This window comes from Paenarthrobacter sp. YJN-D (assembly GCF_015040335.1).
Taxonomy (GTDB): Bacteria; Actinomycetota; Actinomycetes; order Actinomycetales; family Micrococcaceae; genus Arthrobacter; species Arthrobacter nicotinovorans.
The window spans coordinates 1,201,636-1,256,613 of sequence record NZ_CP053549.1 but is presented as its reverse complement, the minus strand read 5'-3'; the positions used below and the strand labels follow the sequence as shown (position 1 = coordinate 1,256,613).

Sequence of the window (54,978 nt, the reverse complement as noted above, 5' to 3'; positions counted from 1 at the left end):
AGGTGAGAAACGCTGGTTCAAGCGTGCCACGACCTCCTTCCACACCGCCGTTCCCGCAGAGAGCTTCACGGGCCGGTTCCGTCTTCGGCGGACCAGTGCCCGGTGTTGGGCAACCCCGGCGTCGTAATAGCGCCGGGCCCAATGCTCGATACTGTGTCGGCGGATCTCCCGGGACACCGTTGATGGATGCACGCCCAACTCCTTGGCGATCTGTCGCATGGAACGCGGCTCCGGCAAGCCCAGACAGGCCTTGATATAAGCCCGGTCCTCCAAAGTCAGCCGCCGGTACCTTCGCTCCTTATCCCGCGAAAGCACCTCCGAAGCCATCGGAAGACGCACGCCACCACCAGGGCCGGAGATAAGTTCCATGCCCGCTAGTTTCGCCCAATGCGACACCGCTTGCCGGGACACCCCAGCCGCGGCAGCACTTCGTCCCGTGTCCTCACCCGCCAGCAAGTGCTCATACGCACACGCACGAACCGACCACGGCAACTTCTTGACCATGACACCCCTCCAACTACAGGGGTGTTGCACTAGCCACCTGAAGACGCCCGCAAAACACTGTCATTAACTGCCACTTCGCGGGTCGGGGGAATCAGGACCCAAGCGGGATCACCAGCGGAGTGTGGCTCACGGGGTCGTCGATCACGAGGCACGGCAGGCCGAAAACGTGCTCCACCAGCTCGGCTGTCACTACATCGGCGGGCCGGCCCTCGGCAACCACGGCGCCGTCCTTCATGGCGATGAGGTGCGTGGCGTAGCGGCAGGCGTGATTGAGGTCGTGAAGGACAGCTACCAGGGTGTTGCCTTCCCCGTTCAACCGCCGGAACAGTTCCAGGAGCTCGATCTGGTGCGCGATGTCCAGGAACGTGGTGGGTTCGTCCAGCAGGAGCAACGGGGTTTGCTGCGCCAACACCATGGCCACCCACACGCGTTGCCGCTGCCCGCCGGAGAGTTCGTCCACCAAGCGCCCGGACAGTCCTTCAACATTCGTCGCTTCCAACGCCTGAACCACCGCGGCCTCGTCAGCCTCAGACCACTGGCGCAGCAGCTTCTGGTGCGGGTACCGGCCACGGGCTACGAGGTCCGCCACGGTGATTCCGTCGGGTGCAATGGAGGTCTGCGGCAACAAACCGAGGCGGCGCGCGACTTCCTTGGCCCCATAGGAGGAGATGCTCTTGCCATCCAAAAGCACCGACCCGGACGTCGGCTCCAGCAGCCTGGACAACGCCCGCAGCAACGTCGACTTACCGCAGGCATTCGGGCCCACGATCACCGTGAACCCGCCGTCCGGAATCCGCACGTCAAGCGCCTCGGACACCGGGCGTCCCGCGTAGCCGAGACTCACGCTCTCGGCGCTGAGGCGCGAAGCGAAGGGGCGGGCATCCGGCGCAAAACCAGAAACGGGATCAACCAACACATCAGTCACAACAGACTCCTTCGGTTCTTCGCTCATTGCCGCTTCACCTCACGGGCAAGGAGCCACACGAGGTAGCAGCCGCCGATGCTGACAGTCACTACGCCTACCGGCAATTGCGTGGGCGCAAAGAGGTTCTGCGCCGCGACGTCGCTGGCCACCAACAGGAAAGCGCCCATGGCAGCCGAAGGGAACAGGCCCACAGAGGCCGAGCGGGTGAGACGGCGCGCGAGTTGCGGCGCTGCCAGCGATACGAAGGCGATTGGCCCCGCGGCGGCGGTGACCATCGCCGTCAAAGCCACGCCAACCACTGCCAGAACCAGCCGCGAGCCTTCCAGCCGAACACCCAAGGCGCGGGCGGCGTCGTCGCCCATTTCCAACAGGCCCAGCCGCCTGCCGTAGAAAGACAGCACCAGCAGCAGCGCCCCGAACACGATCATCACCGGCAACACCTGGTCCCAGGTGATCTTGTTCAAGGAACCTGCACCCCAGACGGCTGCCGACATTGCCTGCTCCAGCGAGGCTTTGAGAATGAGCCAGGTATTTACCGAGGCCAACATGGCGCTCACAGCGATGCCCGCGATGATGAGTCGGAAGCCCTGGATGCCCTTCTTGTAAGCGAACACGTACACCAGCGCGGCAGTCACCAGACCACCCACCAGAGCACCGGCCGACACCGCAAAGTACCCGCCACCCATCAGCAGGATGACCACCAGCGCACCCGTATAGGCGCCCGTGTTGAAGCCGATCACATCGGGGCTTCCCAGCGCGTTGCGGGTCAGCGACTGGAAGATTGCCCCGCTGACCCCCATGGCCGCCCCCAATAACAGGGCCAGGAGGACACGGGGCAATCTCCACTCCACCACCACCATGTGCACGGCGCCGCTGGATTGGCCCAGCAGCGCCGAAACAACGTCCGGCACCGCAACGCTGAACTCACCCAGGCCAAGGGCGACGACGGCGAGCGCCAGGGCGGCGGTAAACAGGACGGCGGTGACAACCAAGGTCCGGACGTCGAGACGAAGTGAGACGCGTCCGCCAAAGCGGCGGATGGCGATGGTCCGCCGGCCGAAGTCGACGGACGTCGCCTTCTCAAGGGGAAGCGCCTGGTCAAGGGATGTCACAGGGTGCTCACTTTCCGGCGCCGGATGAGCCAGATGAGGACGGGAGCGCCCACAAAAGCAGTAATGATTCCCACCTGCATTTCGCCGGGCCGGAGGACCAGCCTGCCAAGAATGTCGGACACCAGCAGCAGCACAGGCGAGAGCACCAAAGTGTAGGCCAGGATCCAGCGTTGGTCCGGACCAACGATCCAGCGGGCGACGTGTGGCACCATGAGCCCCACGAAGCCGATAGGTCCGGCGGCAGCGGTGGCGGCTCCGCAGAGCAGCGTGACCGCGATGATGGTCCAGATCCGGGTGCGCACGATGTTGGCACCGAGGGATCTGGCGGTGTCATCGCCCATGGCCACAGCGTTGAGGGGACGGGCCATGCACAGCGCTATCAGCGTTCCCAGCAGGATGAACGGCGCCACGGAAGCCAATACTTCCCACGTGCGATTGCTCAACGTTCCTGCACTCCAACTGCGCATACTGTCGAACACGGCCGGACGCAGGAGCGTGATGCCGGACGAAATGCCGCCGAGGACCGCGCCCAGGGCAACCCCGGCAAGGGTAAGGCGGAGCGGAGTGGTCCCACCCCTTCCCCGCGAACCGATGAAGTACACGGCCACCGTGGCAACGACCGCGCCAAGGAAGGAGAACCAGATGTACTGCTGGATGCTGGTGACGCCGAGGAGCGCTACCCCGAGGACCACGAAGAAGCCGGCGCCCGCGTTGACGCCCAGGATGCCGGGGTCCGCCAACGGGTTGCGCGTCAGGGCCTGGATCAGCGCGCCGGACAGGCCCAGGGCTACGCCCACCAGCACGCCGGTGACCGTCCGGGGCAGGCGAAGGTCGTGGATAATCACGTGTTCCGGCGAGCCGTCGTACGCGGTGATGGCGGGCCATAGACTCCCCGGGTCCACGTCCTTGGATCCCACCACAAGGCTCAGCCACAGGACCAGCGCCAGTGCACCGACTGCGGAAAGCAGCCCCAGGAGCCGATGCTTGTTCACAGCCGCCAAAGCCGCCGGCCGCAACGTGCCCGCTGAAACCGGAGCGGTTTCAGCGGGGGCTGATCGCAACTCCATGGTCCCGGCCGCCACTTAGAGCCCCAGCAATTCGAACCTGGCGTCCTGCAGGTCCGCGATTTCCTCGTGATCACGATTCCCGTTGGACCAGAGCTCGTCGAACCAGCGGCGGGTTTCGGCGTCGAGGTTTTCCCAGCGCTGTTCCCAAGCCTCGCTCTTGTCCGTCCAGTAGCCAATCAGCTTGTAGGACTCGGGCGTGAGCTTCTTCTCGTGTCGAAGATACTTGCGGATCCCCCGCAGCACCTTGGTCTCGCCTGCCACCCAGATGTAGCCGACACCGCCGGGCAGTTCCATCGACCGCAGGACCTCCTCCAGGCGGGATTGGCTGTGGCCGTTCCCGCCGTGGATCCAAGCGAGTTCGGTCCCGGCACCGAGGGTGATCTCCTGCTGGTGCGTGGCATGCTCAACCTCGATCAGCACCCGCGTTCGAACGCCGGGCGGCGTCTGCTCCACAAGCCGGGCCACGGCCGGAAGTCCGGTGGCGTCTGCCAGCAGGATCTGCCACTGCAGCCCTGCCGGCGGTTCGTACAGACCGGTCGGAGAGTTGAGTCCGACGACGTCCCCCACCTGGGCGCGCTGCGCCCAGGAAGCTGCCAGTCCGCCGTCGTGAACTACAAAATCAATGTCGACGGTGCCGGCGGCAGTATCCACTGACCGGACCGTGTAGGTCCGCATGGCGGACGGCTCGACGCCGGGCTCCCAGTCCCAGGAGTCGCCGGTGGAGATGGGAAGCCGCGCTTCCCGGGCACCCGGGTCGGGCAGGAAGACGCGGAGGTATTCGTCGCCGATTCCTGTGGTGTCAAAGCCGGCAAGGGCGGGTCCGCCGAAGGTAATCCGGATCATTCCGGGCGTGAGAAAGCGGGTTCCGACTACCTCGGCGCGGTAGATCCGCATCATGGCAGGAGGGCCTTTTCGATCTTCTCAAGCAGCGCATACTGGCCGCTGGGTGAGCCGTAAATCATTTCGAGGTCGTACGTATGGATCTCTTTGTTGGCCACAAACGGCAGCGAGGTCCAGAGCTTGTTTCCGGCAAGCGGAGCGAAAGCGTCCGGGTTGGCACCGTCCTTTTCGGGAACCTCGGTGGTGATGGCGACATCGATTCCCTTGAGCTGCTCCAGCTGCTCGGCGCTCAACTTGCTGCCCTCGCCATCAGCCAGGGGTGAGATCTTCAGGCCCAGGTCCTTGATCACCAGGCAGGGCGTTCCGTAGCAGCTGACGGAGACTTGGTCCTCGTAGTAGTCCACGGGGCCGACCACCAGGTTGTCCTTGCCGGCCGCAGCGAGACGCTTCTTCACGTCGTCAACCTTGGCCTGGTACTTGTCCGTCCAAGCCTGGTACTGAGCCGTCTTGCCGAAGGCTTCGGCTACGGTCTTGAACTTGGTGCGCCAGTCGCTGCCGTCGAAACCGTTGAAGGTATAGGTCGGCGCGATGTCGGAGAGCTTCCCGTCCAGTTCCTTGTCGTAACCCAGGCCGTTCAGGATAACGTCGGGCTGGGCCTTGAGGATGGCCTCGAAATTGAACTCCGGGTAGTTGGTGAACGGCGTGATGCCCTCCAAAGCTTTCTGGTCGAAGAAGTACGGGAAGCCCTTGTAGCCGCTGTCCCGGATGGGCTGCTGGCTGGCCAGCGGAATGCCGAGGGTGATCAGCATGTCCAAGTCTGTGGTGTACATGCCCAGCGCCTTCTTGGGCTCGGCGGGCATGACGACTTCTTTGACCTCGCTTTGGACCGTCCGGGTCTCCGATGACGCGCTGGCGTTGGCATCGGTGGTGGCGCAACCGCTCAGGAGCAAAGCTGCGGATGCCAGTGCCGCAACGGCGGCAGACATGGTTTTAGGGCGTGAAATCACTGCGGTCCTCTTGATTCTCAGGGGAGGCGGAGAGCTCCCGGTAGCGGCGCTGCTTTGTCATCCGGCCGCCGAAGTTAGGTATACCTACCCTAACAATGCACTCCTCGAAGAGACCGCCGGATTCTATTCGGAACCGGCCAAAGGCTGATGATTTCCGGCCTTCAGCGACGCCACGTACCAGCCAGGAGTGTGCCCCATCACCTTTCGGAACACCTGCACGAACGCGCTTGGATTGTTGTAACCCACACGCCTGCTGACCGACGACACCGGGTAGCCGGCCGCCAGCAAACCCAACGCCACGCGCACCCGGGCGTGGATCCGCCACTGGGCAAAGGTCATCCCGGTTTCCTTATGGAACAGCCGGGACAAGTTACGCACGCTGACGGCAACCACAACGCTCCACTCCTCCAATGAACGATCCAGGGCCGGATCATCAAGAAGCGCCCTGGCCATCAGTTCCAGCCGCGGATCGGCGGGCATGGGCAGCAGCATCGGCCGGGAATCAACGACCTCGAGCAGCCCCACCACAACATGCTCGGATCTCCGCCGGATGGAATCGTCCATGTCAAAGGTGCTCATGTGGCGCAGCAACTCCTGCGCGGCCGCGGGCACCGTGACAGCCACGGTTCGATGTGCCAGCGCGGGAGCCACCTGCGCATCAATGTGCGAGCAGTAAAAGCCCGTACCTTGGGTCGATTTCACCGCGTGCGCCACGCCCGCCGGGATCCATAGGCCCAGCGTCGAGGGGACCGCGAAGAACCCGTCGTCGGCTTCCACCGTGAGCACGCCGCGGGCACCCCAGAGCAGTTCATGGGTTTCGTGGACGTGTTCAGTCCAGGTAGCCGGCGTCGCGCACTCGAAGTATCCCGTATGGACACCACGGACATGCGGCGTGGAAAGGCTGCTGCCTGCTTCCACCGGCGGCGTATGTCCGGATTGCGATATAGCTTGGCGGGTCATCTGGCCTTCTCGAAGTTAGGTGAGCCTTACTATGGTAAGCATGCCTTCCAGTTCCGCTCTTCAGACCTGCCCGCCCGGGCGCAACAAGCAAGCACCGTGGAAGGTATCCCGGATCTTCACGTTCGCCCTGTTTGCGAACGGCCGATGGAAGTTGCTGCTGGGAGGCTGTGCCGGGCTCGCGCTGCACCAGGTCAGCGAGGCTTTGGTGCCGGCCACCATTGGCGCGGCGGTGGACAACGCCATCCAACCGAACGACGTCGCCGCCCTCCTTGGGTGGCTGGGCGCCCTGGCCGTGGTCTTCGTGGTCCTGGCGCTCTCGTGGCGGCTCGGGACGCTGGTCACTGAGCGCTCCTTCAACTACGGCTCCCACGACCTCCGCCAACTCGTCGTGGAACGAAACCTTCACCCCCGCGGCATGGCCAGCCGGCGAGCGCCCGGCGAAATCGTCGCCATCGCGTCCTCCGACGCCGACAGGGTTGCAGGACTGTCCTGGCTGATCAGTGGTGGCCTGGCTGCCGTGGCCGGGCTGGTCACCTCCGCCGTCACGTTGCTGCTGATCTCCGTGCCCTTGGGGCTTGCCGTCCTCCTGGCGACCCCGGTGATGCTGCTCGTCATGCATCACCTCACCAAACCGCTGGAAAACCGCAGCGACGCTGAACAGTCCACGGCCGCGCGGGCAGGAGCCCTGGCGACGGACTTCATTACCGGTTCCCGCCCCTTGAAGGGCCTCGGCGCCGAGGATGCAGCCATCACCCGCTACCGCTCCGCGAGCCGGGTCTCGTTGGCTTCGGCGCTGAAAGCCATCCGCGCCAAGTCCGCCTACACAGGCGCCGGCACCGCCCTCTCTGCGGCGTTCCTGGCCGGCATCGCCTTCTTCGCGGCCTGGTTTGCCCTCCAGGGGACAATCTCCGTGGGTCAATTGGTGGCGGTTGTTGGCGTGGCCCAATTCGTCCAGGGACCCATGACCTGGCTCGGGTTCCTGAGTGTGGAACTGGCTCAAAAGCGCGCCTCCGCGGCGCGGATCGCGGCCGTATTGGAGGAACCGGCCGCAGTGCCGGCCCCCGAACAGTCCCGCTCACGTGAGCCGAAAGAGCGCACGACGCCGGACGACCGGTCCGCGGCGACCAGCGCCCCGCTGCTCGAAATCCACAGCGGCGCAGCTGACAGCACCTTGCCCGCCTTCACAGCGTCAGCCGGAGAAATCGTGGGGATCGTCCTCCCCGACAGCACGCAGGCGAGGCAGTTGGTGGACACCCTTGGCGTCCGCGTACCCACCCCGCCTGGCCTCATCTCCATTGATGGCCAGGATGCCGCAGGGCTCGACCCCGGCCACATCCGCTCGCAGGTGTTTGCCGACAACCACGATGGTGTCCTGTTCCGGGGCAGTGTCCGCGAAAACGTCGCGGCACCCGCCGCCTTACTGGAGGAACGCGCCATGGCCGCTGCCGCCGTCGGGGACTTTGTGTCCGGGCTGCCCGACGGCACCGAAACCGTCCTGACCGGTCATGGCCAGAGCCTCTCCGGCGGCCAGCGGCAACGGCTGGTACTGGGCCGCTCACTGCACCAGCCGCAACCGGTACTGGTCCTGCACGACCCCACCACCGCCGTCGACACCGCCACGGAAGCCGTGATCGCCGACGGCCTGCGGAACTTCCCCGACAAGGCGCTGGTGCTGGTAACAACCAGTCCCACGCTGCTGGCGGCGTGCCACCGCGTGGTCATTGCGGGTGCGGGCGGTCCGGCGGAAACAGGCACCCACCGCGAGCTTCTTGCCACCTCCGCCGGCTACCGCGAAGTGGTGGGTTCATGAGCATCGAAATTCTTCCCATAGCCTCTCCCCGTGAAACACGGAAGGCCATGTGGCGCCTGTTGGCTCAGCGTCCGGGCAGGCTCACGTTGACCATCCTGGTGTTGCTGGCAGCGTCCTGCTGCGGGCTCGCGGCTCCGGCAATCCTGGGCACGATGGTCAATATTGCGGCGACGGGTGGAGACGTCCTGTCTTTGCTGTGGCTGGCCGTTTCCTTGTTGGTGGCCGGTGGCTTGGGAGCACTCCTGGGGATTCTGGGACAGAATCTCCTGGCCCGGATCTGCGAGGAAGCGTTGGCAGGACTGCGCGAGGACGTGTTCGCAGCAGCAGTCCGCAAGCCGCTGGCACAACTGGAAAAGGCAGGGATTGGCGACGTCGTTGCGCGGGTTTCCGGCGACGTGGAGGCCGTCAGCGAGGCCATCTCCCGCGTGCTGCCCGCGTTTACCAGCGCAGCGTTCACCATTGCCGTGACACTGTTTGGCCTGGGCGTGATCGACTGGCGGTTCGCCGTCGCCGTGCTGGTTGCGGCACCCTTGCAGGTCATCACGTTGCGCTGGTTCCTCAAACGGACCGCCCCCATCTATCGGACGGTCCGGATCACCGAGGCCAACCGGACCGAGCAGATCATCGAGACCGTCCACGGTTCGGCGTCTGTCGTGGCGCTGGGACTGGCAGAACGCCATGCCGATCTTGTGGCGGCAGCCTCCCGGGAAAACATCGGCCATTCGTTGCGCGGGGTTGGCTACCTGACCCGCTTCTACAACCGCCTCAACCTGGCCGAGCTCATTGGACTGTCCGCCGTTTTGCTGGTGGGGTTCTGGCTACACGCCGAGGGCGCGGTAACCATTGGGGCAGCGACGGCAGCGGCACTGTATTTCTACCGGTTATTCGATCCGATTGGCCTGGTCCTGGGGCAGTTCGACGAGCTCCAGAAGGCAGCCGCGGGCCTGGGCCGGATGTTCGGGCTGACGCAATCCGCGGGGCCGGCTGCTCCCCCGGACCGGACCAAGCCTGACGGCACCGCCCCGGGTGGCACCGCCCCGGAAAAGGACGCCGGAATCGTCTTGGACGATGTCTCCTTCGCCTACCCCGGCCAGCGTCCCGCGCTCAACGGAGTGTCCCTCACAATCAAACCCGGCGAACGTGTGGCCATCGTGGGAACGTCAGGGGCAGGCAAGACCACACTGGCCAAGGTCATCATGGGTTTGGAACAACCCCAACGCGGGACCGCCCTGGTGGGGGGCCTCAATTCCGCCAGCGCCCACCCCGCGGAGCTGCATCAACGCATTGCCATGGTGAGCCAGGAAGTGCATGTCTTCTCCGGCACCCTCGCCGAGGACCTCAGGCTCGCCAAGCCGAACGCTTCCCCTGCGGAATTGCGGCAGGTCCTGCACACGGTAGGGGCCACTTGGAGTGAAACGCTCGACGACGGACTGGAGACTCCCGTAGGTGCCGGAGGCCACCAGCTCACCCCCGAGCAGGCGCAACAAGTGGCCCTCGCACGGCTCCTGCTCAAGGACCCGCCGATCGCCGTTCTGGACGAAGCGACGGCGGAGGCAGGAACGGGTTCGGCAACCATGCTTGACCAGGCCGCGGAAGCCGCCTTGGCCGGCAGGACGTCCGTAGTGATCGCGCACCGGCTGTCGCAGGCCGCCTCCGCGGATACGGTGGTGGTGATGGAGCACGGAAGGCTTGTTGAGTCCGGTCCGCACCAGGAATTGTTGGCCCGCGGCGGCCGGTATGCCACCCTATGGGAGGCTTGGAACAGCTCCTTGAGCCGGGGGTAACGTCACTCGGCAGGAGGATCGTGCCGCACCGGGGTTCCGGCTGCGAAGGCCCGAACCTTGGCATCGTCCCAGATGTGGGCCGGCACGCCGCCGCCCAGCAACCTGCGCGCCAGGGTGGGGTCATCGCCGAAAGGAACGTGGCTGCCGGCCATGATCATGTTGCCGTACCGGCGCCCTTTGAGCATGGCCGGATCAGCAATGATCATGGTGTGCTCGAAGGTGTCTGCGATAGTAGCGGCGTCTGCCCGGGCATTCTTCAGGTCCGGCGCATCCCCTGAGTTGACCACATACAGTCCGTCAGCGGCGAGTACGGCATCGGCATGGGCCGTGAACTCCCGAGTGGTCAGGGCACGTGGCGTGAAGGCTCCGGCAAAAACATCGCGGATGATGAGGTCGCGGGTATCCGGAGTGAGGGACTCTGTGACTTCCCGGGCTTCTCCCACGCGGATCCTCAGCAACGGCGCCTTGGGCAGATCGAACCAGCCACGGACGTAGTCGGCCAGCTTGCCGTCAAGCTCCACAACCACCTGCCGCGCTTCGGGGTACGCCGAGTGGAAATACCGCGCCATGGAGCACGCCCCACCGCCCAGATGGAGTGCACGCAGCTTGGGCTTGTACTCCCTGGGCCATCGGGATTCCACCAGGGCCGCAATCCACCGCATGTACTCGAAGTCCAGGAACAGGGGGTCCGCGAGGTCGATATGGGAGCTCATGACGCCGTTGATTTTCAGCAGCCAGCCGTTGGAGTTGTCCTGGTCCTGCAGCAATTCGCAGTCGCCGGTATCGATGTAATAGACGCCTGCCACCGGGCCGTCAGGACGGGTGCCGGAAGGCACCTCGACGACTCCCGCCGTCGACCTTTTTCCGCGTTTCGCCACTATTGCCGCCCTGCCTGATCCATGGTTCCAGCCTAGTGGAGTGCAGTGTTACCCGATTCAGTCACATCAGTAGTAAGGATACTTACAATTTTGCTCCGCTGAGCCATATGATCGCTACATGGAACTTGGAGCATCGGTATGGGCGGAGGTACTGACGGCAGCAGTGGCGTGGCTGACGGTGGTCTGCCTCCTGCTCGCGCGGGTGCCCAAACCGCCGGGCCTGCTCGACTCGCCGCTGGACATGGACCAGCCCGAGGAGAGCGAGCGCTGACTCAGGATCAGACGCCGGGGCGTACCATCCGATGCTCCGGGAGCGAGTACCACGATGGGTCGCACAACTGGCGCTTGCCGTCAGGGACGAACCCGTTGCGGCGGTAGAAAGCCTGGGCCCGCGGATTGTCGTCCAGGACCCACAGGTAAGCCGGAGCGTCCCCGATCAAGGCGTCCACCAGCGCCTGTCCAACTCCCCTCCCGTGGATCCGTTCCAAGGTGTAAAGCATGAACAATTCCGTATCGCACGGGCGGTCCTCGTCGTTGCCCTGACCAGCTGCTCCGAGCCCCACCAGGTCGCCATCGGGACCGAAAGCCAGCATCCTTGCATGGCCCGCGGCGATTGACTCCCTGTACTTGTCGATGCGTTGGGGCAATCCTGCTTCCTGTTTGGCAAAGAACTCATCGGGCAGGAGCCGTCCATAGCTCTCGCGCCATGACTGGAGGTGCATCACAGCCATGGCCCGGGCATCGTCCACCGTTGCAGGGCGAAGCGTGAAGTCCACCTACCGCACCCGCGCGATCGCGAAGCCGTCCCAGCCCTTGCTCCCTACCGTCTGAATGGCCGTGGCATCCAGACGCGGATCCTGCCCCATCATTTCCAACGCCTTTACGATTCCGGGAGCGTTCGTCTCGTCCCGCCCGGGCTCCAGGATGGCACCGTCCCAGATCACGTTGTCCATCACGATCACCGTGCCGGGGTGACCCAGCCGGATGGCCCAGTCGAGGTAATTGGCGTCGTTTTCCTTGTCCGCATCAATAAAGACAAAGTCGAACGCCTCCTGGCCGGCAAGAGTCGGAAGCGTGTCCAGGGCCGCACCCACCCTGATGTCCACCTTGTGGCCAACGCCGGCAGCATCCAGGTTGGCGCGTGCAACCTCGGCGTGCTTCCGGAGGTATTCACACGTAACGATCCCGCCGTCATCAGGCAGCCCCTGGGCCATCCACATACTGCTGAACCCAGCCAGCGTTCCGATCTCCAGCACGCGCCTGGCCCCCGACATCTGCACCAGCATCCTCAGCAGCTTGCCAGCGTTTGGCGCGACCTCGATGGCCGGCATCCCGGCCTCCATGGCGGAAGCCACCGCGCGCTGGTGGGCAGGTTCGGGATGCACGACGACGTCCGTCAGGTACCGTTCGACGTCCACCCAGCCGGGCTCGGTCACGTGTTCAATCATGGCCCCCAGTCTGGCACTGACCGCCCGCCGGGGAAAGCATCTACTCCGAAGCGGAGATGGCGTCTTCCAGGCGCTCCACCTTGCCGGTCAGCTCGCCGCTGTAACCAGGGCGGATGTCCGCCTTGATGACCAGCGAGACGCGGCTGCCATAGCGCCCGACCGCCTCGGTGGCCCGTTTGACTACGTCGAAAACTTCGTCCCATTCGCCTTCGATGGTGGTGAACATGGAGTCCGTCTGGTTGGGCAATCCGGACTCGCGGACGATCTTCACGGCGGCAGCAACGGCGTCGTGCACGGAGGCGTCAGGGGTGGGTCCACCATTGGCGGCGGAAGCGGGCTGGCCCGAAGGGGCAACTGAGAATGCAAGCAACATGAATCCAGTGTTTCATGTGCCGGTTTGTCATATAACAACCTACTCCCGCGTAACAACAGGCCTGAACGCCTGCGTTGCTACCCTGACAAGCATGGAACAGCCCTCTGAACGCAAGCCCCTCAGGGCAGACGCCGCACGCAACGTAGACAAGATCATTACCGCCGCCCGGCAGTGCTTCCGTGAATTCGGCCCTGACGTGCCCCTGCAGACCATTGCCGCCACCGCTGGAGTTGGCCCCGCAACGTTGTTCCGCAACTTCTCCGACAAAGAGCAATTGGTCCTCGCCGCACTGTCGCGTCAATTGCGCCAGCACGTGGACCCCGTGGCCGCTGCGGCAGCGGACGGCATGGACGCCGCCGAAGGCCTCATCAACGTCATCGACGCCGTGATGCGGGTTGCCAGCGAAGATGCCAATCTGCTTGACGCCGTCGCCGGCCGCCGTGGGCTCCTCATGGGCATCACGGGCGGGCTCATCGGGTCCATGGCCACACTCTTGGAACGCGGCCAGGGCCAGGGATCGCTGCGCAAAGACATCACTATCGAAGACATGGTCAGGCTGGTGGCCATGCTGATAGGGGCAGTGGACACCATGGAACCGGGATCCGAAGCCTGGAAGCGTCCTGTGGCCCTAATCGAGGACGCTATCCGGACAGAACGCCCCTCGCGTCCCCTGCCGGAACAGTCGGGCATCCCCGGAGTGACGCTCACCGAAGGCGCCTGAAGCCCCTCCGCGGCTTCCAGGGCCGGGCCCGATCCTTGGCCCATGGTGAGTCCTGCCCATCGCGGAGCCGAAGACGTGCCCGTATCGTCTACCGTATGAATATTCCCCTAAGCTCATACTCTTCCAGCGGAGCAGGATCCGCTGCCACGGCCGGCCTCGCCCTGCTGTTCATGCTGATCTACTTCGCCGTGATCTTCGCGATCGTTGGTGTGCTCTACATGGGAATCTTCACCAAGTCCGGCCGACCGGCCTGGGCCGCCTTCGTCCCTGTCTACAACGGGATCAAACTGCTCGAGATCGCCGGGCGCCCCTGGTACTGGTACTTGCTGTTCCTCATCCCGTTCGCCGGGATCTACTTCAGCATCGTGGCCCTGAACGACCTCGCCAAGAGCTTCGGGAAAGACGCCGGCTACACGGTGGGGCTTGTCCTGCTTCCGGTGGTCTTCGTGCCCATGCTTTCGTACGGCTCAGCTCAATACCTCGGACCGGCAGCCGGCCGGCAGTTCATGGCGTACCCGCCGGCATATCCCCCGGTTTACGGCCAGCAGCAGGGCTACGGCCAAGTACCGGGTTACGGACAGCCGCCTGTCCAGGGTCATCCCGGACAACACCCAACGGACCAGCAGTACCGCTAGCCCCAGCCCAGCAGCCGCAGCAATGCAGCGGCTGCTGCGCCCGAAATGACAACAACCAGGAACGGCGCACGAAGCAGTAGTGCGACGGCGGCGGCCACCAGGGCGCCGATCCGCGCGTCGAGAACCAGGCCCTGGCCGGACGCCACGGCGTTCACCACCGTGAGGGACGCGAGCAGCCCGATGGTCATGGTTCCGGTCACGTGCATGATGCGGGGGTTGTCCAACAGCTTGGCGGGCACAAAGTAGCCCACCAGTTTGGTGAGATAAGCCAAGGCGCAGGCGATGAGGATCCACAGCCAGAGGTTCACTACGCACCCCCATTTCCGTGATGATCTTTGCTGTGCTGATTCTTATCTCGCCGGCGAGTCTCCGCGTAGGGATCCAGATCCGGCTCAAGCCCTTCATCCATACGCGAGTGGCTGAACCAGCCGATCACGCCTGCCACCACGGCCGCAACAAGAATCGGGACGCCGGAAGGCACGAAGGGCACGGCCAGCACTGTAGCCAAGGCGCACGCTGCGGCAATCGCCCAGGGTTGGCGCCCTTTGAGCCGTGGCCACAGCAGCGCCAGGAAGGCCGCAACGGCAGCACCATCCAAACCCCACTGCTTCGGGTCGCCCATGGCATCGCCTGCCAACGCTCCAACCGCCGTGAAGATATTCCACAAGATGAATATGCCAATACCCGCAGTCCAGAACCCGCGGGCTTGTTCGCCGGGATCGGACTGGCCGGAAGCTGTGGCAGTCGATTCGTCAATGGTGATGTGGGCGGAGACGTAACGCTTCCAGCCCCCTGGACGCAGCATGGCGTTGATCTGCATTCCGTAGATTCCGTTGCGCAACCCCAGCAGGGCGCTGGCAGTCATCGCGGCAACACCTGAGCCTCCACCCGCCACCACGCCGATGAACGCAAACTGGGATCCACCGCTGAACAGCAGAAGGCTCAAGACCATGGTTTGCCAGAAATCAAAACCTGATGCCACGGAGAGGGCCCCGAAAGATACGCCATACAAGCCCGTCGCAATGCTCAGGGACAGCGCGATCTTGAAGGCCGGTGACTCCTTCAGCTTCGCGGGAGCGGAACCGCCACTCATTTCCGGAGACTCCACGACCAAAGGATGAGGGGAAGTTGCAGCGGCAGGCGGAGTGTGTGGATACGGCGCTCTTTCTTCGTGCCAGTCGGACCGTAGGCGCGACGCAAGGCATCAATATGTCCTGCAAGGAATGCAGTGAACATGGCGGTAGTCGTGTCGGCGGCAACCTTGCGCGTGGCAGGGACCAGCAGTCCGACGGCGACTGCGGCCTCCAGCAGGCCGGAAGACGCAATCCATTCCTCGCGGGACATAACTGCCAGGGGGCCGTTCGGGCGGCTCCCCGGCTCATCCTTGCGGCACAAGTAATCCGGCACCACAGGCTTGTAGAACGAAGGCGTGCGGAAGTGCTTCACAGCGCTGGTCAGGAGCAGGGCGCTCAGGGCGACTGCGGAAGTGGTACGGGTTGCTTGGGCTGACCAGCGAAAAGGCATGAGACCACTCAATCACAAGCGGAGTGGCCCCCAAAGCCGGAGCTACGCCGGTCTAGTTGGACACCATCAACTGGGCAAGTACCTGCGCCGGCTTGTTGGTGGTGATCTCCTGGATGCCGAGGCCTTGGCACAGGGCAACATCCTTTTCGGAGTCCACAGTCCACACCCTGAACGTGCGCCCGGCTTCCAACCAGCGCTGAACGTTCCGTGCGTGCTCGCGCACATAGTCGATCCCCGGACCGGCGATGCCCACCTGTCCTTCGTCCAGGACACGTTCGGCATCCTCCTGGGCTGCTTTCATGACATTGGCCACGGCACCGCCGGTAAGGAAGCCCAGCCCGAGTTCCTGCCGTATTTCCTGCACTGTGAAGTCATCCACCAACTGGCAAATGTGGCGCCCTGCAACCGATTGGAGCAACCGCTGCACGGAGTCGGAGTCAAAGCTCATGAACGAGATCTGTATATTCTCAAGCCGTGATTCTTCGGCGGACCAGCCTTCCTGCTCCAGGACTGCGATGACCCGCTCCTCCAGCTTGAGCCCGTAAGGACTGGGATGCTTGAGTTCGATTGCCAGACCAATTTCCCGTCCCGCTCCCCGGAGGATGTCCAGCAGTTCTGGCAGGGTAAGGAACTGGTCTGCCACTCCCCCATAGGCGTCCGGAATGCGCGCGCCTTTCCAGGAAGAGAAGTCCAAGGACCTGAGCTCCTCCAAGGTGTGTTCCGAGACAGGTCCCGTGCCTGTGGAGGTGCGGTCGAGGTTGGCGTCATGCAGGAGGACCACGTGTTGGTCACGGGTCAGGTGGACGTCGCACTCCACACCGTCGGCGCCGTCGGCGATGGCCTTCAAGTACGCCGCACGGGTGTGCTCGGCGAACGCGGCACTGGCACCCCGGTGGGCGTAGACCTTCGGGCGGAACGGGGTGAAGTCGTCGCTAGTCATGCAGACACGGTAGCCCACACCGCCGTCCCAACGGGGGCTACGCTGGGCTAATGCAGGTGAACTCTGAGCGAATCCCAACTGAAGACGTCACCACCCCGGACCCGCTGCCCACGCAGCCAGGTTCGACGACGACGCGCGGACGTACCGCCGTCGTCGATCTTTCCGCTGGTGAAAGGGAAAAGGCAGCCGCGCTGCTGCGGATGAAGCGCTTGGCGCTGGCCCTCCTCATTGCCATGGCAGTGATTTTCACGGTCGCTTTCGCGTTCCAGAAGCAATATCCGTGGCTGGAATATGTGCGTGCTGCGGCCGAAGGCGGCATGGTGGGTGCTTTGGCGGACTGGTTTGCCGTGACCGCGCTCTTCAAGTACCCAATGGGCCTGCGGATTCCGCACACGGCCATCATTCCGCGGCGCAAGGACCAGATCGGCGAATCGCTCAGTGAGTTCGTGGAGAGCAACTTCCTTTCACAGGAGGTTGTGCAGGAGAAACTGGCGAGCATCGATATCGCCCGTAAAGCCGGGCACTGGTTGTCCGCTCCCGGCGGCGCCGAACGCGTGGCCAAAGAGGGCGGCGCGGTGATCCGCGGCGCGTTTACGGTCCTTAACGACGACGACGTACAGGCGGTCATCGAAGGAATGGTCCGCAAGCACCTCCTCACTCCCCCGTGGGGGCCGCCCGTGGGCCGGATGGCGGAAAGGATCTTCGCTGATGGACACCACCACACGCTGGTGGACCTGCTGGTTGACCGCGCCGCAGACTGGGTTGATGCCAACCATTCAACTGTGAACCGGCTGGTGTCGGACCGCTCGCCCCTGTGGGTGCCGACTTTCGTTGACGGGTTGGTGGGAGACCGCGTGCACGTGGAACTTTCCAAGTTTGTCCGCGCAGTCCAGGCCGACCAGAATCACCAGGTCCGCCAGTCGATCGACGCTTACCTCACCGACCTTGCCCAGGATCTCCAGCATGATCCGGCAATGATAGAACGGGCGGAGAGCATCAAGGCGCAGATCCTGGGTGACCCCGAGGTCCGCGAACTTGCCTCCCGCACGTGGGGGACGGTCAAGACGGCACTGCTCAACGCCGTCGACGATCCCGACAGCGAACTGAGCCAGCGCTTCAAGAGCGCCGTCCGCGACTTCGGTACGCGCCTGGTCAACGACGACGAACTGGCGGGCAAGGTCAACACGTGGATCGGCGACGCCGCCGCTTACCTGGTGAACACGTACCGCTCAGACATAGCAGGCGTCATTTCGGACACCGTGGCGCGGTGGGATGCCGAGGAAACCTCGCAGAAGATCGAACTCCAAGTGGGCAAGGACCTTCAGTACATCCGCATCAATGGAACCGTTGTGGGCGCGCTGGCAGGCCTGGCGATCTTCACCGTGGCCCATCTGCTCTTCGGCTAAGGACCCTTCGGCCTGAATGGGCGGCTCTGGAGCTATCCAGCGCGCCTTGGTACGTTCAACGCATGCCTATCAAACTTGAAAACGTCGGGATTGCCGTCCGGGATCTTGAAGCAACAATCGCATTCTTCACTGACCTTGGCCTCACGGTGTTGGGCCGCGACACAGTCAGCGGCGAATGGGCCGACACCGCCGTGGGGCTCGACGGCAACCACGCCAAGATCGCGGTACTCCAAACCCCCGACGGCCATGGCCAGTTGGAGCTTTTCGAATACCTCCACCCGGATGCGATCGAAACGAGCCCGACCCTTCCCAACGAGATCGGCATGCACCGGGTCGCCTTCTCCGTTGACGACATCGATGCCTCCCTTGAAATCGCGGCCAAGCACGGATGCACGCCTTTACGCGGTGTTGCCAACTACCAGGACATCTACAAATTGACGTACCTCCGTGGGCCCAGCGGCATCCTCGTCATGCTGGCCCAGCAAGTGAAGAAGGACTGACGCTCGGGCACGTTGTTGGATGTCTCGTCACCGCGGGCCCCGATCCGCTAACCCAGCAGATGCACCATCTGCCCCGGCCTGGCTTGGCCTATCAGGTCAATATCCTCATCCCGCACGACGGCAATAACAGGGGACTTAGCGGTGGCGGGCCGGTCGGCAAGTGCAATCACCGGAAGGCCCGACGCCGGCAGCACCACCGAGCCTGCCGTCAACGGTTGGGCCTCGGGTGCCGGAGCCGAAGCCACCTCGAGTGGCCGGCCCGCCAGCCGCGCACCGACCCGGTCCGACTCAGGCGAGAGAATCCACGGTTCCGTGGTCAGGCGATGCCACAACCCGGCGTCGTAGTTGGGGACGCGGGGTCCGCGGCTGATCCGGGCGACCACCGGGCGTTCCGGATCCAAAGCGCGGCGGGCTGTCTGGTGGATGTGTGGGAAACCATGTCCCTGTGCCTTGCCAAATGACAGTGCGGCGCCGGCTTGGAGTGCCCCGCGGCCCGTGAATCCGCCCTGCACGGCAACGTAGTACCGGATTCCGAAGTTGGCCGGACCGAAGGACAGCACTGCTCCGGGAGCCACCCGGACGGGCTTGTTCAGCGGCAGCTCTTCGCCGTTGAGGGTCACGACGCCCTCGGCGCCAGTCACTGCAACGGCGGAGCCTGTCACGAAGCGGAGTTTGAGCCCACCCACCAGCACCTCCAGACCGGGCGCTGTGGCGGCATTACCCAACAAGGCGTTGGCAAGGTTCATGGACGCGCGGTCCAGGACGTGCTCCGGCTCAAGCATCAGGCTTGAGGACCCGGGATCCACCACTACTGCGCCCATGCAACCTCCCAACCCATGAATTCTGCCGTCCAACCAGAATCAGGCGAACGCCTCAATGCCCACGCCGGCGCTTTCAAGGCCCTCGCGAACCGCGGTCGCCATCGTTACCGCTCCCGGCGTATCGCCGTGGATGCACAGCGAATCCGCTTGGACAGGCACAACCGAGCCGTCAATGGCCACTACTTCCCGACGTGTTGCCAGCCGCACGGCCTGTGCCACGACCGCAGCGGTGTCGTGCAGCACGGCGCCTTCCTGCGTGCGGGGAACCAGCGTTCCGTCCGGCAAGTACGCCCGGTCCACGAACGCTTCGCGGAAGACAGGGTGTCCTGCTTCCTCGGCCAGGGTGATCCAGGCCGAGTCCGGCAGGCCCAATACGGGAAGCCCGGGATCGTAGGCGTGGACGGCCGCGACCACGGCCTCGGCCTGCTCGGCGTCCCGGACGATTCTGTTGTACAGGGCGCCATGCGGCTTCACGTAGTCCACCGAGGCTCCTACCGCGTGGGCCATGCCGTCCAGGGCTCCCAGCTGGTACAGCACATCGCCGAACAGTTCGTCGAAGGTCATGTCCAGGGAACGCCGGCCGAACCCTGCCAGGTCCCGGTATCCGACGTGCGCTCCTACGCGCACATCGAGTTCAAACGCCGCACGGCAGCTGTCCAGCATGGTGAGGGGGTCGCCGGCATGGAATCCGCAAGCGACATTCGCGCTGCTCACGATGCGGAACATCGAGGCGTCGTCGCCCATGGTCCAGGAGCCGAAAGACTCCCCCAGATCAGCGTTCAGATCCACTATTGCCGCCTTCCAGTATCGGGTTCTCCGCAGGGGTCGATTTCCCGGCAATGTTTTTGGGTGCGTTGGGAAGCAGTTCACCTGGAATGGTGTCCGGCAAGGGGCCAAATGCTTCCTTGGCAGTTGACACCACGGCCCGCCCCATCATCATGTTTCCGGCACCGCCCACCACTGCGCCAATGCCAAACGGCAGTGCGCGGCCAAGGAACGCAGACCCTTGCCGCTTTATCAGGTTCTTGAGGAACGCCCGCTGGATGGCGTCCCGGACGACTCCAAAGCCGCTGCCCGGGATCTTCTTGGTCAGGGTTTTCCCCCAGGCATTTGTGACGCCCATTCCCCGCCCCAGTGAATGCCCGCTGAGCGCGCCGAGCATGGACGTGCCTTCTTCACCCAACATGATGGCCATGACCATGGTCTGGGCCCGGACAGGGTCAGTGAGCCGGATGCCATGGAGTTCTGCCAAGGACGACGCGTACAGCGCGGTGGTTTCCAGGAAACCCACGGTCGCCAGGGCTGAGAGTCCCAGCGATGCCGCAGTTCCAATTCCAGGCACGACGGCGGTGGCGCCCACCGCTGCACCGCCACCTGAAATGGCGAACAGGTAGTGGCGCTCGAGTTTGGCGGCAAGCTGCGCCGGGGAATCGTTGGGGTGCCTTCTCTGAAGCCTGCGAAGGTTCGCCAGGACTAGGGGACGCTGGACCTCCACTGCCTTCAGGAGCACGTTGTGCACTCCTGGCTTGGTGTTGCCTTCGGCATCGAAGACTGCGTTGTGTGCTGTCTCCTGGGCGATTTTCACCGCCGGGTTGGGTCGCTTGGGCATGTTCACCTCTCCTTGGCAGCTCTGATTGTTCAGGGAACTGATGGTTTCAGCCTATGCCACACTCCAACGTTGCATGGGCCGTTTTGGGCCGTTTGTGGATACTATTCCGCGCAGAGCGGACCCCGTTTTCAGGCTTCCGCGGCGTAGACTGAGTTCACTCACGGAAGCAGTCCAAGAAGGACAGGGAGTATCCGTCATGACCGCCCCGGACAAGAACGAGCACCTCGACCGGCACCACACCGACGCCCCGGCAGAGGGTGAAACCGAAGGCTGGGTTCCGCACGACACCGGCCTGCACAGCCAGGAGCCGGCGGAGGGTCCGGACATCGACGACGACGTCCCGCCGTCGGGCGCTTCTTGACCTGACGTCTCCCCTCGCCGGCGGCTGGACCGCCTTACGCAGCGTCCCGACACAGGTTTAGGCTGGTGAAATGGCCGCCCTGAGAGCGCTGCGCCCCTTTGCACACCGGGAATTCCGGGTGTTGATCTCTGCTTTGTCGATTTCCATTTTCGGATCCGGCATGTGGGCCGTGGCGATGGTCTACGAGGTCATCCATCTGGGAGGCGGCCCGCTGGAATTGTCGTTGGTGGCCACTGCCGCCAGCATCGGACTGGTGGGATTTGTGCTGGCAGGTGGCATCGCCGCCGACCGCTTTCCCCAGCGGCTGCTCATCATCGGCGTGGAGGGGGCCAATCTGGCTGTGATCGCCACGGTGACGTTGCTGGCGATGCTCAATGTCCTGCAACTCTGGCATCTGGCCCTCGGTGCGTTCGTCCTGGGCGTGGGGCAGGCCTTTTTCTTTCCGGCATATTCGGCGATCCTTCCGCGCATCCTGCCGGCAGAGGACCTCCTCGCGGCCAACGGGATGGAAGGTACCGTCCGGCCGATCCTCCAGCAAGCGGCCGGTCCGGCGATTGCGGGCATCCTGGTGGCGGCATTTTCACCGGCGCACGCCGTTGCCGGGGTTGCTGCATGCCATTTCCTGGCCTTCGGGATCCTGAACTTCCTCAACAGACATACTTTGGGCGGCCCCGATGCCGGCGTGGCGTTCTCCGACGCGTCGGCTGGGAGGTCCTTCCTGAGGGACCTCCGAGAAGGGTTCAGCTACACCGTCCGCACCCCTTGGCTGCTGTGGACACTGCTGTGGGCGTGCCTGTCCGTGTTGTTCCTGATCGGGCCGATTGAGGTCCTGCTGCCCTTCGTCGTCCGGGACCAGCTCGGTGGCGATTCAAGGATGTTTGGTTTCCTGCTGGCGGTCATGGGCGTGGGGAGTGCCGTCGCCGCGCTGGCCACCGCTTCTTTCCCCCTCCCCCGCCGCTACCTGACAGTGATGGTAGTGACATGGGGCCTCGGAAGCCTGCCCGTCGCAGCCATTGGTTTCATGGACAGCGTGTGGCTGCTCGGAGGTGCGATGCTGATCTTCGGAGTCACCGAGGGCATGGGAACGGTCATCTGGGGCACACTCCTGCAGCGAAGGGTCCCACGGCATTTACTGGGCCGGATTTCGAGCCTGGACTTCTTTGTCTCCCTGGCCCTGATGCCTGTGTCCATGGCCCTCGCCGGTCCCGTGGCCGAGGTGGTTCCCATCTGGCTGATCTTCCTGGTGGCCGGACTGGTGTGCCCGTTCATGGCGTTCGTGGCCGTCTTCGCAGCGCACATGATGACTGACGAGATCGACAATCCCTTGACGCCGGCCGTTTCCGAATCCGCGGACTCACAGTCCGACTCCGTTTAGCGCGGTAGCCCGGTCCTGCCGCGGGCCTTACCCAGGCACGGGCCCTGTGGTGCGGCGCGCCACCAGGTGCGGTGTCCGCACCAGGTGGGTGGCCGGCGTCGTCCCCTCCAAACGGTCGACGGCGCGGTCCACTGCGGCCTGCGCCAGGAGCGGCGCGTCCTGGCTGACGGAGGACAGCTGGACGTAGCTGAGACGTGCAAATTGACTGTCGTCGTAGCCAAGGACGGACACGTCTTCCGGCACGCGAAGGCCAGCAGCCTTGAAGCTCTCCCAGACGCCCAGGGCGCAGCGGTCGTTGAAAGCCACGACGGCGGTGGGCAGCTCCTCCTGCAGCTTCCGTCCGGCGCGCAAACCGTCTTCTTCCGTGGGGCCACCCGGGACTACGCGGCCATCCAGTCCGCGGCGCTCCATTTCTTCCCGGAAGGCCGCCCTGCGCTGCGGACCGGAGATGGCCTCACCGCCGTCAACGTGGGCTATGCTGCGGTGGCCCAGCGAGGTCAAGTGCTCGATCGCGAGGTGCATGCCGGCCCGGTCGTCGCTGCTCACGGAGTCCACGGAGTCCCCAACGTCGTCCCGGAGCAGGCTGACTACAGGCACCCGGGCCGCGTATTCGGCCAACTGCTGTTCTTCGAGGGTCGGGGAAATCATGATCAGGGCTTCGCATCCGAGATCCAGCAGCGAGTCCGCTGCACGTTCTTCGGACCGTCCGTTGGCCACCGCACTGAGCGCGATATCGTAGCCCCGCAGTGTGGCTCCGGCGTAGGCGGCATCAACGATTTCGGCGTGAAAAGCATGGGCAGTGGAGAAACTGACGCCAAGGAGCCTCGTGCGGCTGCTTCGGAGCAGGCGGGCACGACTGTCCGGCCTGTAGCCAAGTGCCCGGGCAGCTTCCTGCACTTTTGCCCGGGTGGCGTCCGATGCGCCTGGAACATCCCGCATGACGATGGAAACGAGGGCGCGTGATACACCTGCTGCTTCCGCTACGTCCATCAACGTAGGCCGTTTGCCCGTCATGGCGCTCCTCTGTTCGGGAGCCAGTCTATAGAACGATCCAACCGCCGGGCTTCGAACGAGTCGTGCGGTCGGTCGCGACTCAGACGACCGACCGCACTAGCCCGTTCATGCAACGATGGCGCCCCGGGCGGGCCCCAGAACCCGCCACACCCATCGCTGCCTACTGTGCCGATGACACGCGACGCAGCCGAAAAGGGCAACGGCGCGAAACGCGGTCAATGACATGGGCACTGGATATGTAGTCCGAGTCCCTCAAACATGACGCGGAGTTCCGAAGATTATTTCCGGGAAGAGGTTTTTTGTTTGAAGTCCGGGACCCCTTAGACCTCTTTTTGGGCGTCTCTCCGAATCCGACGCCATCTTTACGGCCTCCCAAGAAACCCACTAGAACGATCTAGACACGCACTCACACAGCATGCAACCATGGGAGCGACTAGAACGATCTAGAAATCTGAAGAGGAGCCCCAATGACGTATCTCCAGCACCCGGTCCAGGCAGAGCAGCCTGTCCGCATCGCCCTCATCGGCGCTGGCTGGATCGGCAAATTCCACGCCGAGACCATAGCCCGCCGCATTCCGAACGCACGCCTGGAATCAATCGCCGACCCCGTCCTGCCCGCCGTCGAAGAACTCGCAAACAAGCTTGGCGTGGCCAAAATCAGTACGGACGCCGCCGATGTGCTGGCCGACCCGGAGGTTGATGCTGTCCTCATCGCCTCTCCCATGCGTTTCCACGCCGGGCTGATCACAGCCGCAGCGTCAGCCGGCAAGGATGTTTTCTGCGAAAAGCCCGGCGGGCGGACCATCGATGAACTCGACGCCGCCATCGATGCCGCCGCGAGCGCCGGCGTCGTTCTCCGGTTTGGCTTCAACCGCCGTTACTCCAGCGATTTCGCAGCCGCCCGCAAACTGGTGGACGACGGCGCCGTAGGCACACCGCAGCTGCTGCGCTCCCTCACCCGGGACCCCGGAACCGAAGCCGGAATCAGCAACCCGGAGCGCATTGCTCCAGGCACGATCTTCCTGGAAACCCTCATCCACGACTTCGACACCCTCAACTGGCTCAACCCCGGGGCCGTCCCGGTCAAAGTCCACGCGGTCGCTGATGCCCTGGTAGCGCCCGAGGCGAGGTCGGGCGGCCTGCTGGACACCGCCGTCGTGACCGTCACGTACAGCAATGGCGCCATCGCTGTGGCCGAAGCGAACTTCAATGCGCTCTACGGCTACGATGTCCGCGGCGAAGTGTTCGGCTCCGCAGGCATGGTCACCGCCGGAACACCGCAGGCCACCAACGCCACCAGCTACACCGCCGCAGGCATCGTCACGGAGACTTCGCACCTGAACATCCACCTCTTCCACGACGCCTACACCGCCGAGCTCGCGGCCTTCGCGGACGACGTCGCGGCACGCCGCGGATACCCGGAGCAACGCACGACGGCGGCCGTCCCGCCGGCCCCCGTGGCAGCTCCGGGTGGGGTGGACGCACGGAACGCGTTGGCCGTAGCACTGGCCGCCTTCAGGTCCGCGGAAACAGGCTTGCCCGTGGAGATTTCGGACATCGCGGAACTGCAGGCCGCAGAGCCCGCTGTGCAGCCCGCCCCGGCCGGGGTCCCCGCATGAGCTTCCGCCTGGCCGTCTGCGCGGAAATGGTCTACGGCGAACTGCCCCTGATTGACCGGGTTCGTCGGATCCACGAGCAAGGCTTCGAGGTAGAGCTATGGGACACCCGAGGCCGGGACATTCCGGCTTTGGCCGCCACCGGGGCATCGTTCTCCTCCATGAGCGGATACTTCGGGGGCAGCGTCATCGACGCCGCCAATGCCCACGAGGTCCTTGCGTCGGCAGAAAAGCTGGTTCCCACTGCGCTGGAACTGGGCGTGGAGCGCATGGTGGTCCATCCTGCCGAACTCGGCGAGGGAGGAAGGGCCGTGAGGCCCACCCACCGCTCAACGGGCGACATGTGGCTGACAGGGCTCCGGACTCTGGAAAAACTTGGCGAACTGGGCGAAAAACACGGCATCACGTTCGCCTTGGAGAACCTCAACACGATCCTGGACCACCCGGGCATTCCGCTGGCCAGAGCCAAGGACACCCTGGCCCTGGTGCAGGCCGTCAATCATCCCAACGTGAAGATGATGCTGGATCTGTATCACGCGCAAATCGGCGAGGGGAACCTGATCGAGCTCGTCCGTGCGGCGCAGCCATTCACCGGCGAGATCCAGGTAGCCGACGTGCCCGGGCGCTTCGAACCCGGAACCGGCGAGATCAACTATCCGGCGATCGCGAAGGCTCTCAACGAGGCCGGCTATACGGGTGTGGTCGGCATGGAAGCCGGCGCGATCGGTGGCCAGGGAATAGACGCGGGCGATGCCGCCCTGGCCGCCTTCCGTGCCGCGTTCTCTCCCAACTGAGTCCCAGCAGCGCGCGTTATGGGCACAGGAACCGCCCGCCCACAACGCGCGCTGCTGCTTGCACCGTTGCTACCCGTCCGGGTCAGTACTTGACTGGCTCCATGCGGCCGGAGCGCAAGGAAAGCACAGCAGCCTCGGCGATGGCTTGGGCCTTCAGCCCGTCTTCCAGCGACGGCGCGGGAGCCACGCCGCTTTCCAGCGCAGAAACGAACGCCGAAAGGGCCGAGGCATACGTCGGTTGCACGCGTTCGAACCAGCCGGGGTGCAGCCCGTCGTCCACCACTGACGTGCCGGAGTAGCGGGACACTGCCCCGTTCCGGTGTCGTCTGGCTTCCACCATTCCCTCGGAACCCATGACCTCGATGCGTTCGTCGTACCCGTAACCGGTGCGGCGCACACTGTCGATCTGGACCAACGCCCCTCCGGGGAGCCGCAACGTGACGGCGGAGGTGTCGACGTCGTCGTGATCCGCCACGCCGGGTTCCGCCAACGCTGATCCAGTGGCGAAAACCTCCACCGGATCCACGTTGGAAAGCCAGCGGGCCAAGTCGAAGAAGTGGACAGTCTGGTCGCGCATCTGGCCGCCGGAGACGGCGACGTAGGACAACGGGGGCATGGATGGGCCACGGGAGGTGAGTTGGATCAGTTCCACCGTGCCGATCCCGCCGGAATCGACCACACGTTTGAGTTCGGCGTAGTCGCGGTCGAACCGGCGGTTGAAATCCACCATCACGGGGACGCCGCATTCCTGCACGAATGTGGCGGTTTCGCGGGCGCGGTCCAGGTCCAGGTCGATCGGCTTCTCGCACAGGGCTGCAATTCCGACGGCGGCCGCGCGCTGCAAGTGCCCGGCGTGTGTGTCGGTGGAGGAGGCGATGAAGACAGCGTCGATCAGGGATGGGTCGAACACCTCCTCCAACACCCCGGCGACGGCAGCACCGTGGGCCGCGGCGAGGGTTTGCGCGCGCCGCTGGTCGACGTCGTAAACGAGCCGGAACTCGACCCCGGGATGTGCGGCGAGGTTTGCCGCGTGGACGGTGCCGATGAAACCGGCACCAATGAGTGCGAAGCGGATCATGTCAGGCTGCTGCTTTCTGGTGTGCTGATGCGGGGATTATCCACGCGGAATCGTCGTGGTGCGAGGCTGCGACTGCTTCCACGAACTGGACGCCGATCAATCCATCGATCCCGGTAGGGAAAGACAGCCCGCGTTCCGGGAGCGGCGTGGAGTCGCGGCGTGCGCGGAGGACCTCGGCGAGGTCGGAATAAAAGTTTGCGAAGGCCCCAAGGAAGCCCTCCGGATGGCCGAGGCCGACGCGGGTGAGCCGGGACGCGTCGTCGTGCAGGGTGCTGAGCCCCTGTGTGAGGACGGTAGTGGCTCCTGCCGGATCCTGGACCTTGAGGTAATGGGGGTCTTCATGCTGCCACTCCAGGCTGCCCTTCTCCCCGTAGACGCGGATGCGGAGTCCATGGTTGTGGCCAGTGGCGGCCATGCTTGCCCAGACGCGGGCCGGGACATCGCCGGTCAGTTCGAGTTCCACGGTGGCGTTGTCGAAGACCCGGCGCCCTGGCACCAACGTCTGCAGCCGGCCGGAGAGACGCTGGGCTTCCAGTCCCGTGATGTAGCGCAACAGGTGGAAGGCGTGCGTGCCGAGGTCGCCCACGACGCTCGGAAAGCCCGCAATGTCCGGATTGGTGCGCCACGAAGCCTGCTTGTGGCCCTCGTTTTCCAGCGGGGTGGCCGCCCATCCGGAAGCATGTTCGACGTCGACAAAGCGTATGGCGCCCAGCTCCCCGTTGCGGACCATGCGGGCAGCCTGGCGAACCATGGCGTAGGCGGAATAGCAGTGCGGCACCGCAAGGATGGCGTCATTGGCGGCGGCGATGCGTACGAGTTCGGCGGCGGAAACCGAGTCCTGCGTGAGCGGCTTCTCGCAGACCACAGAAATGCCGCTGCTGAGGAACGTGCGGGCGATCTCGAAGTGGCTGTCGTTGGGCGTCGCCACCACCACGACGTCCACACCGTCTTCGCGAACGGCCTCGGCCTCAGCCATTTCGCGGACGTCCCCATAATTGCGGTCCGCCGGCACACCGAGTCCGGCACCGATGGCACGGGAACTGCTCGGATCCCGCCCGAAGATTCCGGCCTGGAGGTCGTAATGGCCGTCAAGCCTCATGGCGAAGCGGTGGGTCTTGCCGATGTCGGCGCCTTTGCCGCCTCCGACCATGCCGGCTATCAGTTGCCGGGTATGTGGTTCACTCATGAAAAATCCTCAAGGACTCTCTTTGGAATTTACTTGGACCGGTCCATAATGGCGGTGGGGAGGCGAAGGCGTCAAGCCCTCTAAGCTTGGATGGGATCTGCCGGAGTGAAAGGAGACATGCGTGACTGACGCGTCCAGCCTGCCCGGAAGCAAGCCCACCATCCGCGATGTCGCCAGCGCCGCGGGCGTCTCGAAATCCTTGGTCTCCCTGGTCCTGCAGGGCTCTGCCAATGTCAGCGACGGGCGCCGTCGCGCGGTCCTCGAAGCGATGGAACAGCTCGGTTACCGGCCCAACCGACTGGCCCAACGCCTCTCCGGACCGCGCAGTGGCACCATCGGGGTGATGCTTAATGACATCCGGAACCCATGGTTTGTGGAACTGCTGGAAGGGCTCACCGCGTCACTGCACGCGGCCGGCATCTCACCGGTCCTGGCTGACTCCTACACCGACAACCGCGTAGGCCGCAGTTCCGTGGAAACCCTGCTGGAGCAGCGGATCGACGGCCTGGTAGTGGTAGGAACCACCACGGAATCGGCTGCGATCGAAAACGCCTCACGAAACATCCCTGTGGTCCTGGCCGGGACGCGCGAACCGGAACTTCCCGGCGTTGACATCGTGGTCAATGACGACGACGCCGGCGCGCGGCAAGCGACCGGGCACCTGCTCTCACTGGGGCATCAGCGCATTGCGCATCTTCAAGGCCCGGGCGAAGTCGGCAAGTTGCGACGGTTGTCATTCGAACGGACCATGCTCGACGCCGGGTTGGAACCTTTGGTGGTAACGGGCGGGGTGAGCGAGGAGAGTGCCTATGCTGCCGCGAGCCGTCTCCTGGCCGGACCCCAACGGCCGACCGCGATCTTCGCCTACAACGACATCGCATGCATCGGGGCACTCTCCGCGGCCGACGACCTTGGACTGTCCGTGCCCGAGGATCTCTCGCTGGTTGGCTACGACAACACCTACCTCGCGAGGATCCGGCATCTGTCGCTGACCTCCGTGGACAACGGCAATCTCGCCGTGGGGGTGGAAGCCGGGAAGTTCATCCTTGAGCGGCTCACAGCCCCGGAACTTCCTGCCCGCCTGCACCAGGTTCCGTCGCAGCTGCAGGTGCGGGGGTCCTCTGGGGATGCCCCGTCGTAGCTACCGTTTCACTCGGCCCAGCAACAGCACTCCTGCGTTGGCTCCGACGATCAGGACGATTCCCGCCCACTGCGCTGGTGCAAGTTCCTGACGCAGAATGAGGGCTCCGATGACGGCCGCGAAAACGGGGTTGATGCTCATCAGCACGCCGAACAGATTCGCCGGAACCCTCCGCAGCGCGATCAGATCCGCCACATATGGCAGCACTGAAGCCATGATGCCGGCACCCACGGCACAGAGCACCGCAAAGCCATCGATGGGTTGGGTCAGGAAAACTACGACGGCAACCGGCAGGAAGAGGGTCGCCGACACCCCCGTGGCGGCCGCTGTGCCCTGGATTCCTTGGATTCGTTGGCCCACTATCCGGTTCAGGAGGATGTACGCAGCCCAACTGCACGCGGCAATTAGTCCAAAGCTGATGCCGGGAAGATCTGTGGACGCCTCCGGACCGGTGATCGCCACAACGCCCACTGCGGCGGCGAGCGCGCACAGGGCACTTCCCTTCCCTCGGGAACCCGCAAGGGCCACGGCCAGCGGGCCCAGGAACTCCAGCGTCACTGCCAGCCCCAGGCCAATGCGCTGAATGGATGCATAGAGCCCGAGGTTCATGGTCCCAAACGACACGGCCAGGAGAAGCACCGGCCACCATTGGTGCCAGTTCAACTCGCGCAGCCTCGGCCGCACGACCGGAAGCAGGACAGCCGCGGCCACAAGTTGTCGAACAGCAACGACGCCCACAGGTCCCATGGCAGGAAAAGCGAGCGAACCGCTGGCGGCCCCCAGTTGGTTGGAGAGCGCACTGGCGACAAGGGTTGCGGCTCCCCCGGCCTTGCCCGCTGCGGCGTTGGTCTGTTCCATGAGGAGATTCTGCACGCCGGGGGTTCAGGGGCTAAATGCATGAATTGGCGTATTTATGCGCTGCGTGCATGAATAAGATGAGGACATGGACGTGGAACTGCGCCAATTGCGCTGTCTTATCGCGGTAGTGGAGCAAGGCACGTTCACCGACGCCGCCATCGAGCTTCGAATGTCCCAGGCCGCCGTGTCGCGAAGCATCGCAGCCCTTGAGCAAGCACTGGGGACACGCATCGTGGAGCGAACCACCCGCAGCGTGGGGCTGACAGCCGCCGGTGAGCGCGCACTGGGCAAGGCCCGCAGGATCATCGCGCTCCTGGCCGATCTTGAACGGGATGCCCGGGCCGGAACGGGGCAGATCCGCATGGGTTACGCGTGGTCGGCTCTGGGTGAGCACACAACCGAATTCCAACACCGCTGGAAATTGCGCTTCCCGCACACCGGGCTTCAACTCACCCGTTCCAACACCCCAAGCGGCGGCCTGCTGGATGGAACCACCGATTACGCAATCCTTCGACGACTCCCGCAGGCCGCCGCCGTCGAGCATGTGCGCGTCGGGGAGGAAAAGCGCTACTGCGCCATGTCCACTGACGATCCGCTGGCCCCAAGGAGGTCAGTGTCTTTGGCGCAAATCGCCACATTGCCCGTGGCAATGGACCTGCGCACAGGCAGCACAACACTGGACCTATGGCCGGAGCAGGGTAAGCCCCCGGAGGTTATCCCTATCCACGACATCGACGATTGGCTGACCGTGATCGGCAGCGGGGCCGCGCGGGGCATCACTGCAGCCTCCACGGCACATCAATATCGACGCCGGGGAGTCGCCTACCGGCCGGTGCGTGACGCACCCATGGTTCCGGTGTACGTGGCGTGGCTGAAGAACGACCCGCCCCAGGATCAGCAGGCTGTGGTTGCATTGCTGGCCGAGCTCTATCGGTAGGCCGCCTTTGACAGTCGCCCGCCATGGCCGTGAAGGCTGGCGGTCTATGTCCGCAGCGGTGCGTGGTGATGGTTCCGTCGGGCGGCTTGGCTGGGATCGACGTGCGCCGGCGGGATGAACCACGGGATGCCGTTTCTGCTCGCAATCATCCACTGTTCCTTGTGGATGACGTGATGATGGTGTGAGCACAAGAGCACGCCGTTGTCGGTGTTGGTGGGGCCACCTTGCGACCAGTAGGTGATGTGGTGGGCTTCGCACCAAGGCGCCGGCATGGTGCAGTCCGGGAAAGCACATCCTTGGTCGCGGGCCTGGAGGGCCTTGCGGATGTGGGGCGGGAAGATCCGGCTGGTCCGGCCAATTCCGAGGACCTGGCCTTCGGTGCCGAGCAAGACCGGGAGGATATCGGCGTCGCAGGCGATCTTCCGGATGACGTTCGGGTGGATGGGTCCTTGGAAGGTTGATACCGCGCTGCTGAGCCTGGGTCGCAGGCCGCCTGTGCCTGTTGTGCCGTTGCCTGCCGCTCTTGTGCCCGGGTCGGTTTCACCGGTGCCCACAGGGTTGCCGGTTTGTTGATTGGCAGCGTGGCTCTGGAGCTGGTCAAAGAGATCCCGGTAGTCGATGGTGACCATGACTTGGGGTTTCAAGCCGCCATTGGCTGGTAGCTGACCGGTTCTCAGGGCCAACGCGCAGCCACCGACCAGACCGTCGAGGAGTTTCTGGGCGCGGGAGCGGCGACCCGGTTCCGGAATCGGGTTCCTCCCGTTCGCGGGCTCCATGCGAACGGTGGCGGCTACCCTGCCCTCTGGGGTGCGGACCTGGGCGGCTGAACTCCGACCCCTGGTGTCCGCGCCGCGCTGGGTGGTATGGACAGCCGTGCGGCTTGGGCCATTTCTCCCTCCCGGGCCGCCAGAACTGCCAGTATTGCGCACCCCGCCCTCAACGAGGCGGGGGTTCGTGGCGGCGTTCATGACGGTGGTGAGGGTCTCGAATTGCTCGGCCGTTGCGAAGATTTCGAGATGATTCAGGCCAAAGCGTGGCTTTCGAATGAACGCACCTTGGAGTTGCCGAAGCACTTCTTCCGTGGGTTCGGCACCGTCTTGGTCAATGAAATCCATCCAGCGGCGGGCCGTCGTGGAAACGAAATCCGTGTCGGACTGGATGGCTGTGGACGTGAGGTCCTTCTCCATCCTGGTGATGGTGTCCTGATCGGTCAGAAGATGGACGCGGTCCAGTGCTGTGCTGATCAGGGTGGCCGAGCCGCCGGATACCAGTGCGTCGGCCACAGCGGAGGCCAGCTGTTCGCGCTGCGGCGGGACCGGCTCTCCGGCAATGCCGACGCCGGGCAGGACGGCGTCCGCAAGGGCCAGGCGACGCCGGGCTTCCTTGGCTGTGATCCGCAGCCGTGCACGGAGGAAATCCCCAGCGTTCCGGTACCCGTCATCGAGCACCGCGGCAGTTCCGGCTTCCTTGCGGGTTCGCTCCACGGCCCGGGCTGCGACGAGCTGAAGGTACTCCACGGTCCGGGCAATATCCTCGACTCTGCCGGCGAAAGCGCTCGCCTCGCCGAAATCGAACATCGAGGCTTGAGCAAGGATCGACGCCCTCACACCATCCAGGGCATCAATACCGTCTTCGAGGCAGTCCACCGCGGAGTCTGATGAAGACTCCGCCTGCCCTTCAGCCACCTGCCCTCCGATCCCCATAAAGCAAGCCTGTCACGGCCCCAATCCCCAGTAACCACGCCAATCTGTGTATGTGGATAACGCATCAACCGCAGTTAAGCAGAAAAAGGCCGCCTGCCGCCGTCGTGCGTTGTAAAAGCACGACGGCGGCAGGCGGCCCGGGCGCAAAAGGCGCGGCGCTAGGCCTTAGAGGTTTTCCACCAGCGAGACGTCCCGGACGGCGCCCTTGTCAGCGGAGAGTGCCATGGCCGCGTAGGCGCGGAGAGCCGGCGACACCTGGCGGTCGCGGTTCTTGGGCTTATACCCGCCGTTGACTTCGAGCTTCTCGCGGCGTTCGGCGAGGATCTCGTCCGAAACCTGCAACTGGAGCGAGCGCTGGGTGATATCGATGCTGATGATGTCACCGTTCTCCACCAAGGCGATGGCGCCGCCGGAGGCAGCTTCCGGGGAAATGTGCCCGATCGACAGCCCGGAGGTGCCGCCGGAGAAGCGACCGTCGGTGATGAGGGCACACTTCTTGCCCAATCCCCGGCCCTTAAGGAACGACGTCGGGTAGAGCATTTCCTGCATGCCCGGGCCACCGCGGGGGCCTTCGTAGCGGATGACCACCACGTCGCCTTCCTTGATGGTTTTGTTCAGGATCATTTCCACGGCTTCGTCCTGCGACTCGCACACAACGGCAGGGCCCTCGAAGGTCCAGATGGACTCGTCCACGCCTGCGGTCTTCACCACGGCACCGTCCACCGCCACGTTGCCGCGCAGCACAGCGAGGCCGCCGTCCTTGGAGAACGCGTGCTCCACGGAACGGATGCAGCCACCCTCGGCGTCGGTGTCCAGGGAGGTCCACTCATTCGATTGCGAGAACGCTGTTGAGGAACGGACGCCGCCGGGAGCCGCGTGCCACAGTGCCTGCGCCTCTTCCGTTGCCTTGCCGCCGCGGATGTCCCAGTCGTCCAGCCAGCCTTCGAGGTCGGCGGAGTGCACTGAGTGGACGTTCTTGTGCAGGAGGCCGCCGCGGTTCAGCTCACCCAGCAGGGCGGGGATGCCACCGGCGCGGTGCACGTCTTCCATGTAGTAGGTCTTGTTTCCGGCGACGTTCGGGGCCACCTTGGCCAGGCAGGGCACCTGGCGGGACTTGGCGTCCATTTCGGCCAGTCCGTACTCCACGCCGGCTTCCTGGGCCGCAGCCAGCAGGTGCAGGATGGTGTTGGTGGAGCCGCCCATGGAGATGTCCAGCGCCATGGCGTTGTCAAAGGCCTCAGCGGTGGCGATGGAGCGCGGCAACACGGAGTCGTCGTCGCCGTCGTAATAGCGCTTCACGAGCTCGACGACGGTGGCACCGGCCTTCTCATACAGCGCCTTGCGGGCGGTGTGGGTCGCGAGGACCGAGCCGTTGCCCGGCAGGGCCAGGCCGATGGCCTCGGCGAGGCAGTTCATGGAGTTGGCCGTGAACATGCCCGAGCATGAACCGCAGGTGGGGCAGGCGTTCTCTTCGATGAGGTTGATGTCCTCGTCGGAGATGGATTCGTCCACGGCGTCGGCGATGGCGTTCACCAGGTCCAGGGAACGCACGGAACCGTCGGTCAGGGTCACGCGGCCGGCCTCCATGGGACCGCCGGAGACGAAGACCACCGGGATGTTCAGGCGCAGCGCTGCCATGAGCATGCCCGGAGTGATCTTGTCGCAGTTGGAGATGCATACGAGGGCGTCCGCGCAGTGTGCGTTGACCATGTACTCAACGGAGTCGGCGATCAGGTCGCGGGACGGCAGGGAGTAGAGCATCCCGGAGTGGCCCATGGCGATGCCGTCGTCGACGGCGATGGTGTTGAATTCGCGCGGTACTGCGCCGGCGGCGAGGATCGCGTCCGAGACGATCCGGCCCACGGGGGCAAGGTGGGTGTGACCGGGGACGAACTCGGTGAAGGAGTTCGCCACGGCAATGATCGGCTTGCCGATGTCCGTGTTGGCGACGCCGGAGGCGCGCAGCAGTGCGCGGGCGCCGGCCATATTGCGGCCGTGGGTGACTGTTCGTGAGCGTAGTGCAGGCATAAGTACCATCCTGCTGGGGTTTTGTTACCCCTGGAAGACGGTGCTGCTACTAGTAGTGAAAGTACCAGAGTAATAGTGTTGTCAGTGTGAAAGATGAGAGGCGCAAGGAACTGGGGCTTTACCTCAGGACCCGCCGCAACCAGGCCCTGCGCTCCGACTACGGGCTGCCCCCGGTGGGGCGGTCCCGCGAGCGCGGACTGCGCCGGGAGGAGATCGCGTTCCTGTCCGGGGTGAGCGTCACCTGGTACACCTGGCTCGAACAAGGCCGGGACATCAGCCCTTCCCGGCAGGTCCTTGAGTCCATCGCACGGGCCCTGCACCTTTCGGATACCGGGCTCGGCTACGTGCTCTCCTTGGGCGGATACGCCTCCACCATTCCCAAGGGTCCGGTTGCCGCCGATGCACCGGCGCATGTCCAGCGCCTGTTGGACGCCTTGGATCCCAATCCCTCGTATGCGCTTTCACCGGACTGGGGCGTGGCCGGGTGGAACCGCGCCTACGAGGCGCTGTACCCGAACATTGGAACTTTCGACGCCGCCGACAGGAACCTTTTGTGGCTCGTCTTCACCGACCCCTACGTCCGGGACCTGCTCCCGGACTGGGACGTCACCAGCAAGAGGTTCCTCGCCGAATTTCGTGCAGAGACGGGTCAGCGGCTGGGTGATCCGGATGTCGCTTATCAGGTGGAACGACTCAAGGAGGCCAGCCCGGAATTCCAGGAAAGCTGGGACCGCTACGACATCCTTGGCTTTGAGTCCCGAGAGCGCCTTTTCCACCATCCCGCAGTGGGAGTGCTGCAGCTGGAGCACCACCAGGTATCGCCGTCGGACCGGCCGGACCTGCACATTGTGGTTTACACCCCGGCACCAGGCAGTGACGCCGGTGAGCAGATGGAGCGGCTGCTGGAGACCGGGCGGTCGTAACCCGGCGTTCCTACAACTGCAGGGACGATTCGTCCGGGGTGGCAAGCGTCAGCACTGCTTCCTCCACAGTCTCGTGGTCCTCCAACTCCCTCTCGATCCTGCGCAGCACCACGGCAACCTCGTGTTCCGGGTGGTCGCCTTGCAAGTCCACGGCCGCTACAAGATAGAGCTTGCGGGGGCCCACGAATTCCAGGTGGAGGTACGTGAGCCGTGCAATGTCCCGGTGTTCCAGGAGCTGCCGCCCCATGGACCGTTCTATGTCCGGCGTGACCCCCTGCCCTACCAGGAACCGGCGGTTGCGGTCGATCAGAACGACGGCAACAACCGCCAAGAGGACACCGACGACAATCGATCCGACAGCATCGGGCAAGGGCGAACCCGTGACCTGATGGAGGAAGACGCCAGTGAATGCGATCACCAGCCCAACCAGGGCTGCGGCATCCTCCGAAAAGACGGCACGCAGCGTGGGATCCGAGCTGACAAGAACCTGTTCCAAGGTCCGCCGTTCCAGCTTCCTGGCCGCCTTTCGGGTCTGGCGGAAGGCCTGGACGAAGGAAAACCCTTCCAGGACAAAGGCCACTGCCAGAACCACGTACGCAATCAGGAAGTCGGATGCAGGCTCCGGCTCAATGATCTGCTGGATCCCGTGCATGATGGAAACCACGGCGCCGGCAGTGAACAGCCCGAAAGCGGCAAACATGGACCAGACGTACGCTTCGCGGCCGTAACCCATGGGATGTCCCGTATCGCGCGGACGTTGGGAGCGGCGTTCGGCCAGGAACAGGAACACCTGGTTGCCGGTGTCGGCCCAGGAGTGCGCCGCCTCAGCAGTCATGGACGCCGAACCGGTGAGCGCGGCGGCCACTGATTTGGCCGCTGCAACCAGGGCGTTCGCCGCGAAAGCGATGACGACGGTCAGCAGGGTGGAGCTGGAGTCCGATCGCTTTCGTGAGGCAGCCATAGGCTTACCGTACCCAACAGCGCACGAAATGGACGGCGGACCGAGGTTCCGCAGCTGAATAAAAGAATTCCCGTTTCAGCACACATTTTCAGGATGTGGCGCACTATGGAGGGATGGACGCTCCTGATGCCGGCGGTTTGGCGCAGGACGGTTCCGGTAGCTTCCGGGCTGGACTGCACCCGTGGAGCCGTTATGTGGCATTGGGGGACTCGTTCACGGAGGGTCTGGGCGACCCCGAACCCCGCAGCCCGGGCGGACTCCGGGGATGGGCGGACCGTGTAGCGGAAGAGTTGAGTACGGACCACCACGATTTCGCCTATGCCAACCTGGCGATCAGCGGGAAGCTCCTCCATCAGATCCTGGAGGAGCAAGTGGGTCCGGCATTGGACCTCAAACCCGATCTCATTACTCTCAACGCCGGCGGCAACGACCTGCTCTTTCATAGGAGCGACCCCGACAAGCTGGCACTGGAACTGGATCGTGGCGTGGAAACGCTGGCCTCAACGGGCGCCACCATCGTCCTCTTCACCGGCCCGGACTGGGGCGCGACCCCGGTGCTTGGCAGGACCCGCGGCAAAGTGGCTGTTTTCAACGAGAACATCCGCGTGGTGGCCGCCCGTCATGATGCCGTGATTGCCGATCTCTGGGCTTTGCGCCAACTCACCGATCCCCGGATGTGGGATCCGGACCGGCTTCATTTCTCTCCGCTCGGCCAGCACATCATCGCCATCATGGTCCTGGAGTCATTGAACGTCCCGCATTCCCTTGAACCGCTGGCTCCGCGGCCGCTTCCCGAGCGCCGTTGGCGCGAGGCCCGCGCGGATGACATCGTGTGGGCCCGGGAGCACCTTTTTCCTTGGGTTGTGCGGAGGTTGACGCAGCGGAACGCCGACGGCGGTCGGCACCCCAAGCGTCCACAGCCCGGGCCGGTTTTCGGTGCGGCGATGCCGCCAGGCAGCTATGTCGGGAACGATCCCCGCCGTATAACGGACTGAACAACTGACTGACCGGCCGCCGAACAACTGACCGGCCACGCGGCCTGCCGCCTGGCACCCCGGGCGAGGACCGGCGTCGTCGATTCAACGACGGTCAGCTGGCAGGCTGCGGTTCCGTTTGCGCCCGGACGCTCCAGGCCGACCAATCAAGCGGGTGCACCGAGGGACGGCCCAAAAGGTATCCCTGCGCAGCGGTGACCTTCAAGGCGGTGACTTCGTGCAGTTCTTCGGCCGTTTCGATGCCTTGCGCGTGGACATCTGCCCCGATCTCACGGGCCAGCTCAACGATGGCCTTGGCGCGGAGCTTCTGGCCGTCGTTTCCGGCGATTCCTTCAATCAGGTGGCGGTCCAGTTTGATGATGTCGGGGCGCAATTGCTCGATCCTGTCCAGCGAGACCAATGCGGCACCCGAGGCGCTGATCGCCACCCGCAACCCCAAGGCCCGCAGTTGTTCGAGGCCTTCGCCGTCCGGCTGGGCCGCCATGGATTCCAGGCTGCCCGTCAGCTCAACGATGATCCTCTCGGGGGCCAAGGCGGCAGCGGCCAGAAGGTTCCGCACCCGGGGATCGTGCGAGGTGGCCGGGGTGAGATTCAGAGTGACAAACATGTTTTCCGGGACGTCGTGCGCAGCCATCAGGGCGCAATGCAGCGCTGCAATCTCCAGCTCAGTTCCCAGACCGGCAGCAGCAGCTTCACTGAACCACACGTCGGCGCCCGCACCGTCCTCACCGATGAACCTTGTCAGGGCCTCGACGCCGATTGGGTCGCCCTTGGGAAGGGAGTGGATCGGCTGGAACGCCGTCAGGAGAAGCTTGTCGGCCAGGATCGATTGGATGCCGGCGCGGACGTCGTGGCTGACAGGGACCAGCACGGTTCGTGACGCGTCGGACGATTCCAGATGCAGGCTGGCGTGTTCCAAGTGAACAGGCACGTTGGACGCCGGCTGTGATGTTTTCCGGGTGAGGAGCAGGTGCTTCAGCAATGCACCCTCGGGGTCGTCCGGCCGCGCGTCAAGAAGCTCACGGAGCTTGTTCCTGGCCCCCTCACTGCGCGGTTCAGCGTCCTCAAGAATGGACTCGATGATGTCCAGGACCTGTGCCCGCATGGTCACTTCATCCGCGAACGGCGTGTCCCCTGCGCCGTCGTGGTTGCTGCTGTCCGCGTCGTCACCCGGTGATAGAGAGCCCGCTTCTTGAGCCATCAATTATTCCTTTGTGTATCCCCCGCTGGCCAGGCCAGACAACTGCCGGCCCGCCGCATGAGGGCCTTGCCTCGAATCTTACAGAGAAAAGTGTCACTTGGCTCACACTTATCATTCGAATCACAGGAAGCTTTCAGCGTGGAGCCGCAGCCCAGGGCTCGTCCGCCACTTCGATCTCCCGCGCCATGTCATCGAGGAACCGCATCACGGCCACGCGCTCGTCGGGAGTGAGGCGTGCGGCCGCCAGGAACCGCTTCGCCTGTTGCTTGCCCACAGTACGCATCGCGGCTTCGTGCGTTTCCGGGGTAATGGCGATCGCGAGGGCCCGTCGGTCGGAGGGGTGCGCCTGCCGGGTGACGTGGCCGGCGCGTTCCAGCCGGTCCAGCAATTTGGTGGTTGACGCCGTCGAGATGTTCAGGTGGGAAGCTATGGCTCCGGGCGTGGCTATGACGCCATGGTTGGCACAGACGATCAGGTAATGCAGCGCCCGCATGTCCGATTGGTTCAGTTTCATATACCGGAGTGAAGCCTCCGCCAAGCGCTGTTCGGCGTCGCGGAGCCTCCCGAGCGCTGCCATGAGTTCGCTGATCTGTTCGATGTCGGCTTCGGAGAACCGGGAGCGGTCAATCAACTGTTGATGGGGATCGTTGGCGTCCAGATGATAGAGGCCGGATGAGACCGGGAACCCGGCTTCATCAGGCATTTCTTCAAGACTGGACATGCTGAGTATGTTACACCTAACTTCCTACATGGTAGCCTTTCTTCTAGCTTGTCTAGCAATATTCGGGCTGCTGTAAAGACTCAGGTTGCAGGAGGAAGGCGCAGTATGAACGCTACAGAGATGGTTGTCCTCCTTGACGACGCCGGCACACCCATAGGCGAAGCCCCCAAAGCAGGGGTCCACACACAGGAAACGCCCCTCCACCTCGCATTCTCCTGCTACCTCCTCAACGATGACGGCGAGGTTCTCCTGACCCGCCGCTCGCCGGAGAAGAAAACCTGGCCCGGAGTGTGGACCAACAGCTTTTGCGGACACCCGGCACCCGGCGAGGACCCCTTGGACGCAGTAGCCCGCCGGGCGCAATTCGAACTCGGGGTGGATGCCAACCAGGTTGAAATGGCGCTCCCCCACTTCCGGTACAGGGCCGTGGACCCCACGGGAATTGTGGAAAACGAAATCTGCCCGGTCTACGTAGCCAGGATCGCCGGCGATCTAAAACCCAATCCTTCAGAGGTAGCGGACTGGGCCTGGATGTCACCGGCCCTGCTGGCCAACTCCCTGGAGCGCACCCCCTCCGCTTTCAGCCCGTGGTTGGGACTCCAGTTCCCTCAGCTGCTTGAAGCGCGGGTACTCCCCCTCGGGACCGGAGCCAAAGCATGACCGTCACCTCCGGTGCTTTACGCAGCCGCACCGACCTTTGCACGGCGATTGAGAACGAGCTCAGCGGGCTCATCGGCAAGCGGGCCGCCGCCGCAACAACGTATGGGCCGCATTTCACCAGGCTCTGGGAACTGGCCGGCCACAACGTCCTGGGTGGAAAGTTCGTGCGTCCCTTGCTGCTCATGGAGACCTACGATGCCCTCAGGGGGCGCGGCACGGACGGCACAGGCCAGCCCCGCACCAACCAGCCCCAAGCCAGCCCGCCGGACACGGGCCACCGCGAAACGGCCATCAGCATTGCGGCCGCGATCGAACTCCTCCACTACTCTTTCCTGCTCCACGACGACGTGATCGACGGAGACCTGGTCCGGCGCGGGCACCCGAACCTCATCGGCTCCCTCCTCGCAGAAGCAAAGTCGCTTTCAGAAACCCAGTCACTTCCCCGGACCAACAGTGGTGAAGGCGCCCGGGAAGGCAGCGACCTCCACTGGGCCCAAACCGGCGGCATCCTCATGGGGGACATGCTCCTCGCCGCCACCCACCAGGCCTTCGCCAGGGCTGACCTCCCGCATGCACTGAGGCTGCGGCTCCTGGATCTCCTGGAACACACCATCAATGAAACAGTGGCCGGTGAGCAGCTGGACGTGGGCCTCGGGGACGGCATCATCGACCCCCACCTCGAGACCATCCTGGTGATGTGCGGCTACAAAACCGCCACCTACACCTTCGAACTTCCCCTGCGGGCCGCAGCCGCGCTGGCAGGCGCGGACTTCGCCGTCGAAAATGCGCTCGCCACGGCCGGCCGCCATCTGGGCCTCGCCTTCCAACTCCAGGACGACCTCCTGTCAACGTTCGGGGACCCCCGCCGGCACGGCAAGGATCCCTTTTCGGATCTGCGGGAGGGAAAAGAAACGGCCATCATCGCCCATGCACGAACCACGGCGGCATGGCCGGACATTGAGCCTTTCTTCGGCAGGCCGGAGCTGAACGGCTCGGAATGCGAATACGTTCGCCGGCACTTGGCCGATTGCGGGGCGGAAACGTTCGTCAACGGACTCATCGAGGAGCAGATGCGGGCCTTCAACGAGCTGCTGACCAGCACCATCCCGCAGGGCGTGTGCAATGTGTTGCTGGACCTTGCCGGGCAATTGGAAGGACGGCAGTCATGAGCCTCGCCTCAGACACCTCATTCACCCATTTCACCCGGACGGCCGAGCGGGCCGCCAACCAGGTGATCGCCGCATATTCCACCTCGTTCGGGCTGGCGTGCAAGCTGCTCGGGCGGCGGCACCGCCAACATGTCCGGAACATCTACGCCTTGGTGCGCGTCGCGGACGAACTCGTGGATGGTGTCACCGCGGAGGCCGGCCTCAGCTACCAGGAACAGTGCGATGCCCTGGCCCACTTCATCGACGAGACCCACCGGGCCGTCAAGCTGGGCTACAGCAGCGACCTCATCATCCATGCCTTCGCGCAGACTGCCCGCGCGGCCCGTATTGACGAGTCGCTCATTGATCCGTTCTTCGACTCCATGCGCACGGACCTCGGCGAGCGCACCGGGACCCCGGAGACCCCCCTGCGTTTCGACGCCGACGCCCACCAGGGTTACGTCCACGGCTCCGCCGAGGTTGTAGGGCTGATGTGCCTGCGCGTTTTCATGCGGGATGAAAACATCGACGACGGCGACGCCGCGGCTTTGCAGCATGGCGCCAGCCGGCTGGGGGCTGCTTTCCAGAACATCAATTTCCTGCGCGACCTGGCCGATGACACCACCCGTCTGGGACGCAATTACCTGGGCACCTCCGAGCACCTTGAGGACCACGACCGCGTGGAATGGGTACGCACCATCCGCGCCCAGTTGGCCGACGCCGACGCCGTCATCCCTTTGCTGCCGCGCGATGCCCGGGCCGCTGTCCGCAGCGCCCTTTCCCTCTTCACAGCCCTGACGGACAGGATCGAGCAGACCACCGTGGACGAGCTCTACCGTTCACGGGTGCGCGTCCCGGATGCCGTGAAGGCCGGCCTTGCCGCGCGGGCAGTCACCTCAACCTGGATGGAGCTGCACCGATGACCCGGACAGTAGTGATCGGCGGTGGCATCGCTGGGCTTGCCACCGCCGCCCTCCTCGCCCACGAAGGACACGAAGTCCAACTCCTTGAGCAGCGTGACCGCGTTGGCGGGCGCGCCGGCAGCCTTGAGCGCGACGGCTTCCGCTTTGATACGGGCCCCTCCTGGTACCTGATGCCCGGCGTCTTCGACCATTTTTTCGAGCTTCTGGGCACCAGCACCGCGGAACAGTTGGATCTCCGCACGCTTAGTCCCGCGTACCGCGTGTTCAGCGAACCAAACCTCGACGGCGTCCGGCCGGACACGCTGACCGTCCCCTTGGGCAGCGAACAGGTTTTGGAAACGTTCGAGGACGTGGAACCCGGCAGCGCCAGGAAGCTGGCCACCTATCTGGCATCGGCGCGGCACACCACCGACATGGCGGAGCGCTTCTTCCTCTACAACCCCTTCACCAGGTTGCAAGGACTGCTCCAACCCGAGGTGCTGCGCAGCCTGCCCAAGCTTGCGCAGCTTCTGCTGACGCCCCTGGACAAATACGTTGCCCGGCGTTTCCAGCATCCTGTGCTGCGGCAGGTCCTGGGTTATCCGGCCGTCTTCCTGGGCACCAGCCCTTCCGATGCTCCTGCCATGTACCACTTGATGAGTGCGCTGGACCTCGGTGACGGGGTGCAATACCCAATGGGCGGCTTCTGGGAGCTCGTGGGCCGGCTTGAGGATCTGGCAGTCCAGGCCGGGGTTCGGATCCACACCGGCGCCGAGGCCCTCAAGATCACCACCCGCGCCGTCAGCAGGACCAAGAAGGTGGGACGGTTCGACGGCGTCAAGCTTCCGGCCGCCTTGACCGGCAGGGACAGCCGTGAAGTCACCGGCGTGACCTGGCGTGACACCTCCGGGAACGAGCACTACAGCGTGGCGGACCTCGTGGTCTCCGGCGCCGATCTGCACCACACCGAAACCCAACTGCTGGGCGTGCGGGACCGCAGCTACCCCGGTTCCTGGTGGCAGCGGCGTACCAGCGGTCCGGGAGCAGTCCTGGTGATGCTGGGAGTCAAGGGCAAGCTCCCTGAATTGCCGCACCACTCTTTGTTCTTCACCCGTGATTGGGAGGCAAACTTCGCCTCCATCTTCGGTGAAAACCCGGCCATTCCGGACCCGGCGTCAATCTATGTCTGCAAACCCAGCGCAACCGATCCCGCCGTAGCGCCCACAGACCACGAGAACCTCTTCGTCCTGGTTCCCATCCCGGCCGATCCCGCACTGGGAGCCGGCGGGCCGGACGGGGCGGGAGACGTGCTCATAGAACGAACCGCCGACGCGGCGATCGACCAGATCGCCCAATGGGCAGGCATCCCGGACCTTCGCGACAGGATCGTGGTCCGGCAGACAACAGGACCAGCGGACTTCGCCCGTGACTACAACTCATGGCGCGGAGGCATGCTGGGACCGGCCCACACACTGGGACAAAGCGCCATGTTCCGGCCCCAGAATGCCTCCAAGCGCGTGCAGGGCCTCTACTACGCCGGCGCCACAACGGCCCCTGGCGTGGGGGTGCCCATGTGCCTGATCAGCGCCGAGCTGGTGCTGAAGAGGATCCGCGGCGATCACAGCACCGGCCCTGTCACCGTGAGGCCTGTAGCCAGCAGGATTGGCTGATGGGAGTCCTCTACTTGGCCTCGTTGCTGCTCGGCATCACCTGCATGCTGCTGCTGGATCACAGATTCCGCCTGTTCTTCTGGCATGACGCGAAGGCAGCGGCGATCGTAACCGCCGTCGGGGTTTTGTTCTTCCTCGGCTGGGACGCAGCCGGAATCGGACTGGGGATTTTCCTCCGCGGCGAAGGAACCATAGCCACGGGCCTGTTGATCGCTCCCGAACTGCCCATTGAGGAGCCCGTGTTCCTGCTCTTCCTGACCCTGTGCACCATGGTCCTGTACACGGGCGCCCGGCGGTTGCTGGAACGGTCTCCCGCGAGGCAAGCGGAGCGGGAGCGGGAGAACGCATGACGTACCTGTGGCTCGCACTTGCCTTCATCGCCGCGGCAGCCGTCGCCGGCGTGATCTTTGCCCGCCGGGGTGCCCGGCAGGGCGAAGCCTCCAGGCATTGGAAAGCCGTGGGGCTGGCGTTCGCCGCCCTGGCTGTGCTGACCGCGGTGTTCGACTCCGTGATGATCGGCATGGAGCTTTTCCACTACGACGCCTCGCACATTCTTGGCTTGAAGGCCGGGCTGGCACCCATCGAGGATTTCGCCTATCCGCTGGCAGGGGTCGTGGTGCTTCCCGGGCTGTGGATGTGGCTGACCCGCCGTCGGAGTGCCGGAGCAAAATCCGACCTCACAGGCCTGGTTCCGCAGGCAATACTGGCGTCCCGGCCGGTCAGTTGGATCAACACCGCGTATCCGTTTGCCGCGGCCATGCTCCTGACCACCCGCGAAATCGACTGGGTCCTGATCGTGGGCACGTTCTACTTCCTGATCCCCTACAACCTGGCCATGTACGGCATCAACGACGTCTTTGATTACGAATCGGACCTCAAGAATCCGCGCAAGGGCGGCATCGAAGGCGCACTCCTCCGGCCCCAGCTGCACCGGCCAATGCTGTGGCTCGCCGCCGTCACCAACGTGCCGTTCCTGCTGGTCCTCGCCTTCGCCGGCGGACCGGCAGTGTGGCTGAGCCTGGCCGTGAGTGCCTTCGCCGTGGTGGCCTACTCCGTGGCGGGACTCCGCTTCAAGGAACGCCCCGTCCTGGACTCGCTGACGTCGAGTACGCACTTCGTGAGTCCCGCCGTCGTCGGTTTGGCCCTCGCCGGTGCCGAGGTGACGCCCGGTCTCCTCCTTCTGTTGACCGCGTTCTTCCTCTGGGGCATGGCTGCCCACGCCTTCGGTGCCGTACAGGACATCGAGCCCGACCGGCAGGCCGGCATCGGCTCCATCGCAACGGTCATCGGTGCCCGCCGGACGGTGCGGCTCGCCGTCGTCCTGTGGTTTGTTGCGGGACTCTCGATGCTGGCCACGCCGTGGCCCGGGCCGCTGGCGGCGATCATCGCCGTCCCGTACATCGTTAATTGCGCACCGTACTGGAACGTCACGGATACGACGGCGGCACGCACCAATGTGGCATGGCGGCGGTTTATCTGGCTCAACTACGGTTCAGGATTCCTGGTGACCCTGATCTTCATCCTGCAGTGGAGCCTGACGTCATGACCCGGACGGTTCTCCGGGCTCTTCGTCGATGGTGTCCAAGGCCTCCCGCATATGCTGCAGGAAATCCACCACGACCCGTGACTCGTCCGGGCTCAGCGCAGACGCTGCGTCCAACATCCGGCGGTGCATTCCGCCCAGGGTGTGCCGGACTTCCTGGTCCGATCCCGGGGTGGCCTTCAGGATCAGCGCGCGACGATCGGTGGGATGGGGTTCACGGCGGATGTGGCCTGACTCCACCAGACGGTCAATCAAGGTGGTCATGGACGCCGACGTTATTCCCAGCTTGTCGCCCAGGTCCTTCGGCTTCATCACTTTGCCGTCGGCTTCCGCCTCAAAAAGGTACCGCAGGGCCAGCAAGTCTTTCTCGCCCATCCCCATGGACGAGCGGGTCCTGCGGCGCATCGCTTGTTCGGAGGCTCGATAGTCCCGCAGCGCGTTCAGGACATCGATGGCGATGGCCTTCTGCCCGGGGTCTTTCCCGTACCAATAGCCCTTTGCGTGGCCTTCCGAATCCATCCGATGTTCCTTCGATAAGCATAAAGCTCGCTTCACTAGCAATTTGATACTAAGTCACGGACACCCCGAATGCATGAAACCGCACATCCCATCAGGAAAGAGGCGCAGCATATGGCAACCGGAAGCCCCGATCCCACACGACAGATCGCTGTAACGGCGAGTCTGGTTGTCTGCATTGTTGGCTCGATGATCGGAGTCGGAGTCTTTGGCGGCACACCCATTGCCCAGGCCGCGGGCGGTGCCTTGGCCGCTGATTCCACCCTCCTGGCGCCGGCCACGCCCGCGTTCTCCATCTGGTCCGTGGTTTACACCGGACTGGTTGCCTACACCGTGTGGCAGTGGTTGCCGTCCCAGCGTTCCAGTATCCGGCAGCGGGCGTTGGGCTGGGTGGTTGCCGCGTCGATGATCCTGAATGCGGCATGGATCTTGTCAGTGCAGGCGGGATGGCTTTTTGTCAGCGTCCTGGTGATCCTGGCACTCCTTGCGACCCTCGTCCTGGCGTTTCTCCGCTACAGCCGGACCCGCGCGTCCTCATGGGTGGAGGCCGTTGTGGTGGACGGAACTTTGAGCCTCTATCTTGGGTGGACCAGCGTGGCGGTGTGCGCCAATATCGCTGCCGCTTTGAAGGCTGCCGGATTCTCCGGATTCGGCCTGCAACCCGAGGTGTGGTCCGTTGCCGTGCTGGTGGTGGTGGCGGTCATTGGCGTCGCGTTGGCCTTCAAAGGCCATGGCCGTCTCGCCCTCGCTGCGGCCATCGCGTGGGGCCTGGTATGGATCACGGTTGGCCGCAGCTCGGACGCACCTGAGTCATTTCCGACGGCGGTCGCGGCCGCCGTCGCAGCTGCACTGGTCCTGGGTGCTGCGATCGCGATGAGGACGCGGGTGGCCTTGGCCGGGGCAGGTACCCGGAGTTCGTCCTCCCCGCTGCAATAGCCCGGCGGCCTTGGCACGGGTTGCTTCAGCCTGCGATGAGCTCCTTCACCGGGCCTTCGTGCAACGCCAGATAGACATCGTCCCGGACTTGGTTGGCTTCCGGATCCGTCATCGTGCGGCCGAGAGGCCGCAAGACGAGCCGGATCAGCGCGTTGGCCTGCCCGTCGAGGATCTGCAAACGGTCACGCGCTCTGGCAGGAAGCTCGTGGTACGCAGTCAAGGCCATCAGTTCGACGCTTTCCAGGTCCTCCGCCCGGTAACCCAGAGCCGTCCGCACCCGGTCTCCGAGCACTTCGCCATCCATATCCGCGGCAACGACGATTGAGATGTCCCTGCTGATGGACGGCATGTGGGACACCGGTCTCCACGGTGAGAGGTCCAGCATCTGCTGTTGAATCCGGGGATCGTCCGAGCTGAGCAATCTGATGTCGGGAACGCCCTTGCGGAGCATCAGGGCCCGGTCCAAGCCCATCCCGAGAGCCAGTCCCGACCAGTGACCGGGGTTCAATCCGGCATCCAGGAACAGCTGCGGGGCCATCAGCCCGCACTCCGCAAGCTCCAGCCACTCACCGTTCATACGCACATCGAGCTGCAGGCCGTTGTGCGTGTAGGGATGGGTTGCCGGAACCGTCCGCCAGTCCGCGCCCGGCAGCACAGCGTTCACCAGCGAGCCAACCATTTCCCCTAGATGGGAGGCCGTCAGCGTCTCCTTGGAAGAGACGCGCCACAAATCCACTTGGTGCGGCGTCCCTACATGGGTCCGGTCAATGGCGTCCCGACGATAAACCACGCCGGGGATTGCCCAGAGCTCGTCGAGGGACCCATCCGGATCCAGCGAACGCAGCAACGACGGGATGGACGCGGAGGTATGACTCCGCAGCATGACGGTAGGGCTGATGTAGCGGGAGTACTTCTGGTCGCGCGTGACGTCCGCGGCGCTGAACCCGAGCCGATCGTAATTGTCGGAAACGCTGACCAACGGACTATGGCGGATGATCCGTTCCGACACGTTCCACTGCCCGCGCAGGCCGCGCACGGTGTCATGGAGGAGTTGCTGCATGGCGTGCGGGCCTTGGTCCGGATTGGAGAGGTCCCGGATGGTCAGGGCTTCATGGAGTTCTGTGGGTTTGAGATATGAAGGCATGGCTGGTCCTTGGATTCGGTGTGGGTGGAGGCTTCCTCCCCCGACCCTCTCCGTGCCAGGACCTAGGCGCGCGCCAAACAGCCCTCGCGACCGGAGACCGGTCGGGGGCAAGTAAATCGACGCAATGAAGGCATGGGCCGACTATACCCGGGTCCGTGGCGACTGCACAGGGCACCGGACCTATGGCAAGGCCCGGAAGCCTTACTGCAGACCGCTTGACAGGCCCGCACCCGGACAACCCGTGATGGGCTTGGTCAGAGCCAGGTTGACCCTAACGGTGCACGAGCCGGTACACCGACACGTGGCTCCTGGACTCGGCCGTGAAGTCGCTGCGGTCCCAGTCCGCCCACCTGGATTCGAGCTGGAACCCGGCTATCCGCGCCATGAGGTCCAGTTCGCTGGGCCAGATGTAGCGGTGTGGCGTCCGGCTGATGCGCGCATCCCTGCCGTCGGACAGGCCCGGGCCGAAGCGCACGTGGTGGGAGATGACATGCTGGCGAAGAACGTCATAGCTGTCCACCAAGAGGTAACCAGGCTGGCTCACTTCAACTGTTCCACCGTGTCCGGGCGGCAGTGAGCGCAGCTGCGGCACCCACAGCTCAATGACGAAACGACCGCCTGGCGCCAGATGCCTGGCCGCGTTCTGGAAGCAGCGGACCTGCTCCTCCTGGGTCAGGAGGTTGGCGATGGTGTTGAACACCAGGTACGCCAACGTGAACTCGCCCTGCACCTGCGCTTCGGCCATGTCGCCCTGAACCACCGGGATGGTGGCCGCGTCTGCCTTCGACCGCAGCCGCCGGATCATCGCGTGGGAAAGTTCTATGCCACTCACGGGCACGCCGGCTTCGACGAGCGGCACCGCCACCCTGCCGGTACCGATCGCGAATTCGACGGCGGCACCGTCACCGGCGAGTTCCGACAACACCTGAACGGTGGGACCCAGCACGTCGGGCGAGAACATGCCTTCACCGGGGGTGTCGTACTGCTGCGCGGTTTCTTCGTTCCAGAGCTCCTGCTGGTCGGTCATCCTGCCACTATTGCAGGTCCCGGCAACCGCGCGTAACGATTGACATGACATAACTCACATTCTGTAAGCTGGATTCAGAGTCACGCAGTCGGCTTTCATCGCTCTCATCAGGGAGGTCCTCATGGCCCCCAATTCCTTCAAAGCCAACATTCTTCTCACCCATGGTGTCGCAGCTTCCGCGGCCTCCGTTGCTCGACGAAGAGCAGCAGTCACTCAAGGAAGCCATGGTGCAGCCAACAAACCCGACGCCCTGCTGGGCGCCATAGCCGTAAGGCAGCTTTTTCACCGCTGGCCGCTGGTGCCCTCCCGCGAACTGGAGAGGATCCGCCACGTCCTCCTTCACTGCGACCAGCTGGGTTCCCCGGACACCCACCACCTGTCCGAGCCGGCCCAAGCGCTGTTGGAACTGATCAACAGCGAGTTGGACCGGCGTCGAACCGCGGAAGGCCGCCCGCAGGCGCCCGCAGCAGAGGCACCCGCCACCAGGAAGGGGGCGGCGTAAATGGCCGGCCACTTTGAACTGTTCGACGAATCAGGCGGTGATTGCCGGGTCCGCCTCGTCGATGCCGACGGGACTGAACTCGCGCTCTCCATCTGTTTCCAGGACAGGGCCACGGCAGCCAAAGCCATTTATTCGCTACGGGAAATCGCGGCGAGTGGCCTGATTGAAGACCACACGTCGCGGGCTTCCTGAACGGGTTACCGGATGATCGGAAGACCCGCCGTCGGGAAAACGCTGGGGAAGATCGACGGCGGCGGGACGGGAACGTCCTCCAGCGGCACCTGGACGGTGGCGGTACCAACGGTGACGTCGTAGTCCCGCACTTTCACCTGCAACGGCTCCTCGCTGTAGTCGGGTCCAGGCACGAGGGTCAACGCAATGGACCCTTGTTCCAGCTCGACGGCCAGCAGGCGGCCCTGCACCTTGAGCCGGAAGGACAAGCCGTCCCATTCAACAGGCAGCCGGGGATCGAAGCGCAGCACCTCGCCCTGGTCCCGCATTCCCGCGAAACCACAGACTAAGGAGCTCCAGATGCCGCCGGTGGAGGCAATGTGGACGCCGTCAATGGTGTTGCCGTGCGAGTTGTCGAGGTCTATGAACAAGGCCTCGGTGAAGTGCTGCAACGCGACGTCCCCGTAACCGACCTCGGCCGCCATGATGCCCTGCACGCACGCGGACAGGGTGGAGTCGCCGGTCGTGATGGGATCGTAGAAGTCGAAAGCGCGCTGCTTCTCTTCAGCGGTGAAGTCCTGCCACTGGAGGAACATGGCCAGCACCGTGTCAGCCTGCTTGAGGACCTGGTGGCGGTAAATCACCAGCGGGTGGAAGTTCAGCAGCAACGGGTACTTGGACTTGGGCGTATTCCAGTCCCAGGGTTCCAGGGTCATGAAGTCGTTGTCCTGGCTGAAGACCTGGAGATGGGGGTCGTACGGGAGGGACATCCGTTCAGCGGCCTGCCTCCACACCATGCGCTCGGTTTCGGCGATGCCCTCGTGTTCCAGCGCGGCCGCTGCCCGGAGGTTAAAGCGTGCCATGACGTTGGTGTACAGGTTGTCGTTCACCACAGCCGTGTACTCGTCCGGCCCGGTGACGCCGTGGATGTGGAACATTCCGTCCTTGCCGAAGAACCCCAGCGAGGCCCACATGCGGGCCGTCTCGATCAGCAGGTCGGCACCCAGCTCTGCGCTGAACGTGTCATCGCCGCTGGCCCACTGGTAGCGGTTGGCAGCGAACGCAATGGCGGCGGCGATGTGGAACTGGGCAGTTCCCGCCGCATAGTAGGCACTCGCTTCCAGGCCGTTGATGGTGCGCCACGGGAACAACGCACCGTCCACGCTGAGTTCCTTGGCCCGTACCCTCGCATCCGGCAGCATCGCGTGCCGTGATTCGAGCACCTTCCGGGCGCCGCAGGGGTTGGTGTAGGTCAGGTAAGGCAGGAGGTAGATCTCCTGGTCCCAGAAGTAGTGGCCCTCGTAGCCGGAGCCGCTGACCCCCTTCGCGGGAATGCCGGCCACACCGGCACGGGCAGTGGCTTGCGCGAGTTGGAACAGACCCCAGCGCACTGCCTGCTGCATCTCGGCCTGGCCGCCGATCGATACATCAGCAGTGGTCCAGTACTCGTCGTAATGCGCTTTGCTCTGGGCCAGGATCTCGGAGAACGGCACCAGGTTGGCCTCCGCCTCAGCGGCCAGGCTCTCGCCACGGTCCTCGGCATCCCCGGCTGACCCGGCCACGACGTAACTGACCGTCTTCTCCAAACGGAAAGTGTCGCCGTCGTGGATTGCCAGAACGTAACGGACGGAGGACTCGTCCTCCGCCACCAGCGTTTCGAACGGCTGGCCTTCGGCCGAAATCCAGTGGTCGACGGCCATCGCCACGCGCTGGCGCGACTCCGACGTTTCCCAGGCAAGGCGGAGCGAACCATCGGCGCCTTGGAGGTGAAGTGGCAGCAGTACCCGCCCGGCGTGCCGCCCCGAACGCCGCGGGTCATGGACCGAGTGGTCCTCCACAGGCTGGTCCTGGCGGTTCACGACGCCGGAGGTGATGTCCGCGGACACGTCGCGGTCCGCTGACAACGACAGTTCAAGGCCGAGGCATCCGCGGGAATCGAAGCCGACCGCGCGGCGCTCCACTGTGGTGACGGTCGCGCCGGACCGGCAGGACCACACGATGCGTTCCTCGTAAACGCCTGTGGAGAAGTCGACGCTGCGGTGATAGTCCAACACCGTGGACTCGGCAAGGCTCAGGGCTTCGCCATCAATGGAAACCGTGAAGTTGTTGGCATCCGGTACGTACACGATCCGTTGGCCCGTCCGTGCGAATCCATAGGCGTTTTCGGCATGCTTGATGTCCCAGATCTCATGGAAACCGTTGATGAACGTGCCGGGAAGCTCGCTGTCTCCCGCCGTGGAATGGGATCCACGGATGCCGAGGTGGCCGTTGCCTAGCGCGAACAGCGTTTCCAACGTTCCCTCGTCACCGGGTACGTGGATGTTTTCCACAAGCTTCCAGGGCTCGCAGGGGAAACGCAGCCGATCGGAGCTGATGAGTGCCATGGGCTGTTGAAGTCCTTCGAAAAAGTAGGGTCAGAGAAGTTCGTTGAGGTCGTCGACCACCAGCGTGGCGCCGGCATCGAGCAAGGTCTGGCGGCCCGCACCACGGTCCACGCCGATCACGGCGTAGAAGGGAGCTCCCGCGCCGGCCTGCACCCCGGACACGGCGTCTTCCACCACGATGCATTCCTCCACGGGTACGCCCAGCAGGCCTGCTCCATACACGTAGGTGGCCGGGTCCGGCTTGCCGGGAAGTCCGACGGCGGCGGCCACCTGGCCGTCGACGACTACCTCGAAGTTGTGGTCGAGTCCCGCTGCCTTCAGCACGGCAGGAGCGTTCCTTGACGAGGAGACGACTGCGATCTTGAGTCCCCGTTCCAAGGCCGCATTGATGAATTTGACGGAACCTTCGTAGGGCTCCACTCCCCGAGTGTCCACGATTTCGTTGAAGATGGCGTTCTTGCGGTTGCCGAGCCCCTGGACGGTCTGGTTCGTGGGTGAGTCGTCCGTTGGGCCTTCCGGGAGCGTGATGCCCCGGGAGGTCAGGAAGTCCCGGACGCCGTCAAAGCGCGGCTTGCCATCGATGTGGTCGAAGTAATCGCTCTCCTGGTAACCCTCCCGGTGCCCGATCCGGGCCAGGTAACCGTCGAACAGTTCCTGCCATGCCTGCTCGTGCACCACGGCAGTGGGCGTCAGCACGCCGTCGAGATCGAACAGGAGCGCCGAGGCGCCGGTCCAGGCATTACGAAGGTCAGTCATGTGCATAGTTCCGTTCAGCGCTTGTGGCGCGTGGTTTTGCGTTCGATGAGCTTGGTATCGAGCAAGTGGTTGGAGGGTTGGTGGGGGGATTCGTTATTCAGGAGTCGTTCGCACAGCAGGTTCGCAGCGAAGGCGCCCTGGTCAGCTACCGGCTGCGCCACGGTGCTGAGACCCAGGAACCAGCTCATCGGGTGGTCATCTATTCCGATCACGGACACGTTTTTCGGCACGGACAAGCCGTATTCCCGGAGCGCGGTCAATGCACCGAACGCGGCCTCGTCACAGTGGGCGAACACTGCCGTGGGCTTCGCGCCGCGGGTGATGAGCTCAGTCATGGCCCGCCGCCCGTCGTCGATACCTGGCCCTGAAGCCACCACAAGGTCCGGGTGAACGGTGAGGTGGTGTTCATCCAGCGCACGCCGGAAGCCACGGAACCGAGGAGTCTCAGTCACAACGGAGTGTTCATTGCTCGAGAGAACGGCCAAGTTCCAATGGCCCAGCCCCAGCAGGTGTTGGGTTGCCTGCCAGGCAGCGTGTTCGTCATCGATACCTACATTGTCCCACGGAACATTTCGCATGCCCACGCTGGCCACTGCCAGTCCGCAGGCTTCCAACGCTTCCAGTTCTCCGGGCTCGAGGTCAATATTGAGCAACAGCAGTCCGTCGACCCTCTGCGCGAGGTTTTCAAGGTCCGCGAAGAACTGCTTCCGGACAGTGGCCTTGTTGCGAAGGCTGATCAGGACCGTGTCGTAGCCACTGTCGCCCAGAACCTCCTCTGCGGCTTCCACGGCCTGGGAGAAGAACCACGATGTGGCGGTGGGGGCGACGATCGCCACCGCCCCTGTGTTTCCGCCAGCCAACCTGGAGGCGGCGGCCGAGGCTTTATAGCCGAGCTTGCTGGCAGCTTCAGCCACCCGCGACTGGGCCTTTTCAGAAACGTTGGGGAGCTTCCTGAGTGCCCGCGATACCGTGCAAATCGACAACCCGGAAAGGACGGCTACGTCCTGGATTGTCACCCTGTGAGTCCTAACCATGCAACACGGCCTCAACCCTTTCCATGCTCGCCTGACGCCTTGGCGTGTGTCCCGGACCGGGTCACCAGCCAAAAGTGTAAGCGCTTACAATTTTGTCATTCAATAGAGTGTGCTTGAATGCGAAATTGTGACGCGAATCTCACCAACAGGTTTGATTCCGGGGTGGGAATGCCTTCTAATCCAGCCCTAGCCCAGCACGTAGTACTTCAGGAAAGCACTGACATCCACCAATTCGACAGGGTCTATCCGGTGCCCCATCCCGGGATAAGTACGTGCCGTCAACGCCGTGTTGGCGTTCAACCACTCCTCCGTGTGGGCGATCGCGTCCTCGTTGATCACGGGGTCCGCTTTGTCCCTCCCCCAAAAGAACGGCGGCGGGGTGTCGAATGATTCACTCAGGGCAAGCAGGTCGTTGTCCAGGACAAATCCGGACAAGCCGACGGTGGCTTTGAACGACGCGGGCCGCAACCGCAGAAGCGTGCTGGCCATGGCCATGCCCTGTGAGTAGCCGAGCAAACTCACGCTGCTGTGGTTGTCTTTCACGGAGTTGATCCAGTCGAACACCGCATTTGTGGAGGCAATCACATCCGCGAAGTCGTTGGTCAGGAAGTAGTCCAGCAGGAACCACCCGTAATCGTCGCCGATAACCTTGGGCCCCCGCAACGCAGCACAGGTGAACTCCGTGGGCAGTTGGTCAAAAAGGTTGACCATGCGCTGCTCGCTGGTGCCGTAACCATGCAGCATCACCAGCAAAGGAGTGCCCTTGCGCTGGTTTTCGGGCTTTGACCAGACCACTGATTCCATGGGCATGAGCCTAGTAGACTGACGC

The 54,978-nt window shown here is 64.2% G+C and carries 58 protein-coding genes (1 of these 58 only partly in view); 24 read left to right on the top strand and 34 right to left on the bottom strand.

The window, feature by feature from the left end; genetic code table 11:
• The 7 genes from HMI60_RS05970 to HMI60_RS05940 form a co-directional block, all read right to left on the bottom strand.
• Positions 1–369, bottom strand: the beginning of a protein-coding gene (locus HMI60_RS05970; protein ID WP_209783738.1) for an IS30 family transposase. 729 nt of this gene lie to the left of the window's left edge; the window shows 369 of its 1,098 coding nt (coding positions 1–369); the start codon lies at positions 367–369; its stop codon lies off the left edge, out of view.
• Between the two features lie 226 nt (positions 370–595).
• Positions 596–1,456, bottom strand: a complete 861-nt coding sequence (locus tag HMI60_RS05965; RefSeq protein WP_227453663.1) for an ABC transporter ATP-binding protein — start codon at positions 1,454–1,456, stop codon at positions 596–598.
• The gene (locus tag HMI60_RS05960; RefSeq protein ID WP_193590746.1) at positions 1,453–2,541 is read right to left on the bottom strand and encodes an iron chelate uptake ABC transporter family permease subunit; all 1,089 of its coding nucleotides are present in this window, start codon (positions 2,539–2,541) and stop codon (positions 1,453–1,455) included. Before HMI60_RS05960 ends, HMI60_RS05965 begins: the two co-directional genes overlap by 4 nt.
• Positions 2,538–3,608, bottom strand: a complete 1,071-nt coding sequence (locus HMI60_RS05955) for a Fe(3+)-siderophore ABC transporter permease (protein WP_370584098.1) — start codon at positions 3,606–3,608, stop codon at positions 2,538–2,540. Before HMI60_RS05955 ends, HMI60_RS05960 begins: the two co-directional genes overlap by 4 nt.
• Positions 3,609–3,623: 15 nt before the next feature.
• Positions 3,624–4,505, bottom strand: coding sequence for a siderophore-interacting protein (locus HMI60_RS05950; RefSeq protein WP_193590744.1), 882 nt, complete (start codon positions 4,503–4,505; stop codon positions 3,624–3,626).
• Positions 4,502–5,434, bottom strand: a complete 933-nt coding sequence (locus HMI60_RS05945) for an ABC transporter substrate-binding protein (protein ID WP_193590743.1) — start codon at positions 5,432–5,434, stop codon at positions 4,502–4,504. The genes HMI60_RS05950 and HMI60_RS05945 overlap by 4 nt, the downstream gene beginning before the upstream one ends.
• Before the next feature lie 144 nt (positions 5,435–5,578).
• Entirely contained in the window at positions 5,579–6,415 is an 837-nt protein-coding gene (locus tag HMI60_RS05940; RefSeq protein WP_227453662.1) for an AraC family transcriptional regulator, read from the bottom strand.
• Between the two features lie 40 nt (positions 6,416–6,455).
• Here HMI60_RS05940 and HMI60_RS05935 point away from each other — a divergent pair, with 40 nt between their 5' ends.
• Positions 6,456–8,225 (top strand): ABC transporter ATP-binding protein, encoded by a 1,770-nt coding sequence (locus HMI60_RS05935; protein ID WP_227453661.1) that lies wholly within the window; start codon positions 6,456–6,458, stop codon positions 8,223–8,225.
• Positions 8,222–10,009, top strand: a complete 1,788-nt coding sequence (locus HMI60_RS05930) for an ABC transporter ATP-binding protein (RefSeq protein WP_193590741.1) — start codon at positions 8,222–8,224, stop codon at positions 10,007–10,009. The genes HMI60_RS05935 and HMI60_RS05930 overlap by 4 nt, the downstream gene beginning before the upstream one ends.
• 2 nt (positions 10,010–10,011) lie before the next feature.
• On the opposite strand, the gene HMI60_RS05925 is transcribed toward HMI60_RS05930, so the two are convergent.
• Complete coding sequence (locus tag HMI60_RS05925; protein ID WP_018778876.1) at positions 10,012–10,887, bottom strand: spermidine synthase; 876 nt, start codon at positions 10,885–10,887, stop codon at positions 10,012–10,014.
• 118 nt (positions 10,888–11,005) lie between these two features.
• Between HMI60_RS05925 and HMI60_RS05920 the strand changes: the two genes are divergently transcribed.
• On the top strand, positions 11,006–11,158 hold the full coding sequence (locus tag HMI60_RS05920) for a hypothetical protein (protein WP_018778877.1): 153 nt from the start codon (positions 11,006–11,008) through the stop codon (positions 11,156–11,158).
• Positions 11,159–11,165: 7 nt separating this feature from the next.
• Here HMI60_RS05920 and HMI60_RS05915 read toward each other — a convergent pair whose 3' ends face one another.
• From HMI60_RS05915 to HMI60_RS05905, 3 genes are read right to left on the bottom strand one after another with little or no spacing between them, the layout of a single operon-like run.
• Positions 11,166–11,663: a GNAT family N-acetyltransferase gene (locus HMI60_RS05915; protein ID WP_064723592.1), complete on the bottom strand. Its 498-nt coding sequence runs from the start codon at positions 11,661–11,663 to the stop codon at positions 11,166–11,168.
• Positions 11,664–12,335, bottom strand: a complete 672-nt coding sequence (locus tag HMI60_RS05910; RefSeq protein WP_193590740.1) for an O-methyltransferase — start codon at positions 12,333–12,335, stop codon at positions 11,664–11,666.
• 40 nt (positions 12,336–12,375) lie between these two features.
• Positions 12,376–12,708, bottom strand: coding sequence for a thiamine-binding protein (locus HMI60_RS05905; RefSeq protein WP_055977396.1), 333 nt, complete (start codon positions 12,706–12,708; stop codon positions 12,376–12,378).
• Positions 12,709–12,799: 91 nt separating this feature from the next.
• Here HMI60_RS05905 and HMI60_RS05900 point away from each other — a divergent pair, with 91 nt between their 5' ends.
• Together HMI60_RS05900 and HMI60_RS05895 are read left to right on the top strand one after the other, a co-directional pair.
• A complete protein-coding gene (locus HMI60_RS05900; RefSeq protein WP_018778881.1) occupies positions 12,800–13,429 on the top strand; it encodes a TetR/AcrR family transcriptional regulator in 630 nt (209 codons plus the stop codon).
• Between the two features lie 95 nt (positions 13,430–13,524).
• Positions 13,525–14,064, top strand: a complete 540-nt coding sequence (locus HMI60_RS05895; RefSeq protein WP_193590739.1) for a DUF5684 domain-containing protein — start codon at positions 13,525–13,527, stop codon at positions 14,062–14,064.
• Here the strand turns inward: HMI60_RS05895 and HMI60_RS05890 are convergent.
• The 4 genes from HMI60_RS05890 to HMI60_RS05875 are packed head-to-tail and all read right to left on the bottom strand — an operon-like array spanning position 14,061 to position 16,528.
• Entirely contained in the window at positions 14,061–14,372 is a 312-nt protein-coding gene (locus HMI60_RS05890) for an AzlD domain-containing protein (protein WP_193590738.1), read from the bottom strand. The genes HMI60_RS05895 and HMI60_RS05890 overlap by 4 nt on opposite strands.
• Complete coding sequence (locus HMI60_RS05885) at positions 14,372–15,157, bottom strand: AzlC family ABC transporter permease (RefSeq protein ID WP_110505980.1); 786 nt, start codon at positions 15,155–15,157, stop codon at positions 14,372–14,374. Before HMI60_RS05885 ends, HMI60_RS05890 begins: the two co-directional genes overlap by 1 nt.
• Positions 15,154–15,588: a hypothetical protein gene (locus tag HMI60_RS05880; protein WP_193590737.1), complete on the bottom strand. Its 435-nt coding sequence runs from the start codon at positions 15,586–15,588 to the stop codon at positions 15,154–15,156. The genes HMI60_RS05885 and HMI60_RS05880 overlap by 4 nt, the downstream gene beginning before the upstream one ends.
• Positions 15,589–15,640: 52 nt before the next feature.
• Positions 15,641–16,528: a glycerophosphodiester phosphodiesterase family protein gene (locus tag HMI60_RS05875; protein ID WP_193590736.1), complete on the bottom strand. Its 888-nt coding sequence runs from the start codon at positions 16,526–16,528 to the stop codon at positions 15,641–15,643.
• Between the two features lie 50 nt (positions 16,529–16,578).
• Between HMI60_RS05875 and HMI60_RS05870 the strand changes: the two genes are divergently transcribed.
• Both HMI60_RS05870 and HMI60_RS05865 read left to right on the top strand, forming a co-directional pair.
• Positions 16,579–17,934 (top strand): DUF445 domain-containing protein, encoded by a 1,356-nt coding sequence (locus HMI60_RS05870; RefSeq protein WP_193590735.1) that lies wholly within the window; start codon positions 16,579–16,581, stop codon positions 17,932–17,934.
• 62 nt (positions 17,935–17,996) lie between these two features.
• The gene (locus HMI60_RS05865; RefSeq protein ID WP_018778888.1) at positions 17,997–18,434 is read left to right on the top strand and encodes a VOC family protein; all 438 of its coding nucleotides are present in this window, start codon (positions 17,997–17,999) and stop codon (positions 18,432–18,434) included.
• A gap of 47 nt (positions 18,435–18,481) precedes the next feature.
• On the opposite strand, the gene HMI60_RS05860 is transcribed toward HMI60_RS05865, so the two are convergent.
• Genes HMI60_RS05860 through HMI60_RS05850 form a run of 3 tightly spaced genes read right to left on the bottom strand, consistent with a single transcriptional unit; the run spans position 18,482 to position 20,864 of the window.
• Entirely contained in the window at positions 18,482–19,255 is a 774-nt protein-coding gene (locus tag HMI60_RS05860) for a biotin-dependent carboxyltransferase family protein (RefSeq protein ID WP_193590734.1), read from the bottom strand.
• A 39-nt stretch (positions 19,256–19,294) separates the two neighbouring features.
• On the bottom strand, positions 19,295–20,044 hold the full coding sequence (locus tag HMI60_RS05855; protein WP_018778890.1) for a LamB/YcsF family protein: 750 nt from the start codon (positions 20,042–20,044) through the stop codon (positions 19,295–19,297).
• Positions 20,028–20,864: a hypothetical protein gene (locus HMI60_RS05850; RefSeq protein WP_055977383.1), complete on the bottom strand. Its 837-nt coding sequence runs from the start codon at positions 20,862–20,864 to the stop codon at positions 20,028–20,030. The genes HMI60_RS05855 and HMI60_RS05850 overlap by 17 nt, the downstream gene beginning before the upstream one ends.
• Before the next feature lie 196 nt (positions 20,865–21,060).
• Between HMI60_RS05850 and HMI60_RS05845 the strand changes: the two genes are divergently transcribed.
• Together HMI60_RS05845 and HMI60_RS05840 are read left to right on the top strand one after the other, a co-directional pair.
• Positions 21,061–21,225, top strand: a complete 165-nt coding sequence (locus tag HMI60_RS05845; RefSeq protein WP_018778892.1) for a hypothetical protein — start codon at positions 21,061–21,063, stop codon at positions 21,223–21,225.
• A gap of 70 nt (positions 21,226–21,295) precedes the next feature.
• Positions 21,296–22,600 carry an MFS transporter gene (locus HMI60_RS05840; RefSeq protein WP_193590733.1) on the top strand — a complete coding sequence of 435 codons (1,305 nt, stop codon included), beginning with the start codon at positions 21,296–21,298 and terminating at the stop codon, positions 22,598–22,600.
• Positions 22,601–22,627: 27 nt separating this feature from the next.
• On the opposite strand, the gene HMI60_RS05835 is transcribed toward HMI60_RS05840, so the two are convergent.
• Positions 22,628–23,614, bottom strand: a complete 987-nt coding sequence (locus tag HMI60_RS05835; protein ID WP_193590732.1) for a LacI family DNA-binding transcriptional regulator — start codon at positions 23,612–23,614, stop codon at positions 22,628–22,630.
• A 467-nt stretch (positions 23,615–24,081) separates the two neighbouring features.
• Between HMI60_RS05835 and HMI60_RS05830 the strand changes: the two genes are divergently transcribed.
• Together HMI60_RS05830 and HMI60_RS05825 are read left to right on the top strand one after the other, a co-directional pair.
• A complete protein-coding gene (locus HMI60_RS05830) occupies positions 24,082–25,233 on the top strand; it encodes a Gfo/Idh/MocA family oxidoreductase (RefSeq protein WP_193590731.1) in 1,152 nt (383 codons plus the stop codon).
• Entirely contained in the window at positions 25,230–26,024 is a 795-nt protein-coding gene (locus HMI60_RS05825) for a TIM barrel protein (RefSeq protein WP_193590730.1), read from the top strand. The genes HMI60_RS05830 and HMI60_RS05825 overlap by 4 nt, the downstream gene beginning before the upstream one ends.
• An 82-nt stretch (positions 26,025–26,106) precedes the next feature.
• Here HMI60_RS05825 and HMI60_RS05820 read toward each other — a convergent pair whose 3' ends face one another.
• A complete protein-coding gene (locus HMI60_RS05820) occupies positions 26,107–27,102 on the bottom strand; it encodes a Gfo/Idh/MocA family oxidoreductase (RefSeq protein ID WP_064723580.1) in 996 nt (331 codons plus the stop codon).
• Position 27,103: 1 nt separating this feature from the next.
• A complete protein-coding gene (locus tag HMI60_RS05815) occupies positions 27,104–28,288 on the bottom strand; it encodes a Gfo/Idh/MocA family protein (protein WP_193590729.1) in 1,185 nt (394 codons plus the stop codon).
• A 121-nt stretch (positions 28,289–28,409) separates the two neighbouring features.
• Here HMI60_RS05815 and HMI60_RS05810 point away from each other — a divergent pair, with 121 nt between their 5' ends.
• Positions 28,410–29,429, top strand: a complete 1,020-nt coding sequence (locus tag HMI60_RS05810; protein ID WP_039239346.1) for a LacI family DNA-binding transcriptional regulator — start codon at positions 28,410–28,412, stop codon at positions 29,427–29,429.
• On the opposite strand, the gene HMI60_RS05805 is transcribed toward HMI60_RS05810, so the two are convergent.
• Complete coding sequence (locus tag HMI60_RS05805) at positions 29,430–30,287, bottom strand: DMT family transporter (RefSeq protein WP_193590728.1); 858 nt, start codon at positions 30,285–30,287, stop codon at positions 29,430–29,432.
• An 85-nt stretch (positions 30,288–30,372) separates the two neighbouring features.
• Between HMI60_RS05805 and HMI60_RS05800 the strand changes: the two genes are divergently transcribed.
• Entirely contained in the window at positions 30,373–31,224 is an 852-nt protein-coding gene (locus HMI60_RS05800; RefSeq protein ID WP_193590727.1) for a LysR family transcriptional regulator, read from the top strand.
• A gap of 44 nt (positions 31,225–31,268) precedes the next feature.
• On the opposite strand, the gene HMI60_RS05795 is transcribed toward HMI60_RS05800, so the two are convergent.
• Together HMI60_RS05795 and ilvD are read right to left on the bottom strand one after the other, a co-directional pair.
• Entirely contained in the window at positions 31,269–32,927 is a 1,659-nt protein-coding gene (locus tag HMI60_RS05795) for an HNH endonuclease signature motif containing protein (protein ID WP_193590726.1), read from the bottom strand.
• 165 nt (positions 32,928–33,092) lie between these two features.
• Complete coding sequence (ilvD, locus tag HMI60_RS05790; protein WP_079582355.1) at positions 33,093–34,955, bottom strand: dihydroxy-acid dehydratase; 1,863 nt, start codon at positions 34,953–34,955, stop codon at positions 33,093–33,095.
• Between the two features lie 86 nt (positions 34,956–35,041).
• Between ilvD and HMI60_RS05785 the strand changes: the two genes are divergently transcribed.
• Positions 35,042–35,878, top strand: a complete 837-nt coding sequence (locus HMI60_RS05785; protein WP_064723575.1) for a helix-turn-helix transcriptional regulator — start codon at positions 35,042–35,044, stop codon at positions 35,876–35,878.
• Between the two features lie 10 nt (positions 35,879–35,888).
• On the opposite strand, the gene HMI60_RS05780 is transcribed toward HMI60_RS05785, so the two are convergent.
• On the bottom strand, positions 35,889–36,839 hold the full coding sequence (locus tag HMI60_RS05780) for a cation diffusion facilitator family transporter (RefSeq protein ID WP_193590725.1): 951 nt from the start codon (positions 36,837–36,839) through the stop codon (positions 35,889–35,891).
• A gap of 113 nt (positions 36,840–36,952) precedes the next feature.
• Between HMI60_RS05780 and HMI60_RS05775 the strand changes: the two genes are divergently transcribed.
• Complete coding sequence (locus HMI60_RS05775; protein ID WP_193590724.1) at positions 36,953–37,834, top strand: SGNH/GDSL hydrolase family protein; 882 nt, start codon at positions 36,953–36,955, stop codon at positions 37,832–37,834.
• Between the two features lie 94 nt (positions 37,835–37,928).
• Here HMI60_RS05775 and HMI60_RS05770 read toward each other — a convergent pair whose 3' ends face one another.
• Positions 37,929–39,035, bottom strand: a complete 1,107-nt coding sequence (locus tag HMI60_RS05770) for an EAL domain-containing protein (protein ID WP_193590723.1) — start codon at positions 39,033–39,035, stop codon at positions 37,929–37,931.
• A gap of 133 nt (positions 39,036–39,168) precedes the next feature.
• Positions 39,169–39,756, bottom strand: a complete 588-nt coding sequence (locus HMI60_RS05765; RefSeq protein ID WP_193590722.1) for a MarR family winged helix-turn-helix transcriptional regulator — start codon at positions 39,754–39,756, stop codon at positions 39,169–39,171.
• Positions 39,757–39,861: 105 nt separating this feature from the next.
• Between HMI60_RS05765 and idi the strand changes: the two genes are divergently transcribed.
• Genes idi through HMI60_RS05735 form a run of 6 tightly spaced genes read left to right on the top strand, consistent with a single transcriptional unit; the run spans position 39,862 to position 45,682 of the window.
• Positions 39,862–40,416, top strand: a complete 555-nt coding sequence (gene idi, locus HMI60_RS05760) for an isopentenyl-diphosphate Delta-isomerase (RefSeq protein WP_018778909.1) — start codon at positions 39,862–39,864, stop codon at positions 40,414–40,416.
• The gene (locus HMI60_RS05755; RefSeq protein ID WP_079582359.1) at positions 40,413–41,585 is read left to right on the top strand and encodes a polyprenyl synthetase family protein; all 1,173 of its coding nucleotides are present in this window, start codon (positions 40,413–40,415) and stop codon (positions 41,583–41,585) included. Before idi ends, HMI60_RS05755 begins: the two co-directional genes overlap by 4 nt.
• Entirely contained in the window at positions 41,582–42,487 is a 906-nt protein-coding gene (locus HMI60_RS05750) for a squalene/phytoene synthase family protein (protein ID WP_193590721.1), read from the top strand. Before HMI60_RS05755 ends, HMI60_RS05750 begins: the two co-directional genes overlap by 4 nt.
• Complete coding sequence (gene crtI, locus HMI60_RS05745; RefSeq protein ID WP_110505965.1) at positions 42,484–44,136, top strand: phytoene desaturase family protein; 1,653 nt, start codon at positions 42,484–42,486, stop codon at positions 44,134–44,136. The genes HMI60_RS05750 and crtI overlap by 4 nt, the downstream gene beginning before the upstream one ends.
• Positions 44,136–44,486: a lycopene cyclase domain-containing protein gene (locus tag HMI60_RS05740; RefSeq protein ID WP_018778913.1), complete on the top strand. Its 351-nt coding sequence runs from the start codon at positions 44,136–44,138 to the stop codon at positions 44,484–44,486. The genes crtI and HMI60_RS05740 overlap by 1 nt, the downstream gene beginning before the upstream one ends.
• On the top strand, positions 44,483–45,682 hold the full coding sequence (locus HMI60_RS05735) for a prenyltransferase (protein ID WP_193590720.1): 1,200 nt from the start codon (positions 44,483–44,485) through the stop codon (positions 45,680–45,682). The genes HMI60_RS05740 and HMI60_RS05735 overlap by 4 nt, the downstream gene beginning before the upstream one ends.
• On the opposite strand, the gene HMI60_RS05730 is transcribed toward HMI60_RS05735, so the two are convergent.
• Complete coding sequence (locus HMI60_RS05730) at positions 45,677–46,198, bottom strand: MarR family winged helix-turn-helix transcriptional regulator (RefSeq protein ID WP_018778915.1); 522 nt, start codon at positions 46,196–46,198, stop codon at positions 45,677–45,679. The genes HMI60_RS05735 and HMI60_RS05730 overlap by 6 nt on opposite strands.
• 111 nt (positions 46,199–46,309) lie before the next feature.
• On the opposite strand from HMI60_RS05730, the gene HMI60_RS05725 reads away from it, so the two are divergent.
• Positions 46,310–47,131 (top strand): tryptophan-rich sensory protein, encoded by an 822-nt coding sequence (locus HMI60_RS05725; protein WP_193590719.1) that lies wholly within the window; start codon positions 46,310–46,312, stop codon positions 47,129–47,131.
• Positions 47,132–47,156: 25 nt separating this feature from the next.
• Here HMI60_RS05725 and HMI60_RS05720 read toward each other — a convergent pair whose 3' ends face one another.
• Together HMI60_RS05720 and HMI60_RS05715 are read right to left on the bottom strand one after the other, a co-directional pair.
• Positions 47,157–48,275, bottom strand: coding sequence for a hypothetical protein (locus tag HMI60_RS05720; RefSeq protein WP_193590718.1), 1,119 nt, complete (start codon positions 48,273–48,275; stop codon positions 47,157–47,159).
• A 271-nt stretch (positions 48,276–48,546) separates the two neighbouring features.
• Positions 48,547–49,302: a bifunctional 2-polyprenyl-6-hydroxyphenol methylase/3-demethylubiquinol 3-O-methyltransferase UbiG gene (locus HMI60_RS05715; protein WP_018778918.1), complete on the bottom strand. Its 756-nt coding sequence runs from the start codon at positions 49,300–49,302 to the stop codon at positions 48,547–48,549.
• 121 nt (positions 49,303–49,423) lie between these two features.
• Between HMI60_RS05715 and HMI60_RS05710 the strand changes: the two genes are divergently transcribed.
• Together HMI60_RS05710 and HMI60_RS05705 are read left to right on the top strand one after the other, a co-directional pair.
• A complete protein-coding gene (locus tag HMI60_RS05710) occupies positions 49,424–49,804 on the top strand; it encodes a hypothetical protein (RefSeq protein ID WP_018778919.1) in 381 nt (126 codons plus the stop codon).
• Entirely contained in the window at positions 49,805–49,996 is a 192-nt protein-coding gene (locus HMI60_RS05705; RefSeq protein ID WP_018778920.1) for a hypothetical protein, read from the top strand. It begins immediately after the preceding gene.
• Positions 49,997–50,001: 5 nt separating this feature from the next.
• On the opposite strand, the gene HMI60_RS05700 is transcribed toward HMI60_RS05705, so the two are convergent.
• From HMI60_RS05700 to HMI60_RS05685, 4 genes are all read right to left on the bottom strand, one after another.
• Positions 50,002–52,359, bottom strand: coding sequence for a glycoside hydrolase family 65 protein (locus HMI60_RS05700; RefSeq protein ID WP_018778921.1), 2,358 nt, complete (start codon positions 52,357–52,359; stop codon positions 50,002–50,004).
• A gap of 30 nt (positions 52,360–52,389) precedes the next feature.
• On the bottom strand, positions 52,390–53,121 hold the full coding sequence (locus tag HMI60_RS05695; RefSeq protein WP_193590717.1) for an HAD family phosphatase: 732 nt from the start codon (positions 53,119–53,121) through the stop codon (positions 52,390–52,392).
• A gap of 8 nt (positions 53,122–53,129) precedes the next feature.
• Entirely contained in the window at positions 53,130–54,131 is a 1,002-nt protein-coding gene (locus tag HMI60_RS05690; protein WP_227453660.1) for a LacI family DNA-binding transcriptional regulator, read from the bottom strand.
• Between the two features lie 204 nt (positions 54,132–54,335).
• On the bottom strand, positions 54,336–54,953 hold the full coding sequence (locus HMI60_RS05685) for an alpha/beta hydrolase (protein ID WP_055977433.1): 618 nt from the start codon (positions 54,951–54,953) through the stop codon (positions 54,336–54,338).
• Positions 54,954–54,978 lie beyond the last annotated feature (25 nt).

Bases quoted from the DNA above. Each gene is read 5' to 3' on its own strand.
- HMI60_RS05965 (WP_227453663.1), bottom strand. From the start codon at position 1,456: ATGAGCGAAGAACCGAAGGAGTCTGTTGTGACTGATGTGTTGGTTGAT.
- HMI60_RS05955 (WP_370584098.1), bottom strand. From the start codon at position 3,608: ATGGAGTTGCGATCAGCCCCCGCTGAAACCGCTCCGGTTTCAGCGGGC.
- HMI60_RS05950 (WP_193590744.1), bottom strand. From the start codon at position 4,505: ATGATGCGGATCTACCGCGCCGAGGTAGTCGGAACCCGCTTTCTCACG.
- HMI60_RS05945 (WP_193590743.1), bottom strand. From the start codon at position 5,434: ATGTCTGCCGCCGTTGCGGCACTGGCATCCGCAGCTTTGCTCCTGAGC.
- HMI60_RS05940 (WP_227453662.1), bottom strand. From the start codon at position 6,415: ATGACCCGCCAAGCTATATCGCAATCCGGACATACGCCGCCGGTGGAA.
- HMI60_RS05935 (WP_227453661.1), top strand. From the start codon at position 6,456: ATGCCTTCCAGTTCCGCTCTTCAGACCTGCCCGCCCGGGCGCAACAAG.
- HMI60_RS05930 (WP_193590741.1), top strand. From the start codon at position 8,222: ATGAGCATCGAAATTCTTCCCATAGCCTCTCCCCGTGAAACACGGAAG.
- HMI60_RS05920 (WP_018778877.1), top strand. From the start codon at position 11,006: ATGGAACTTGGAGCATCGGTATGGGCGGAGGTACTGACGGCAGCAGTG.
- HMI60_RS05910 (WP_193590740.1), bottom strand. From the start codon at position 12,335: ATGATTGAACACGTGACCGAGCCCGGCTGGGTGGACGTCGAACGGTAC.
- HMI60_RS05905 (WP_055977396.1), bottom strand. From the start codon at position 12,708: ATGTTGCTTGCATTCTCAGTTGCCCCTTCGGGCCAGCCCGCTTCCGCC.
- HMI60_RS05900 (WP_018778881.1), top strand. From the start codon at position 12,800: ATGGAACAGCCCTCTGAACGCAAGCCCCTCAGGGCAGACGCCGCACGC.
- HMI60_RS05895 (WP_193590739.1), top strand. From the start codon at position 13,525: ATGAATATTCCCCTAAGCTCATACTCTTCCAGCGGAGCAGGATCCGCT.
- HMI60_RS05885 (WP_110505980.1), bottom strand. From the start codon at position 15,157: ATGAGTGGCGGTTCCGCTCCCGCGAAGCTGAAGGAGTCACCGGCCTTC.
- HMI60_RS05880 (WP_193590737.1), bottom strand. From the start codon at position 15,588: ATGCCTTTTCGCTGGTCAGCCCAAGCAACCCGTACCACTTCCGCAGTC.
- HMI60_RS05875 (WP_193590736.1), bottom strand. From the start codon at position 16,528: ATGACTAGCGACGACTTCACCCCGTTCCGCCCGAAGGTCTACGCCCAC.
- HMI60_RS05870 (WP_193590735.1), top strand. From the start codon at position 16,579: ATGCAGGTGAACTCTGAGCGAATCCCAACTGAAGACGTCACCACCCCG.
- HMI60_RS05865 (WP_018778888.1), top strand. From the start codon at position 17,997: ATGCCTATCAAACTTGAAAACGTCGGGATTGCCGTCCGGGATCTTGAA.
- HMI60_RS05860 (WP_193590734.1), bottom strand. From the start codon at position 19,255: ATGGGCGCAGTAGTGGTGGATCCCGGGTCCTCAAGCCTGATGCTTGAG.
- HMI60_RS05850 (WP_055977383.1), bottom strand. From the start codon at position 20,864: ATGCCCAAGCGACCCAACCCGGCGGTGAAAATCGCCCAGGAGACAGCA.
- HMI60_RS05845 (WP_018778892.1), top strand. From the start codon at position 21,061: ATGACCGCCCCGGACAAGAACGAGCACCTCGACCGGCACCACACCGAC.
- HMI60_RS05840 (WP_193590733.1), top strand. From the start codon at position 21,296: ATGGCCGCCCTGAGAGCGCTGCGCCCCTTTGCACACCGGGAATTCCGG.
- HMI60_RS05835 (WP_193590732.1), bottom strand. From the start codon at position 23,614: ATGACGGGCAAACGGCCTACGTTGATGGACGTAGCGGAAGCAGCAGGT.
- HMI60_RS05830 (WP_193590731.1), top strand. From the start codon at position 24,082: ATGACGTATCTCCAGCACCCGGTCCAGGCAGAGCAGCCTGTCCGCATC.
- HMI60_RS05825 (WP_193590730.1), top strand. From the start codon at position 25,230: ATGAGCTTCCGCCTGGCCGTCTGCGCGGAAATGGTCTACGGCGAACTG.
- HMI60_RS05820 (WP_064723580.1), bottom strand. From the start codon at position 27,102: ATGATCCGCTTCGCACTCATTGGTGCCGGTTTCATCGGCACCGTCCAC.
- HMI60_RS05815 (WP_193590729.1), bottom strand. From the start codon at position 28,288: ATGAGTGAACCACATACCCGGCAACTGATAGCCGGCATGGTCGGAGGC.
- HMI60_RS05805 (WP_193590728.1), bottom strand. From the start codon at position 30,287: ATGGAACAGACCAACGCCGCAGCGGGCAAGGCCGGGGGAGCCGCAACC.
- HMI60_RS05800 (WP_193590727.1), top strand. From the start codon at position 30,373: ATGGACGTGGAACTGCGCCAATTGCGCTGTCTTATCGCGGTAGTGGAG.
- HMI60_RS05795 (WP_193590726.1), bottom strand. From the start codon at position 32,927: ATGGGGATCGGAGGGCAGGTGGCTGAAGGGCAGGCGGAGTCTTCATCA.
- ilvD (WP_079582355.1), bottom strand. From the start codon at position 34,955: ATGCCTGCACTACGCTCACGAACAGTCACCCACGGCCGCAATATGGCC.
- HMI60_RS05780 (WP_193590725.1), bottom strand. From the start codon at position 36,839: ATGGCTGCCTCACGAAAGCGATCGGACTCCAGCTCCACCCTGCTGACC.
- HMI60_RS05775 (WP_193590724.1), top strand. From the start codon at position 36,953: ATGGACGCTCCTGATGCCGGCGGTTTGGCGCAGGACGGTTCCGGTAGC.
- HMI60_RS05770 (WP_193590723.1), bottom strand. From the start codon at position 39,035: ATGGCTCAAGAAGCGGGCTCTCTATCACCGGGTGACGACGCGGACAGC.
- HMI60_RS05765 (WP_193590722.1), bottom strand. From the start codon at position 39,756: ATGTCCAGTCTTGAAGAAATGCCTGATGAAGCCGGGTTCCCGGTCTCA.
- idi (WP_018778909.1), top strand. From the start codon at position 39,862: ATGAACGCTACAGAGATGGTTGTCCTCCTTGACGACGCCGGCACACCC.
- HMI60_RS05755 (WP_079582359.1), top strand. From the start codon at position 40,413: ATGACCGTCACCTCCGGTGCTTTACGCAGCCGCACCGACCTTTGCACG.
- HMI60_RS05750 (WP_193590721.1), top strand. From the start codon at position 41,582: ATGAGCCTCGCCTCAGACACCTCATTCACCCATTTCACCCGGACGGCC.
- crtI (WP_110505965.1), top strand. From the start codon at position 42,484: ATGACCCGGACAGTAGTGATCGGCGGTGGCATCGCTGGGCTTGCCACC.
- HMI60_RS05740 (WP_018778913.1), top strand. From the start codon at position 44,136: ATGGGAGTCCTCTACTTGGCCTCGTTGCTGCTCGGCATCACCTGCATG.
- HMI60_RS05735 (WP_193590720.1), top strand. From the start codon at position 44,483: ATGACGTACCTGTGGCTCGCACTTGCCTTCATCGCCGCGGCAGCCGTC.
- HMI60_RS05730 (WP_018778915.1), bottom strand. From the start codon at position 46,198: ATGGATTCGGAAGGCCACGCAAAGGGCTATTGGTACGGGAAAGACCCC.
- HMI60_RS05725 (WP_193590719.1), top strand. From the start codon at position 46,310: ATGGCAACCGGAAGCCCCGATCCCACACGACAGATCGCTGTAACGGCG.
- HMI60_RS05720 (WP_193590718.1), bottom strand. From the start codon at position 48,275: ATGCCTTCATATCTCAAACCCACAGAACTCCATGAAGCCCTGACCATC.
- HMI60_RS05715 (WP_018778918.1), bottom strand. From the start codon at position 49,302: ATGACCGACCAGCAGGAGCTCTGGAACGAAGAAACCGCGCAGCAGTAC.
- HMI60_RS05710 (WP_018778919.1), top strand. From the start codon at position 49,424: ATGGCCCCCAATTCCTTCAAAGCCAACATTCTTCTCACCCATGGTGTC.
- HMI60_RS05705 (WP_018778920.1), top strand. From the start codon at position 49,805: ATGGCCGGCCACTTTGAACTGTTCGACGAATCAGGCGGTGATTGCCGG.
- HMI60_RS05700 (WP_018778921.1), bottom strand. From the start codon at position 52,359: ATGGCACTCATCAGCTCCGATCGGCTGCGTTTCCCCTGCGAGCCCTGG.
- HMI60_RS05695 (WP_193590717.1), bottom strand. From the start codon at position 53,121: ATGCACATGACTGACCTTCGTAATGCCTGGACCGGCGCCTCGGCGCTC.
- HMI60_RS05685 (WP_055977433.1), bottom strand. From the start codon at position 54,953: ATGGAATCAGTGGTCTGGTCAAAGCCCGAAAACCAGCGCAAGGGCACT.